Origin of the sequence: Brevundimonas sp., assembly GCF_031412435.1 — a bacterium.
Classification (GTDB): Bacteria; Pseudomonadota; Alphaproteobacteria; order Caulobacterales; family Caulobacteraceae; genus Brevundimonas.
Map to the genome: position 1 here is coordinate 1 of NZ_JANODA010000085.1, position 46,668 is coordinate 46,668.

General features: G+C 67.5%; 44 protein-coding genes, 1 tRNA gene and 1 pseudogene. 22 read left to right on the plus strand and 24 right to left on the minus strand.

The window, feature by feature from the left end; all coding sequences use genetic code 11:
- Positions 1-121 precede the first annotated feature (121 nt).
- Together RMO01_RS16755 and RMO01_RS16760 are read right to left on the minus strand one after the other, a co-directional pair.
- Entirely contained in the window at positions 122-325 is a 204-nt protein-coding gene (locus tag RMO01_RS16755; RefSeq protein WP_309630205.1) for a DUF2892 domain-containing protein, read from the minus strand.
- Positions 322-1,635: an FAD/NAD(P)-binding oxidoreductase gene (locus RMO01_RS16760; protein WP_309630206.1), complete on the minus strand. Its 1,314-nt coding sequence runs from the start codon at positions 1,633-1,635 to the stop codon at positions 322-324. The genes RMO01_RS16755 and RMO01_RS16760 overlap by 4 nt, the downstream gene beginning before the upstream one ends.
- Positions 1,636-1,806: 171 nt before the next feature.
- Between RMO01_RS16760 and RMO01_RS16765 the strand changes: the two genes are divergently transcribed.
- Genes RMO01_RS16765 through RMO01_RS16775 form a run of 3 tightly spaced genes read left to right on the plus strand, consistent with a single transcriptional unit; the run spans position 1,807 to position 6,400 of the window.
- Positions 1,807-2,841, plus strand: a complete 1,035-nt coding sequence (locus tag RMO01_RS16765) for an efflux RND transporter periplasmic adaptor subunit (protein WP_309630207.1) — start codon at positions 1,807-1,809, stop codon at positions 2,839-2,841.
- Complete coding sequence (locus RMO01_RS16770; protein ID WP_309630208.1) at positions 2,838-6,068, plus strand: efflux RND transporter permease subunit; 3,231 nt, start codon at positions 2,838-2,840, stop codon at positions 6,066-6,068. Before RMO01_RS16765 ends, RMO01_RS16770 begins: the two co-directional genes overlap by 4 nt.
- A complete protein-coding gene (locus RMO01_RS16775; protein ID WP_309630209.1) occupies positions 6,065-6,400 on the plus strand; it encodes a metalloregulator ArsR/SmtB family transcription factor in 336 nt (111 codons plus the stop codon). The genes RMO01_RS16770 and RMO01_RS16775 overlap by 4 nt, the downstream gene beginning before the upstream one ends.
- Positions 6,401-6,812: 412 nt before the next feature.
- On the opposite strand, the gene RMO01_RS16780 is transcribed toward RMO01_RS16775, so the two are convergent.
- Genes RMO01_RS16780 through RMO01_RS16805 form a run of 6 tightly spaced genes read right to left on the minus strand, consistent with a single transcriptional unit; the run spans position 6,813 to position 14,282 of the window.
- Complete coding sequence (locus RMO01_RS16780; RefSeq protein WP_309630210.1) at positions 6,813-7,163, minus strand: DUF3147 family protein; 351 nt, start codon at positions 7,161-7,163, stop codon at positions 6,813-6,815.
- Complete coding sequence (locus RMO01_RS16785) at positions 7,164-7,787, minus strand: transmembrane anchor protein (RefSeq protein ID WP_309630211.1); 624 nt, start codon at positions 7,785-7,787, stop codon at positions 7,164-7,166.
- Positions 7,788-7,802: 15 nt separating this feature from the next.
- A complete protein-coding gene (locus RMO01_RS16790; protein WP_309630212.1) occupies positions 7,803-8,531 on the minus strand; it encodes a HupE/UreJ family protein in 729 nt (242 codons plus the stop codon).
- On the minus strand, positions 8,528-11,704 hold the full coding sequence (locus RMO01_RS16795; RefSeq protein ID WP_309630213.1) for a CusA/CzcA family heavy metal efflux RND transporter: 3,177 nt from the start codon (positions 11,702-11,704) through the stop codon (positions 8,528-8,530). The genes RMO01_RS16790 and RMO01_RS16795 overlap by 4 nt, the downstream gene beginning before the upstream one ends.
- A 14-nt stretch (positions 11,705-11,718) precedes the next feature.
- Complete coding sequence (locus tag RMO01_RS16800) at positions 11,719-12,972, minus strand: HlyD family efflux transporter periplasmic adaptor subunit (protein WP_309630214.1); 1,254 nt, start codon at positions 12,970-12,972, stop codon at positions 11,719-11,721.
- The gene (locus tag RMO01_RS16805) at positions 12,969-14,282 is read right to left on the minus strand and encodes a TolC family protein (protein WP_309630215.1); all 1,314 of its coding nucleotides are present in this window, start codon (positions 14,280-14,282) and stop codon (positions 12,969-12,971) included. The genes RMO01_RS16800 and RMO01_RS16805 overlap by 4 nt, the downstream gene beginning before the upstream one ends.
- A gap of 598 nt (positions 14,283-14,880) precedes the next feature.
- On the opposite strand from RMO01_RS16805, the gene RMO01_RS16810 reads away from it, so the two are divergent.
- From RMO01_RS16810 to copD, 3 genes are all read left to right on the plus strand, one after another.
- The gene (locus tag RMO01_RS16810) at positions 14,881-15,048 is read left to right on the plus strand and encodes a hypothetical protein (RefSeq protein ID WP_309630216.1); all 168 of its coding nucleotides are present in this window, start codon (positions 14,881-14,883) and stop codon (positions 15,046-15,048) included.
- A 354-nt stretch (positions 15,049-15,402) separates the two neighbouring features.
- Positions 15,403-15,759 carry a copper homeostasis periplasmic binding protein CopC gene (gene copC / locus RMO01_RS16815; protein WP_309630217.1) on the plus strand — a complete coding sequence of 119 codons (357 nt, stop codon included), beginning with the start codon at positions 15,403-15,405 and terminating at the stop codon, positions 15,757-15,759.
- Between the two features lies 1 nt (position 15,760).
- Positions 15,761-16,669, plus strand: coding sequence for a copper homeostasis membrane protein CopD (gene copD / locus RMO01_RS16820; RefSeq protein WP_309630218.1), 909 nt, complete (start codon positions 15,761-15,763; stop codon positions 16,667-16,669).
- Between the two features lie 3 nt (positions 16,670-16,672).
- On the opposite strand, the gene RMO01_RS16825 is transcribed toward copD, so the two are convergent.
- Entirely contained in the window at positions 16,673-17,152 is a 480-nt protein-coding gene (locus RMO01_RS16825) for a nuclear transport factor 2 family protein (protein ID WP_309630219.1), read from the minus strand.
- Positions 17,153-17,272: 120 nt separating this feature from the next.
- Between RMO01_RS16825 and RMO01_RS16830 the strand changes: the two genes are divergently transcribed.
- The 7 genes from RMO01_RS16830 to RMO01_RS16860 all read left to right on the plus strand — a co-directional run bounded on the left by RMO01_RS16830 (position 17,273) and on the right by RMO01_RS16860 (position 22,397).
- Positions 17,273-17,557: a hypothetical protein gene (locus RMO01_RS16830; protein ID WP_309630220.1), complete on the plus strand. Its 285-nt coding sequence runs from the start codon at positions 17,273-17,275 to the stop codon at positions 17,555-17,557.
- Positions 17,554-17,991, plus strand: coding sequence for a periplasmic heavy metal sensor (locus tag RMO01_RS16835; protein ID WP_309630221.1), 438 nt, complete (start codon positions 17,554-17,556; stop codon positions 17,989-17,991). The genes RMO01_RS16830 and RMO01_RS16835 overlap by 4 nt, the downstream gene beginning before the upstream one ends.
- Positions 17,992-17,998: 7 nt before the next feature.
- Positions 17,999-18,556 carry an RNA polymerase sigma factor gene (locus RMO01_RS16840; protein ID WP_309630222.1) on the plus strand — a complete coding sequence of 186 codons (558 nt, stop codon included), beginning with the start codon at positions 17,999-18,001 and terminating at the stop codon, positions 18,554-18,556.
- 79 nt (positions 18,557-18,635) lie between these two features.
- Positions 18,636-20,426, plus strand: a complete 1,791-nt coding sequence (locus tag RMO01_RS16845) for a copper resistance system multicopper oxidase (RefSeq protein WP_309630223.1) — start codon at positions 18,636-18,638, stop codon at positions 20,424-20,426.
- Positions 20,423-21,499, plus strand: a complete 1,077-nt coding sequence (locus RMO01_RS16850) for a copper resistance protein B (protein WP_309630224.1) — start codon at positions 20,423-20,425, stop codon at positions 21,497-21,499. The genes RMO01_RS16845 and RMO01_RS16850 overlap by 4 nt, the downstream gene beginning before the upstream one ends.
- Before the next feature lie 11 nt (positions 21,500-21,510).
- Complete coding sequence (locus tag RMO01_RS16855; protein WP_309630225.1) at positions 21,511-21,936, plus strand: copper resistance protein CopC; 426 nt, start codon at positions 21,511-21,513, stop codon at positions 21,934-21,936.
- Positions 21,937-22,028: 92 nt separating this feature from the next.
- Positions 22,029-22,397: a DUF411 domain-containing protein gene (locus tag RMO01_RS16860; protein ID WP_309630226.1), complete on the plus strand. Its 369-nt coding sequence runs from the start codon at positions 22,029-22,031 to the stop codon at positions 22,395-22,397.
- Positions 22,398-22,399: 2 nt separating this feature from the next.
- Here the strand turns inward: RMO01_RS16860 and RMO01_RS16865 are convergent, their stop codons facing one another.
- Positions 22,400-22,813 carry a MerR family transcriptional regulator gene (locus RMO01_RS16865; RefSeq protein WP_309630227.1) on the minus strand — a complete coding sequence of 138 codons (414 nt, stop codon included), beginning with the start codon at positions 22,811-22,813 and terminating at the stop codon, positions 22,400-22,402.
- A gap of 69 nt (positions 22,814-22,882) precedes the next feature.
- Between RMO01_RS16865 and RMO01_RS16870 the strand changes: the two genes are divergently transcribed.
- A complete protein-coding gene (locus RMO01_RS16870; RefSeq protein WP_309630228.1) occupies positions 22,883-23,647 on the plus strand; it encodes a glutaredoxin in 765 nt (254 codons plus the stop codon).
- Positions 23,648-23,948: 301 nt separating this feature from the next.
- On the opposite strand, the gene RMO01_RS16875 is transcribed toward RMO01_RS16870, so the two are convergent.
- From RMO01_RS16875 to cpdR, 5 genes are all read right to left on the minus strand, one after another.
- Positions 23,949-25,415 (minus strand): mannitol dehydrogenase family protein, encoded by a 1,467-nt coding sequence (locus RMO01_RS16875; protein WP_309630229.1) that lies wholly within the window; start codon positions 25,413-25,415, stop codon positions 23,949-23,951.
- Positions 25,412-26,827: a glucuronate isomerase gene (gene uxaC, locus RMO01_RS16880; RefSeq protein WP_309630230.1), complete on the minus strand. Its 1,416-nt coding sequence runs from the start codon at positions 26,825-26,827 to the stop codon at positions 25,412-25,414. The genes RMO01_RS16875 and uxaC overlap by 4 nt, the downstream gene beginning before the upstream one ends.
- An 82-nt stretch (positions 26,828-26,909) precedes the next feature.
- Entirely contained in the window at positions 26,910-27,713 is an 804-nt protein-coding gene (locus RMO01_RS16885; RefSeq protein ID WP_309630231.1) for a tryptophan 2,3-dioxygenase, read from the minus strand.
- A gap of 160 nt (positions 27,714-27,873) precedes the next feature.
- A tRNA-Val gene (locus tag RMO01_RS16890) sits at positions 27,874-27,948 on the minus strand.
- A 169-nt stretch (positions 27,949-28,117) separates the two neighbouring features.
- The gene (gene cpdR / locus RMO01_RS16895; RefSeq protein WP_271084958.1) at positions 28,118-28,477 is read right to left on the minus strand and encodes a cell cycle two-component system response regulator CpdR; all 360 of its coding nucleotides are present in this window, start codon (positions 28,475-28,477) and stop codon (positions 28,118-28,120) included.
- Between the two features lie 255 nt (positions 28,478-28,732).
- Between cpdR and RMO01_RS16900 the strand changes: the two genes are divergently transcribed.
- Entirely contained in the window at positions 28,733-29,521 is a 789-nt protein-coding gene (locus RMO01_RS16900) for an N-formylglutamate amidohydrolase (RefSeq protein ID WP_309630232.1), read from the plus strand.
- Positions 29,522-29,782: 261 nt separating this feature from the next.
- On the opposite strand, the gene RMO01_RS16905 is transcribed toward RMO01_RS16900, so the two are convergent.
- Positions 29,783-30,484, minus strand: coding sequence for a DUF599 family protein (locus RMO01_RS16905; protein ID WP_309630233.1), 702 nt, complete (start codon positions 30,482-30,484; stop codon positions 29,783-29,785).
- Positions 30,485-30,599: 115 nt separating this feature from the next.
- On the opposite strand from RMO01_RS16905, the gene ppa reads away from it, so the two are divergent.
- Positions 30,600-31,166, plus strand: a complete 567-nt coding sequence (gene ppa / locus RMO01_RS16910; RefSeq protein ID WP_309630234.1) for an inorganic diphosphatase — start codon at positions 30,600-30,602, stop codon at positions 31,164-31,166.
- 266 nt (positions 31,167-31,432) lie between these two features.
- On the plus strand, positions 31,433-32,434 hold the full coding sequence (locus RMO01_RS16915) for an LLM class flavin-dependent oxidoreductase (protein ID WP_309630235.1): 1,002 nt from the start codon (positions 31,433-31,435) through the stop codon (positions 32,432-32,434).
- Here RMO01_RS16915 and RMO01_RS16920 read toward each other — a convergent pair whose 3' ends face one another.
- The 5 genes from RMO01_RS16920 to RMO01_RS16940 form a co-directional block, all read right to left on the minus strand.
- Entirely contained in the window at positions 32,435-33,142 is a 708-nt protein-coding gene (locus RMO01_RS16920; protein ID WP_309630236.1) for a hypothetical protein, read from the minus strand.
- A 5-nt stretch (positions 33,143-33,147) separates the two neighbouring features.
- Positions 33,148-34,296, minus strand: a complete 1,149-nt coding sequence (locus tag RMO01_RS16925; protein WP_309630237.1) for a polysaccharide biosynthesis/export family protein — start codon at positions 34,294-34,296, stop codon at positions 33,148-33,150.
- A 90-nt stretch (positions 34,297-34,386) separates the two neighbouring features.
- Positions 34,387-35,640 carry a glycosyltransferase family 1 protein gene (locus tag RMO01_RS16930; RefSeq protein ID WP_309630238.1) on the minus strand — a complete coding sequence of 418 codons (1,254 nt, stop codon included), beginning with the start codon at positions 35,638-35,640 and terminating at the stop codon, positions 34,387-34,389.
- The gene (locus RMO01_RS16935) at positions 35,637-37,061 is read right to left on the minus strand and encodes a glycosyltransferase family 1 protein (protein ID WP_309630239.1); all 1,425 of its coding nucleotides are present in this window, start codon (positions 37,059-37,061) and stop codon (positions 35,637-35,639) included. Before RMO01_RS16935 ends, RMO01_RS16930 begins: the two co-directional genes overlap by 4 nt.
- 103 nt (positions 37,062-37,164) lie before the next feature.
- Positions 37,165-38,160, minus strand: a complete 996-nt coding sequence (locus RMO01_RS16940; RefSeq protein WP_309630240.1) for a KpsF/GutQ family sugar-phosphate isomerase — start codon at positions 38,158-38,160, stop codon at positions 37,165-37,167.
- A 244-nt stretch (positions 38,161-38,404) separates the two neighbouring features.
- Between RMO01_RS16940 and otsB the strand changes: the two genes are divergently transcribed.
- From otsB to RMO01_RS16955, 3 genes are all read left to right on the plus strand, one after another.
- A complete protein-coding gene (gene otsB, locus RMO01_RS16945; RefSeq protein ID WP_309630241.1) occupies positions 38,405-39,157 on the plus strand; it encodes a trehalose-phosphatase in 753 nt (250 codons plus the stop codon).
- Positions 39,154-40,956: a glycoside hydrolase family 15 protein gene (locus RMO01_RS16950; RefSeq protein WP_309630242.1), complete on the plus strand. Its 1,803-nt coding sequence runs from the start codon at positions 39,154-39,156 to the stop codon at positions 40,954-40,956. The genes otsB and RMO01_RS16950 overlap by 4 nt, the downstream gene beginning before the upstream one ends.
- Positions 40,957-41,049: 93 nt before the next feature.
- Positions 41,050-42,477 (plus strand): trehalose-6-phosphate synthase, encoded by a 1,428-nt coding sequence (locus tag RMO01_RS16955; protein ID WP_309630243.1) that lies wholly within the window; start codon positions 41,050-41,052, stop codon positions 42,475-42,477.
- A 6-nt stretch (positions 42,478-42,483) separates the two neighbouring features.
- Here RMO01_RS16955 and RMO01_RS16960 read toward each other — a convergent pair whose 3' ends face one another.
- The gene (locus RMO01_RS16960) at positions 42,484-43,095 is read right to left on the minus strand and encodes a glutathione S-transferase family protein (protein ID WP_309630244.1); all 612 of its coding nucleotides are present in this window, start codon (positions 43,093-43,095) and stop codon (positions 42,484-42,486) included.
- Positions 43,096-43,246: 151 nt separating this feature from the next.
- On the opposite strand from RMO01_RS16960, the gene RMO01_RS16965 reads away from it, so the two are divergent.
- On the plus strand, positions 43,247-43,948 hold the full coding sequence (locus RMO01_RS16965) for a YafY family protein (RefSeq protein ID WP_309630247.1): 702 nt from the start codon (positions 43,247-43,249) through the stop codon (positions 43,946-43,948).
- A gap of 110 nt (positions 43,949-44,058) precedes the next feature.
- On the opposite strand, the gene RMO01_RS16970 is transcribed toward RMO01_RS16965, so the two are convergent.
- Both RMO01_RS16970 and RMO01_RS16975 read right to left on the minus strand, forming a co-directional pair.
- Entirely contained in the window at positions 44,059-45,261 is a 1,203-nt protein-coding gene (locus tag RMO01_RS16970) for an acetyl-CoA C-acyltransferase (RefSeq protein ID WP_309630245.1), read from the minus strand.
- 118 nt (positions 45,262-45,379) lie between these two features.
- Positions 45,380-46,285, minus strand: coding sequence for an SDR family NAD(P)-dependent oxidoreductase (locus RMO01_RS16975; protein WP_309630246.1), 906 nt, complete (start codon positions 46,283-46,285; stop codon positions 45,380-45,382).
- 196 nt (positions 46,286-46,481) lie between these two features.
- Between RMO01_RS16975 and RMO01_RS16980 the strand changes: the two are divergent.
- Positions 46,482-46,668, plus strand: a pseudogene (locus tag RMO01_RS16980) (cell envelope biogenesis protein OmpA); the annotation flags it as partial.

Here is a 46,668-nt window from a genome sequence, read left to right on the forward strand (position 1 = left end):
TCGTTCCGGGCGCGCCATTCTTTGCCGGGGTCCAACCAGTTGTGACGTCCGACAGCGGCACTGCTGCCGACTTCGACTGATTTGATCGTCGACCCCGGCCCGCAGCCGCACGGTGACCGTTCTATCGAAACGCTCTCCCGGGCCGCATGCCCAGCCGCCCGAATAGCTTTGCAGCCGGGCAGAAGCGGGTGATCGACGCCTGTAGAAGGTTCAGGCCGACGAACACGGTCAGCCACATCCATGCCGGGTGAACCCAATGGGTCAGGGCGACGCTGACCAGCACCATCAGGCCGGCGAACATCATGACGGCGCGATCGAGGCTCATGCCTTCGGCTCCTGTGCGGGGGTGGATTGGGTCGTGCGGCGCAGCTTGTGGGCGCCGATCAGGTCGAGAGCCAGCTTCTCGTAGAGCGGCTCGGCCTGACCCCTGCGAACCTTGTGCAGGAAGTAGCCCTCGAAGGCGACCTTGGCGGCGTGCACCCAGCGGCCGCTGGCCGACCAGTTGATGTTGCGCGGCGGGATCTGCGGCTGGGCCATGAAGGCCACCCCGCCGTCGCCGAAATCGGCCAGGCAGATGGCGTTCCAGCTGGCCTCGTTCGTCGGCGCCTCGCCGTCGAGGATCTGCTTCAGATTGGCCGCGATGGCTGTGACCATGCTCTCGATCATGAAGCCGGTCTTGGGCACGCCCACCGGCACCGGCGTCGGTCCGGTCGGCGGGATGGCGATACAGACGCCGAGCGCGAAGATGTCCGGCCAGGTTGGATTGCGCTGGTGTTTGTCGACCAGGATGAAGCCGCGCGGATTGGTCAGCCCCTCGACCCCGCGCACCGCCTCGACCCCGCGGAAGGCGGGCAGCATCATGGAATAGGCGAAGGGCAGGTCGTGACTGGCCTTGACGGCGCCGTCCTCGGCGATCTCCTCGACGTGCATGAGGCCGGCCTCGACGCCCTTCACCCTGGCATTGGTGACCCATTTGATGTGCCGCTGGCGCATCTCGCTTTCCAGCAACCCCTTGGTGTCGCCGACCCCGTCGAGGCCGAGGTGGCCGATGTAGGGTTCCGAGGTGACGAAGGTCATCGGCACCTTGTCGCGCACCTTGCGGCGGCGCAACTCGGTGTCGAGGATCATGGCGAATTCATAGGCCGGGCCGAAGCACGAGGCGCCCTGCACGGCGCCGACCACGATCGGGCCCGGGTTTTCGACAAAGCGGTCGAAGGCCACGGCGGCCTCGACCGCGTGATCGACATGACAGATCGACACCGTATGGCCGTCTGGGCCGAGGCCCGGGATCTCGTCGAAAGCAAGATCAGGCCCGGTGGCGATCACCAGATAGTCGTAGTAAAGCGCGCGACCGTCGGCGAGATCGATGCCCTTCTCGGCGGGGCGGACGCCCGTCGCGGCGACGTTGATGAACTCCACGCCCTTGCGTTTCATCACCTCCGGCAGGCTGACTTCGATGGCTTCGCGCTTGCGCCAGTTCACCGCCACCCAGGGGTTCGACGGGGTGAAATGGAAGATGTCGCCCTTCGACACCATGACGATCCGCGCGCGGTCGCCCAGGACGTGGCGCAGTTCATAGGCGGCGATGGCGCCGCCGAGGCCTGCGCCCATGACAACGATGGCGGGCCGATCCATGTGCGGTCTCCTTCCCGGGACGGTTCATTGACGCCCGATCCTGCGCCGGCCCGACCCGCCCTGCCTTGATCCGTATCAAGGCTCACGACCGGCGGCTGGAGGACAGTGCTCAGGCTTGCAATCATATTAGCTACATATAATATTAGAGCAAGCTTACATAAGGACGGCCAGATGAAAACGCCCACGGCCCTGTTCCCCGCCCTCGCCGCAGCCGCCCTTCTGGCCGGCGCCCTGTCGGCCTGCGGCGGAGAGCCTCAGATTGCGGCGACCGCGCCGGTGCGCGGCGAACGCCTGACCGTGACCGAAGCCCCGATCGACGCGGTCAAGCCGGCCTCGGCCGTGGTCGCTTCGCGCGATCTCGGCGAGGCGCGGGCCCGTATCCCGGGCACGCTCACCCAGCTGAACGTGCGCGAGGGCGACACGGTGCGTCAGGGTCAGATCATCGGTGTGGTCGTCGACAACCGGGTCGGCCTCGAGACAGCGGCCTACGGCGCCCAGGTCGCGGCCGCCGAGGCCGAGGCCGGGCGCGCCCGGGCCGATCTGTCGCGGATCCAGACCCTGTTCGATCACGGCATCTATGCCCAGGCCCGGCTCGATCAGGCCTTCGCCGCCTCCCGGGCCGCCGACGCCCAGGTGCGTGCGGCGCGCGCTGTGCGCTCGGCCAGCGCCGAGACCGGAACCCAGGGCCGAATCCTCGCCCCGACCTCCGGGCGGGTGCTCGCCGCTGACGTGCCCGCAGGTTCGGTGGTCAGCGCCGGCCAGTCGGTCGCCACCATCACCGCAGGCCCGCTGGTCCTGCGGCTGGAATTGCCCGAGGCCCAGGGCCGCAACCTGCGGGTCGGGCAAGGCGTCGTCGTTTCGTCCGAGGACCTGCCCGGCGTCAGCGCCGGGACCATCGCCCAGGTCTATCCGGCTGCGACCGGCGGCCAGATCACCGCCGATATCTCGGTCGCCGGCCTGAACAGCGACCGCGTCGGGCAGCGGGTCACCGTCCTGGTTCCGGTCGGTCAGCGCCGCGCGCTGGTCATTCCCCGCCGCGCCGTCGCCACCCGCTACGGCATCGACTTCGTCCGCACCATCGACCGCGCCGGCCGCGTCAGCGAGGCGCCGGTCCAGCTGGGCGGCCCCGTCAACGGCGACCGGGTCGAGGTGCTGTCGGGTCTCGCCGCAGGCAATGTGGTCCTGGCCCTGGAGACGGCCCGATGAACCTGGGCCTGTCCGGACGGCTGACGAAGGCCACGCTCAATTCGCCGCTGACCCCCCTGATGCTGCTGGCGGCGATCGCCGTCGGCCTGATGGCCGTGCTGTCGATCCCCCGCGAGGAGGAGCCGCAGATCAGCGTGCCCATGGTCGACATCATGGTTTCGGCCCCGGGACTGAGCGCCTCCGACGCGACGGAACTGGCGGCCAAGCCGCTGGAAGCCATCGTCCGCAGCATTGACGGCGTCGAACACGTCTACACCCAGGTGCAGGACGACCAGGTCATGGTCACCGCCCGCTTCCTCGTCGGCTCCGATCCCGACGACGCGGCGGTTCGCGTGCATGAGAAGGTGCGCGCCAACTATGGCTCCATTCCCGTCGGGGTGTCCGAGCCGCAGATCGTTACCCGCGGTATCAACGATGTGCCGGCCGTGGTCCTGACCCTGACGCCGCGCGCCGACGCCGCCGCACGCTGGAGCGACCAGGCCCTGTACGACGTCGCCGCCCGCCTGCGCACCGAAATCGGCAAGGTCGAGGACGTCGGCCTGACCTTCATCGTCGGCGGACGACCGTCCGAGATCCGGGTCGAGCCCGATCCCGCCCGCATGGCCGCGCGCGGCGTGGCCCTGTCTTCGGTGCTGGAGACTGTCGCCCAGGCCAATCGCAGCTTCCCCGCAGGCGCCTTCCGCGACCAGGGCCAGGCCGTGTCGCTGCGCTCGGGCGAGCGGCTGGCCACGCCTGATGACGCCTCCCTGCTGACCGTCAGCTCCATGGCCGGCGAGCCCGTCTATCTGCGCGACGTGGCGACCGTCGTTCAGGCCCCGCGCGAGGATCAGGCCCGCGCGGCCCACTACGCCCGGAGCGGCGACGGCTGGAGCCGCACGCCCGCCGTCAGCCTGGCCGTGGCAAAGCGTCAGGGCGCCAACGCCGTGGTGGTCTCCCATGGTGTCATGCAGCGGGTCGAGGCGCTGAAAGGCACGCTGATCCCCGACGGCCTCGAGGTCGTGGTCACCCGCGACTACGGCGAGACCGCCAACGAGAAGGCCAACGAGTTGCTCATGCACCTCGGCCTCGCGACCATCTCCATCGTCATCCTGATTGGCTTCGCCATCGGCTGGCGCGAGGCGGGCGTGACGGCGGTGGTGATCCCAACGACCATCCTGCTGACCCTCTTCGCCTCCAACCTGATGGGCTACACCATCAACCGCGTCAGCCTGTTCGCCCTGATTTTCTCGATCGGCATCCTCGTCGACGACGCTATCGTGATGATCGAGAACATCGCCCGGCACTGGGCCATGAACGACGGCCGCAGCCGCGCCCAGGCCACCGTCGAGGCCGTGGCCGAGGTCGGCAATCCGACCGTGGTCGCAACCCTGACGGTGGTCGCCGCCCTCCTGCCCATGCTGTTCGTCTCTGGCCTGATGGGCCCCTATATGGCGCCGATCCCGGTCAACGCCTCGGCGGCCATGGTCTTCTCCTTCTTCGTCGCCGTGGTCATCGCGCCGTGGCTGATGATCCGCTTTGCCCGCAAGACCCTGTCCGGCGGCCATGGCCACGATCAGGACGGCGGCATGCTGGGCCGCCTCTACCGCAAGGTCGCAACGCCGGTGATCCGTTCGCGCCGCAGCGCCTGGACCTTCCTGATCGTTGTCGGCCTCGCAACCCTGCTGGCCATGTCGATGTTCGGCTTCCGCGCGGTGCCGGTGAAGCTCCTGCCGTTCGACAACAAGTCCGAGCTGCAGATCGTGCTCGACATGCCCGAAGGGACCAGCCTCGAGACCACGGAACGCACCCTCGCCGGGGCCGCGGCCGTGGCCGGGAGCCTGCCCGAGGTCGAGTCGCTGGAGAGCTACGCCGGGACCGCCGCGCCGTTCAATTTCAACGGCCTGGTGCGCCACTATTTCCTGCGCGCCGGCGCCGAACAGGGCGATCTGGCCGTCATGTTGGCCCCCAAGGGCGAGCGCAGCCGCAGCAGCCACGCCATCGCCCTCGACCTTCGGCGGCGTCTGGCCGACCTGCCGCTGCCGGCCGGCTCGTCGCTCAAGGTGGTCGAGGCCCCGCCGGGGCCGCCCGTGCTGGCGACCCTGCTGGCCGAGGTCTACGGCCCCGATCCCGCGACGCGCCGCGCCGTGGCCGCCGAGCTGGAGACCCTGTTCCGCGCCGAGCCCTCGGTGGTCGACGTCGACAACAGCTACGGCGCCCGCCGCCCGGTCCTGCGCCTGATCCCCGACCGCGAGAAGATCGAGCGCTTCGGTCTGTCCGAGCGCGAGGTCCACGACTCCATCGCCGCCGTCATGGGCGGCCAGATCCTTGGTTACGCCGCGCGCGACGACGAGCGGACCCCGGTGGAGATCGCCGTGCGCCTGCCCCAGTCGGCCCGGACCTGGAACGAACAGATGGCCGTCATGCCGGTGGCCGTGACCATAATCGACGGCGGCCGGCGGCTGGTCGAACTGGGCGAGGTGGTCGAGGCGCGTCACGAGCTGGCCAGCTGGCCCGTCTACCGCCGCGACGGCCGCGCCGCCGAGATGGTCACCGCCGAACTGGCGGGCCAGTTCGAGGCCCCGATCTACGGCATCCTCGCCATAGACGCGGCCATCGAGGCGCACGACTGGAAGGGGCTGCCGCGCCCCCAGGTCCGGCTCAACGGCCAGCCTACGGACGAGACGGTTCCCACGGTGCTGTGGGATGGCGAATGGGAGATCACCTGGGTCACCTTCCGCGACATGGGCGCCGCGTTCGGCGTGGCCCTGCTGGGGATCTATGTTCTGGTCGTCGCCCAGTTCAAGGATTTCCGCATTCCGCTGGTGATCCTGACGCCCATCCCCCTGACCCTGATCGGCATCGTCATCGGCCACATGCTTTTCAGAGCGCCGTTCACCGCCACCTCGATGATCGGTTTCATCGCCCTGGCGGGGATCATCGTGCGAAACTCGATCCTGCTGGTCGACTTCATCCGCCATGCCCGAACGCCCGGACGCCCCCTGCGTGAGGTGCTGCTGGAGGCCGGGGCCATCCGCTTCAAGCCCATCCTGTTGACCGCGCTGGCGGCGATGATCGGGGCAGCGGTGATCCTGTTCGACCCGATCTTCCAGGGTCTGGCGATCTCCCTGTTGTTCGGCCTGATCTCCTCGACGATTCTGACGGTGCTGGTGATCCCTGCAATCTATATCGCGTTGAAGGACGACGGCCGACCCCTGGCCGCGCCCGGCCCCGCGGAAGAGACGCCATGAAAGACGCCTTGCCCATGCCGAACGCCGCCGCCCTTGCCAAGCTTGAGGCGAGTGCGGCTCCCGCAGCCCGGCTTTTGCAGCTGTTCGCCAACGAGCAGAGGCTGATGCTGATGTGCCGGCTCGGTGAAGGCGAGTGCGCGGTCGGCGATCTGGCCGGCTACGCGGGTCTGTCGCAGTCGGCCTGTTCGCAGCATCTCGCCCGCTTGCGCCAGGCCGGCGTCATTGCTCCGCGACGCGAGGCCCAGACCATCTACTACCACATCTCCGACCCAGGCGCCGCCCGCCTCATCGCCCTGCTCTGCGACATCTACCGCGACAAACCCGAAGGATAGACGACAGGAGCTATTTCCACGCCCGCACCATCGAGGACGACTTCGACGCCGTCGTCGAACGCACCCGCGCCGCCTTGCAGATCGGAATGTCGTGTTCCCGGCACCGCGCCGACGTCTTTTCCGGGCGCCGAGCAGAAATGGCACCAGGTCCTTTGGTGCGATCTGTAACCCCGAAGGTGGTTTTCAGGCGTTGGAACAGTGAAGATTTTCCGGCGGAGATAGTCTGGGGTTCTCTGGTCGCCTCGTCGCTGGATTCCTTGTCAGAACGACTGGAGGAGATATCCGGGAAGGGTCAGTTGCGCCGGTGTGGCCGGCTCGGTCGGGACAGGCCCCAGGGAATCGTTCGCTCGATGCGCCTTCTGCCGAACAGACGACAGGTCTGACCCCGGGTAGATGGTAGGGGGAGCGTCGATTACAGCCGCAGACCTAACCTCGGCCCGAGCCAGATCATCAGGCTGTAGAGGACGATCGTGAGCAGGCATCCGACGATCAGGGCGGCCCGGAAGTCGACGCCGGCTTTCAGCAGGACGGGGATGGCGAGGAACATCGGCAGGGAGGGCAAGACGAACCAGAAGGTCGCCATAGCATGGTCAGCCATGTTCGCGGGGTCCGGACGATCGCGCCACAGCCAGATCATGCCGAGCACCGAAATCAGTGGCAGAGACGCGATGAGCGCGCCAAATCCGGGATAGCGTCTGGACACGGTCGAGATGGCCGCGATGATCACGCCGGAGAGCGCGGCCTTGAGGATGAAGTAGAGCATCTAGACTACCCGCTTGACCTCTGAATATGCCCCCTCAGTGCGCAGGGTGATGGTCACCGGCTCGCCGGTGCGGTTGCGCCAGAACCAGCCGTGGCTGCCTGTGAATGCAGCGACGAGTTCGCCCTCGACCCGTTGCTCCGAGCCTTTGCCATAGCCGTGGTAGGGTGTGCCAGGTCGGTCGGCGTGGGTGTCGAAATTGACCGCACCGCCGCTGCTCGTCCAGGTGAAGTCGACGCGCGCGCCTTCCTCCATCACCAGCTTGATCTCGGCGCCCTGATCGGGAGCGAGGGTGATGACGGTTTCGTCCGTGCGTTGGCCGGACGGGGCAGCGGCCGTGTCGGCAGGGGTGACGTGGGCGGTCGTGGTGACGGCGGCCGGGGCGGACGCCGCCAAAGCGAGACCCGCTTCTTCCGCCTCGGCTTCGGCGGCCAGTTGCATCTTGATGCGCCCCATCTCGGTCAGACCGAGCAGGGATCCGATCCGGGTCGGATCGACGCCGTATTCGGCGGGCAGGACGACAGTGACGAGAAGAGCGGAGGCGACCACGACGGCGATGCCGGTCGATTTCAGCAGCATGCCCGTCGAGGGCAGTTCGAAGGCGTCGGGCTTGTTGGCGTTATACATGGGTCAAGTCTCCGGTCAGGCGACGAAGAAGCCGACGAGCTGATAGCCCGCCAGAATGAAGCCGAGGGTCATGACGACCACATTGGCGGTATAGGCGTGGCGCCAGAAGCCGGAGGTCTTCCTCCAGAAGCCCATGACAATCAGGATGGCGCCCAGGGCCAGAAGCTGGCCGATCTCGACCCCGACGTTGAACGCCAGCAGATTGCCGATCAGGCCGTCGGGCGACATGTTGAAGTCCTGAAGTTTGGTCGCCAGGCCGAAGCCGTGGAACAGGCCGAACACCAGGGTCGCGGCCTTGGTGTCGGGCTGGAAACCGAACCAGCGCTGCCAGGCCCCCATGTTGTCGAGCGCCTTGTAGACGACCGACAGGCCGATGATGGCATCCACCAGATAGCTGGAGACGCTGATGTCGGTCAGCACACCCAGCAGCAGGGTCGAGGAGTGGCCGATGGCGAACAGCGTCACATAGATGCTGATGTCCTTCATCCGGTAGACGAAGAAGATCACCCCCAGCAGGAACAACAGGTGGTCGTAGCCGGTGACCATGTGCTTGGCCCCCAGATACAGGAACGGCCAGAACAGGAAGCCCGAGGTCTCCTGAATGTAGCCCTTGTCGCCGTCGGCGACGCCGTGGGCGAAGGCGGCTGTCAGCAGGCCGTTGAGGAACAGAATCAGCAGCCCGAGCACGAGGACGCCGGCGGGCGTCCTCAGCCAGGCAGCCCATCGATGGGTCGTGGCGGTCATGCCTTGCTCCGGTTGAAGGGAAGACGGTTGATCCAGGCGGGCCGCGCGCCGGCAGGGCTTGGCGGACGGCCATGGACCAGGCTGTACAGGGCGGGGAGCACGAGCAGGGTCAGGATGGTCGAGGAGAGGATCCCCCCGATCACGACCGTGGCCAGCGGGCGCTGGACCTCGGCGCCCGCCCCGACGTTCAGCGCCATGGGCACGAAGCCCAGGCTGGCGACCAGGGCGGTCATCAACACCGGCCGCAGACGTGTCAGGGCGCCCTCGCGGATCGCTTCGCCGAGCGGCCTGCCCTCGGCGATGAGGGTGCGGATGAAGCTGACCATGACGACGCCGTTCAGCACGGCGACGCCGGACAGGGCGATGAAGCCGACCGCCGCCGAGATCGACAGGGGCAGGTCCCGCATGGCCAGGGCCGCCACGCCCCCGGTCAACGCCAGGGGCACGCCGGAGAAGACGATGGCCGAGTCCTTCACTGACCGGAACAGGGCGAACAGCAGGCCGAAGATGAGCAGCAGCACCACTGGCACCACCAACTGGAGGCGCCTTGCCGCCGAGATCAGTTGATCGAAGGTGCCGCCGTAGCTGATCCAGTAGCCCACCGGGACCTCGACCTCGGCTCCGACCTTCTCCTGCACCTCGGCAATGAATGAGCCGAGGTCCCGACCCCGCACATTGGCGGTGACCACCACGCGACGCTTGCCGTCCTCCCGGCTGATCTGGTTCGGTCCCGTCTCCACGGCGATGGTGGCGATCTCATCGAGCGGCACGAAGGCGGTTCCGCCAGAGCCAGGCACCGGGATGCGCAGACGGCCGATGGTCTCGGTATCCTGCCGCAGGGTCTCGGGCAGGCGGACCACGACGTCGAAGCGTCGGTCACCCTCGAACACCTGGCCGGCGACCACGCCCCCGATCGAAGCCGACACCACCTGCTGGACGTCGTCCATGCTGATGCCCAGTCGCGACAGGGCGGCGCGGTCGGGTCTGATCTGGAGCACCGGCAGGCCGGTCACCTGTTCGACCGAGATGTCCTCGGCTCCCTCGACGCCGCTGATGACGCTTTCGACGGCGTTGCCGACTTCGAGCAACTCGTCGAGGTCGTCGCCGAACACCTTGATCGCCACGTCTGCCCGGACGCCGGACAGCAGTTCATTGAACCGCATCTGGATCGGCTGGGTGAACTCGTAATTGTTGCCTGGTATCTCGGCGACGGCCGCCTGCATTTCCGCCAGCAGTTCGTCCCGGGGCTTGCGCGGGTTCGGCCAGTCCTTGCGGTCCTTCAGCATGATGAAGGTGTCGGCGACCGAGGGCGGCATCGGATCGGTGGCGATCTCCGCCGTCCCGATCTTGGCCACCACCCGCTCCACCTCCGGGAACTGCGCGATGCGCCGCTCCAGGGCGGTCTGCATCTGCACGGCCTGGCTCAGGGAGGTGCCGGGAATGCGCAGGGCGTGCAGGGCGATGTCGCCCTCGTCGAGGTTCGGAATGAACTCCGACCCCATCCGGCTGGCCCCCAGGGCGGCGATCGCGACCAGGGCGACCGCGACCGCGACGAAAGCCACGCGCAGGCGCAGGGCCATCTCCAGCGCCGGTTGATAGAAGCGCCGCGCTCCGCGCATGACGAAGCTGTCCTTTTCCTCGACCTTGCCGGTGACGAACATGGCCACGGCGGCCGGCACGAAGACCAGCGACAGGACCAGGGCGCAGGTGAGGGCAATGACGACCGTGATCGCCATCGGGTGGAACATCTTCCCCTCGACCCCGGTCAGGGCGAAGATCGGCACATAGACCAGGGTGATGATCAGCACCCCGAACAGGGACGGCCGGATCACCTCGCTGGAAGCCGAGGCGGCCAGGGCGAAACGTTCGCTACGGGTCAGAAGCCGACCCTGCTGATGCTGCGCCTCGCCGAAGCGACGCAGACAGTTCTCGACGATGATGACGGCGCCATCGACGATCAGCCCGAAGTCGAGCGCCCCGAGGCTCATCAGATTGCCTGACACACCGGTCCGCACCATGCCGGTGATGGTCATCAGCATGGTGATGGGGATGACCGCCGCCGTGATCAGGGCGGCGCGAATGTTCCCAAGCAGGAGGAACAGCACCACGATGACCAGAAGCGCGCCTTCCAGCAGGTTCTTCTCGACAGTGTGGATCGCCCGATCGACCAGATCGGTTCGGTCATAGACCGGCACGGCCCGGACTCCTGCGGGCAGCGCCCCGGCTGCTTCGTCGAGCCGGGCGGCGACCGCCCGGGCGACGGTGCGGCTGTTCTCCCCGACCAGCATGAACACGGTGCCGAGCACGACCTCGCGGCCGTCTTCGGTGGCGGCGCCCGTGCGCAGTTCCTCGCCCATGACCAGATCGGCCACGTCGGCCACCCGGACGGGCACGCCGTTGCGGTTGGAGACGGTGATCGCCCCGAGGTCTTCAAGGCCTTCCGCCTGGCCCGGGACGCGCACCAGATACTGCTCGCCGTAGCGTTCGACATAGCCGGCCCCAACGTTGGCGTTGTTCCGGTTCAGGGCCTCCACGACCTCGGCCATGGTGACGCCGTAGGCGACCAGACGGTCGGGCCAGGGGGTGACGTGATACTGCCTCTCGAACCCGCCGATGGTGTTGACGTCGGTGACGCCCGGCGTGTTGCGCAGTTGCGGACGGATGACCCAGTCCTGGAGCGTGCGCAGGTCTTCGGGTGTGTACAGTTCGCCGTCGGGCCGGCGTGCGGCAGGCTCGGCCTCGATCGTATACATGAAGATTTCGCCGAGCCCGGTGGTGATGGGCCCGAGCTCGGGCGTCAGGCCCTCAGGCAACTGCCCCCTCGCGGCCTGAAGCCGCTCGTTGACCAGCTGGCGCGCGAAATAGATGTCTGTGCCGTCCTCGAAGACGACCGTCACCTGGCTCAGTCCGTAGCGCGAGACCGAGCGGGTGTATTGCAGCCCCGGCACGCCCGCGATCGCGGTTTCGACCGGGAAGGTGATCCGCTGTTCCGACTCCAGCGGCGAGAAGCCGGGAGCCTCGGTGTTGATCTGCACCTGGACGTTGGTGATGTCGGGCGTAGCGTCGATGGGCAGGCGCTGGAAACTCCAGACGCCGACCGCGCAGGCCAGGACCACGAGCGCCATGACGACCCAGCGAAAGCGGATCGACAGCGCGATGATGCGTTCGAGCATATTGATCAGCGCCCCTAGTGGTCATGGCTCGCGCCGGACTTCTCGACGTCCGCGCGGATCAGGAAGGCGCCGTCCACCACATATTCGACGCCGGGTTCGATGCCGCTGAGGACCTCGGTCCACTCGGGCGTGCGACGGCCCAGTTCGAGCATCCGCACCTCATAGGTCGTGCCGAAGCGGGCATAGACCACGGTGAAATCGCGGAACGGCTGGAGCGCCCGGGTGCGCACAGCGAGCGGCGCCGGAGTCGACCCCACCTGCACCTCCCCCGACACGCCGAGACCGGGTCTCCAGATGCCGCCCTGATAGGGCAGGTCGACGTGAGCGATCAGAACCTGACTGGTCAGATCGGCCGAGGGCAGCACCGCCTCGATCCGGCCGTTGAAGGTGTAGTCGCCCGCCAGGCTCTTCACGACCACCGGCTGGCCCGCGCGCACCCGCTCGGCGTCGCGCGGATAGAGCAGGAACTCGGCGTGAAGCCGGGTGGGATCGCCGATCATCAGCATCGGCTCGCCGCCGCCGGTGATCGAACCGACGTTGACGTTCTTGGCCACGATCATGCCGGAGATCGGCGCGGTGATCGCATAGGTCTGGAGGCTCTCGCTGGACTCCACACGGGCGATGACCTGCCCGCGAGAGACCCGGGTTCCGAGGGCGACGTTCAGGGCCATCACCCGACCCGGATAGCGGGCGTGGACCTCGGCCTGGCCCTCCGGCGTGATCTCGACCCGGCCGGTCAAGGCCAGGCTCTCGCCCAGAGTTGCGGGTCCGACCCGTTCGACTGTGACGCCGCCGGCCCGGGCGGCATCGGCGGCGATGGTCGTGCGACCTTCATAGGACGCATAGGCCCAGCGGTGCTGCTTGCCGGCATGGGTGGCGGTCACCGTCACGTCGAATGAGTGCGGCTCGGACACCACCCCGGGGCCGGTGAGGTAGTCGTTCTCGGGCGTGAAGGTGAAGCGGTCGGTCTTCGGTCCGGTTCTGCCCAGGGCGATGGTCGCCTGCACCTGCCGCGGATCGACCGGCTTGTCCTTGAGATAGGGATAGAGGCGGAACAGCGGTTCCGGCCCCTCCTCGTAGATCGTGACCTCCAGCGCGAAGTCGCCGTCGCGCAGCATCCGCCCGCGATGGGGACCGCGCTCATAGCCGCCGGCGGCGACTTCGCCCTCGGCCTTTTCGGCCGCGCCTTGTCCGCAGGCCGACACGCCGACCGCGAGCGCCACTAGCGAGGCGGCGATGATGCGCCGCGATGGGGTGTGACGGATCATGAGCGGGTCTCCAGGCCGAGCAGGTCGGCATGCGCGCCGGTCAGCCGGTCAAGGCGGGCGCGATCGATGTGAAACTGTTTGAGCACGCCGACGCGGCGGGCCCTTGTGGCGAGCAGCGCGCTTTGTGCAGCGATGACGTCGTTGTAGGTGAAGCCCCCCCGCGCGAAGCCTTCGCGCACGAGCACAACGGCGCGATCGGCCTGGGGCAGCGTCTCGGCGGCGATACGTCGGGCTTCCAGCGCCCGCGAAGCGAGGAGAACCTGGAGGCGGGCGATCTCCCGCTCGCGTTCCTGCCGGAGCGCCGCCATGTCGGCTTCGGCCGCGACGCCCTCAAACCTCGCGCGGTCGATGGCGGCTTCATTCCGGTCGTAGCGGCCGAGCGGGATAGACCCGCCGACGACGAGGCCGAGGTCCTGCCCGTCCCAGAAGTGGCGGACGCCGACGCTGACGGTGGCGTCGGGCGTGGCCCGCGCCTGTTCGACGCTGACCCTCGCCCGGGCGACATCGCGCTGCGCGGCCAGAACCGCGAGGTCGATCTCGGCAGCGGCCCCGGCGATTTCCCGCGCGGCGCTGGTATCCTCGAAGTCGGCCGGGTCGAGTGTGAAATCCGACGCCCCTATCCAGAACCGCCCCAGCGTGGCGCGGGCCAGACGGGCCTGGATCTCGGCCTGGTCGAAGTCGATCTGGGCCTGGGCCAATTCGGCTTCGGCGCGGGCGCCGGCGAACAGGGGGTCGCGCGCCATATCCACGCGACGCTGCACTTCGGTCTGGAAGCGTTCGGCCAGGGCGAGACGCTCGCCAGCGATCTCAAGATCGGCCTGGGCGCCCAGGGCCTCCGCCCAGGCGCGCTGCACCTGCTCAAGCCGGTCCAGTCGTCTGATCGCGGCTTCGGCCTGGACCAGAGCGGCTTCGCCCCGAGCCAAAGCGACACGGGCTGGGCGATCGCCGCCCCGTTCGAACCGCTGCTCGTAGGACAGGGTCGTCTCGGTGCGATCAATGATGTTGCCGCCGCCCAGCGTGGGCAGGTTCTCCACCATCACACCCAGCGTCGGATTAGGCCGGACATCGGCCTGGCGCACGGCGGCGTCACCGGCGCGCACACGCGCCTCCACGCCCGGACGTCCGGGGTCCACCTCGGCGGCGCGAGCCAGCGCCCGTTCGAGGGACAGGGCGGGGGCATTGGCGGCTGGGCCAGTCGGCTCCTGCGCCACGGCGGCGTTGGACGGCCAGGCCGCCAGTGAGAGCGCCACGGCCGAAACGGCCGCCAGACGCGCCCACGATCCGGCAGAGCCGGCAGTCGGGGTCTTCAAGGGTATCTCCGGAAAACGGGTTGCGCGCAGCCGAAAGGCCGCGCCGGTTCAGACGACCGTGCGCATCCGTTTGGGAGGGTGTTCCGGCCCGTCGCCGGTATGGCTCGGCAAGGCCGGATCTGGCGCCGGCCGCCGAAGGGCAGACGCAGCTGACGACGCGTCCGTCAGACTCCGACCGGACGCTGGCATGGCAGCCTGAACGTCGGCGACGCCGTGATGGTGATGGCCGACCGGCATTGGCCCGTCACCGTCCCGATCCGGGTCGGTATCCGGAACCTCGTCCGGAGCCATATGGACGTGAGCCGCACGGTGATCGTGATCTGACTCGACCAAGGCGACAGCGGGCCAGTCGGCCGCATGGGCAAGGTCGTGCTGGGACTGCGACACGCCGTGCAGGTTCATGGCCGCCAGGAGGGCGACGCCCAGACCAATGCAGAGGTGGCGAAGGACGTGAGTCAAATATCCGGGCTCCGAAGACCCGTTTAGCCACCAACCGGACTTGAGGCAATCAGCGTGGGGTGGCTCGGCATGGGCTGCCCTCTCCCGTGCGTTGGGCCCAGAATCGGGTAGCGGATCGTCCATCTCTGTGGGCCTGACGATGCTTCCGTTCACCCGTGACGGGTTTTTCGAAGTCTTCGCCGCATACAATGCGATGAACTGGCCCGCCGCGATTCTGGCCGAACTGCTGCGCTTCGGCGTTACCCCGTGTCCGCCCTCGCCGCGCTTGCCACTGTCCGGGCTGATGGGCAGGGGGCGCCCGCATTGACGCGATGACGTCCAGAAGGGGTCCTTTCGCGCCCTGTTCCAGCGCGGCCACCGTAAGCAACTGAAAATAAATGATACTTGTCCGGGCTGCCAATCTGAAGGTCGGACGTTCGTTCCGGCCGCGCCATTCCACTATGGAATCCTGATGGACACGAAGCCTGCAGAGCGGGCCTCGCGTTTGCCCGAAGCTGTAACAGTCACGGTGCATCTATCTCTTCCCTCTGATTTGTCGTGACTTTTCCGCGTGCTGCACTCTGAGGTTCGTTTCGTCGTCGTGTTGAGCGATGCCTGCTCATCCATCAGGCGAGGGATCGAGCGCGATCCGACGTAGAACCGGGTGTCTCCGGAGGTTCTCATGGTTCGTATTCATTCGGTCGTCGCTGCCACTGCGGCGATCATGCTCATCTCCTCGCCTGTGCTGGCCCATGCCCGACTGGTGTCCGCCACGCCCGGCAACGGCGCCACCGTCACCGCCCCCCGGACGATCAGCCTGACCTTCAGCGAGCGGTTCGCCGCGCCTTTTTCGACCGTTGAGGTCGAGGACAGTCGGGGCCGTGCTGTCAGCCTTGGCAAAGCAGTGTCAGAGGACGGCAAGACACTGGGCGGGTCCTTCGCCGCGCCGCTGACGACCGGTGTCTACCGGGTGGCCTGGGCGATCGCGGCGGCAGACGGCCATCGAATGACCGGGACCTTCAGCTTCACCGTCCGCTGAGGTGCCGATCGATCTGACCGTCGTCGGTCTGCGCTGGCTTCAGTTCGTTTCGGCCGTCGTGGCCCTCGGACTGCCGCTGTTCCAGGCTTTCGGCTTGAGCGAACCCGGTCCGCAATACCCCGGACGCGCCCCCGTCATCGCTGGCCTCGCTCTCGCGGTCACGGCCGTGGGCGGTCTTTTGGCCCAGACGGCGATGATGGCGGGAGGCTGGGCCGCGGTGCTGGACCCGGCAGCCCTCGGCTATGTCGTCCAGTCCACGGGCCTGGGCATCGCGCATGTGGTGCGGGCGGGACTGGCTATGCTGGGGGTCGCCGCCCTGTTCTTCGCGTGGCGCCGCAAGTCGGGAGGGATTGTCGCGATCCTCGCCTTTGCGGGGGCTGTCGCCAGTTTCGCCTGGAGTGGGCATGGCGCCGCCAGCGAGGGGGCGATCGGCCTGTGGCATCTTGCGGCCGACATAGCCCATGCGCTCGCCGCCTGCGTCTGGCTGGGCGCTCTGGCGGGCTTTTGCCTGCAGTTGTTCCGGCCAGCGACACAAGCGGCCGACCTGGCGGTGCGGTCCCTGGCGAGGTTCGCCTCCATCGGGACGGTCGCGGTCGCGGTCCTTGTCATTACCGGCCTGATCAATGCCGCCTTCCTGATCGGTGCGGAGGGCCTTGGCCATGTGCCAGGCTCGACCTGGGGGCTCCTTCTGATCGCAAAGCTGGCTCTGTTCGCCGTGATGTTCGCTCTGGCGGCGCACAACCGCCTCACCTTGACGCCCGCGCTGTCGCACGCCGTCGAGGCCCGGGCCGACACGGCCAATGTGGTGCGGCGATTGCGGACCAGCATCGGTCTGGAGATGCTGGCGGGGCTGGCCCTGCTCGGTTTGGTCGCGGCGATGGGCGTGCAGATGCCGCCGGCCTCAATGTAAGGCTCAGGCCGGCGCGCGCGACGACCAGTGGATATGGCGGATGCGCCAGCCGTCTGTTTGGCGGTGCAGGATCATGGTCTCGGCGGTCCGGCGATCGACGGCCCGCCCGTTGAACGTGCCGCTGGTGCGGCTCTCGGTCAGAACCCAGGCGACGTCGCCCTCGGCCCAGGCCACGCGGCGGGTGACCTCGGCCTCGGTCGAGGCGGCGTAGGTCATGTCGGCGGGCAGGTGATGACCCGCGTATTCCTCACGCGACCGCTCTGCGCCACCTTCTTCCAGCACCACGACGTCCTCGGTAAGCAGCGCGAGGACCGCCTCCCCGTCGCCCGCGCCAAGGGCGGCATGAAATGCGTCCACGACCGCGGTCGCCGGGGCTGCCGCCGTATCGGCGACCTGCGCAGACACTGAGGTGCTGACCGGCTCATCGGCCATCGCGGCGGGCGCCGGGACGGCGAGAACAGCGGCGAGGATCAGGCGCTTCATCGTTGGCTCCTTGAAAATGTGGATCAGGACTATGCTCCGTTTACGATGGCCGACCACCCCCCTCGCGAGGGAGTGGTCGGACCAGTGCGTAGAGGGACGAGACCCATGGAGACGATCGGCATGACAGACCTGGAGACCCTGATCGCGCAAACCCCGCCTTCCACAGTTGGGTCTCTGGAGGGTCTGGAAGGTTTGGAGGATGGCGTCTGGGATCGGGTCGCGTTGAAGCAGGCGCGGGCACGCGAACGGACGCTGCGGGTCGCGGCCCTGTGCGTCGCGGCGTGCATCGGCGGAGTCGCCGGCGGAGTATCCGCCCCGGCGGTTGACCCGGGTCGGAGCGAGCTGACGGTGTTCAGCACCCGGATGGCGGCGAAGCCTCTGGATACGCGGAGCGTCCTCGGATGAGCGGCCTGAAGTCCACTCTTGTCACCGCTGTCCTTGCAGCCGTCGTCGGTGCGACCGCCGCCTGGGGCGCTATGACCTGGTCGACACGGCAGGATCAGCCTGCTGACCTGCACCATATCGTTCACGAGCGGCTGGACCTGACCCCGGATCAGGACCGCCGGCTGGACCAGATCGAGGCCGCCTTCGCGTCGCGACGCGGGCCGCTGGAAGCCGAAGTGCGCGCCGCGAACCAGGAACTGTCCGCCGCGATCGCCCAGAGCCGGGGCGACACCCCCGAGGTGCAGGCGGCCGTCGAGCATTTCCACGGCGCCATGGGCGAGCTCCAGATGGCGACGATCCGTCATGTGTTCGAGATGCGCGCCGTGCTGACGCCCGAACAGGCGGAAGAATTCGATCGCGCCGTGGTCGAGACCTTGCGCGCCGACGCTGACTGAAGCCGGCGTGGGGGGCGGCGACACTGACGAAGTTCAGGCGGCTCTGGGAGACCGGGCCGCCTTCTCGCGCCTGATGACGGCGACAAAAGGCGACCTGCACCGTTTCGTCACCCGCTATGTCGGTGATCCGGACGAGGCGCTGGATCTAGCCCAGGAGACCTACGCGGCCGCCTGGCTGTCGATCCGGAGATACGATCCCGACCGACCGTTCGGCGCCTGGCTGCGAACCATCGCCCTGAACAAATGCCGGGACTGGAGCCGCCGTCGCCGCGTGCGTCGGCTTGTCCGGGGCGTCATGGGCCTGGACGCGCGAGAGGCTATGGCGGTCGGTGACCCGTCGCCCGGGGCCGAAGACCGGGTGGATGATCGGCAGCGAGTGGAGCGCCTGAACCGCGCTCTGCGTGAACTTCCTGACGGTCAGCGCGCGCCGCTGCTTCTCGCGGTTCTGGAAAGCCGATCCCATGCCGAAGTCGGCCAGATACTCGGGCTGTCGTCCAAGGCGGTCGAGCTGCGGATCGCCCGCGCCCGCAAGGCCTTGCTCGATCGACTCGGTACGTCCGACTGAGCGCCTGCGACCAGCCGTCGCGAGGGGCCCGCGCGGTTCTGGCGTAAGGCCAGTCAGACATATGGGCCAAGACTGACGCATGAGAGTGATCCAGACAGACCGCCGCGCCCTGCTGCGCGGCTTTGCGGGCGGCACGGGGCTGCTCGCCGCCCAGGGGCTTCTGCCCGCCTGGGCCCAGAGCGGGTCAGCGGGGCTGCGCGCTGACTTGCCCACTCTGGAGGGCCCGAACGTTCGGCTCAGCGTCGGCCATTCGCCGTTCACGGTCGGTGGTCGGACGGGGCACGCCATCACGGTCAACGGCACCCTGCCGGCCCCGCTGATCCGCCTGCGTGAAGGTCAGACAGCGCGGCTGTCAGTCACGAACACCCTGGATGAGGACACCTCGATCCACTGGCATGGCGTGCTGCTGCCCTTCCACATGGACGGCGTGCCGGGCGTCAGCTTTTCGGGCATCCGTCCTGGCGAGACGTTCGACTACGAGTTCCCCGTCATCCAGTCGGGCACCTTCTGGTACCACAGCCACTCCAACCTGCAGGAGGCGATGGGCCACTATGGGCCGCTGATCATCGACCCGGCGGGGGTCGATCCGGTCGCCTATGACCGCGAGCACGTGATCGTGCTGTCGGACTGGAGTTTCCTGCATCCCCACGAAATCCTCGATCGGCTGAAGAAGAGCCCCGGCTATTTCAACCAGTCGCGCACAACCCTGTCCGGTCTGATCTCTGGCGACGACGGGATGTCGCTGGCTGACCGCCGGATGTGGGGCCAGATGCGGATGGACCCGCGCGACATCGCCGACGTCAACGGGACGACCTACACCTATCTGGTCAACGGCCACGGCCCGGCCGAGAACTGGACCGGCCTGTTCCGCCCCGGCGAGAGGGTGCGTCTGAGGATCATCAACGCCTCGGCCATGTCGATCTTCAACGTGCGTATCCCGGGCCTGGCCATGTCGGTGGTCAATGTCGACGGCGAGAACGTGCGTCCGGTCGAGACCGACGAGTTCCAGATTTCGGTCGCCGAGACCTATGATGTCGTCGTCCGCCCCATGGACGATCGTGCCTACACTCTGGTCGCCGAGTCGGTGGACCGGTCCGGCATGGCGCGTGCGACGCTGGCGCCTCGGCTTGGGATGACAGCCGAAGTCCCGCCGCTGCGCGAGGTGCCGACACTGACCATGCGCGACATGGGCATGGGCGGCATGGCGGGCATGGACCACTCCGCCATGGGTCACGGTGCTATGGATCAGTCGGCAACGGGACATGCTGAGCCGGCGGCGACGCAGATGGATCACGGGGGCATGGATCACGACATGCGCAACCCGGACAATGCCCCCGCCGGCATGGCGGTCGGGGTCGGGGTGGACATGATCTCCTCCGACCCGGCCAATCGCCTGGGCGAACGGCCTATGGGGCTGGAGGACGTACCGCACCGGGTGCTGGTCTATACGGACCTTGTTTCGCTGGCTCCCAACAAGGACCAGAGGCCGCCCTCGCGGGCGCTGGAAATCCACCTGACCGGCAACATGGAACGGTTCATGTGGGGCTTCGATGGAAGGAAGTTCTCCGAGATCGTCGAGCCGATCCGCGTCGAGCGCGACGAGCGAGTGCGCGTGACCCTGGTCAACGACACCATGATGGCCCACCCCATTCACCTGCACGGCCACTTCTTCGAACTGGTGACGGGCGGTCCGGCCGGGCATCAGCCGCTGAAGCACACGGTCAATGTCGCGCCGGGCTCGAAGGTGACCTTCGACCTCACGGCCGACGCGCCGGGCGACTGGGCCTTCCACTGTCACATGCTGATGCACATGCACGCGGGCATGTTCAATGTCGTCACTGTCCGACCGCTGGACGGAGCGGCAGCATGATCCGGCTTCTGACGGCGCTCGCTCCCTTGTTGCTGGCCGCCGGCGCCGCGACCGCCCAGGATCACAGCCAGCATGCGGCGCCCGCCCGGCCTCCGGTTCAGGCCCCGGTGGCCGACCCGCACGCGGGACACGTCATGCCTACGCCGACACAGACGCCGGACCCGCACGCCGGGCATGACATCGGCGCGCCGTCGCTGGCGTCTGACCCTCACGCCGGTCATGCCATGCCTGCCCAGGCCGACCCCCATGCCGGACACGACATGGGCGGCCATGCCACCGGAAGCCCGCCGGACGTCCCGACCAGCGCGGATGACGAAGGCCGCCCGCGCCAGCCGCCCCTGCCGCTCGCCGCCCTGTCGGGCCCGGCCCATGCCGCCGACGCGATCTGGGGGGCGGATCGGATGACCGGCGCGCGTAGCTTGCTGAGACGCGAGAACGGCGACGTGCGGGCCACCGCTGTCATCGTCGACCGACTGGAGGTCGGCTTCGACGACGGCGAGGAGGGCTGGACCTGGGACGTCGCGGGCTGGACCGGCGGCGACATCAACCGCTTCTGGTGGAAGTCCGAGGGCGAAGGGGACTTCGACGGGGAGGCCGAGGGCGAGGTTCAGGCGCTCTATAGCCGGGCCATTTCGCCATTCTGGGATATGCAGGCGGGCGTGCGCCAGGATTTCCGCGAGGACGGCGAGGACCCGACCCATCTGGTGCTCGGGCTTCAGGGCCTGGCCCCCTACTGGTGGGAGGTCGACGCCGCAGCCTTCCTGTCGACCGACGGCGATCTGACGGCGCGGGTCGAGGCCGAATACGACCAGCGCATCACCCAGCGCCTGATCCTCCAACCGCGCGTCGAGGTCGAGGCTTCGGCTGCCGACATCCCCGAACTGGGGCTGGGTTCGGGCCTGACCCACTTCGAGGCCGGTCTGCGCCTGCGCTATGAAATCGCCAAGGAGTTCGCGCCGTATGTGGGCGTGGAGTGGAGCCGCGAACTCGGCGACACCGCCGATTTCACGCGTGCGGCGGGCGGCGAGCCCCAACACACCCGTTTCGTCATCGGCCTCAGGGCCTGGTTCTAGAAGAGTTGTCCATGCGCAAGATCATCCCCGCCGTCGCCATGACCCTGGCCCTGGTGGTCCCAACGCTGGCCCAGGCCGCAGCGGCCTGCTGTTGCTGTTCTGACAAGGGCCAGGATGCGCACGCCGGTCATAGCCAAGCTGCGCCTGGCCACCATGCTGCGCACGACCTTGTCACCAGCCCGGCGGATGGCGCGATGACCAACGGATCGCCCGACTGGTTCACCGCGAGCTTCCCGCACGCCATGACGCTCAAGTCCGTCACCGTGACCGCCAACGGTCAGGCGGCGGTGAACGTCCCCGTCGCCGCCGCCGCTGCCACGACCCGGGTGTCGGCCGATCTGCCGACCCTGGCCCCCGGCAACTACGTCCTGGGCTGGACCGCGGAGGGTGCCGACGGACACCAGATGACGGGCGACGTCCGCTTCATGGTCCACTGATGCGCCGGATCGTACTCCAGCCCAGCCGTCGCCTGATTATCGGCGGCGCGTTGTCCCTGGCGGCGCCTTCCGCGCTCGCCCAGGAGCGGCGGATGACCGCTTACAAAACTCCGTGGTGTGGATGCTGCAACGGCTGGGTGACCCACATGCGCGGCGCGGGCTGGACCGTAGAGGTGGTCGAACGCGATGATCTCGCCCCCGTCCGGGCCCGTTATGGCGTGCCTGATCGCTATGCCGGCTGCCACACGGCCGTGGTGGGGGCCTATGCCGTCGAGGGTCATGTGCCGGCCGCCGATGTCGCCCGGCTGCTGCGTGAACGGCCCGATGCCGTGGCGCTCGCCGCACCCGGCATGCCCGCCGGCTCACCCGGCATGGAGGCCGCGGGTCGGGAACCCTACGTTACTCTGCTGATCGACCGCAGGGGACAGGCCAGAGTGTTCGGCCGCCATAACGGAGCCTGACCTCAGGCCGCTTCGCCCTGGAAGGCGGCGATGATCGGGCAGGGCCCGCTGTCCTTTGACGCGCAGGCGCTCGCCAGCCGCCTCAAGGCCGATCGCGCCTCTTCCAGATCGGCGATCGTTCGGTCCAGCGCGACCAGACGCTCGGCCGCCAGCACGCGGGCGCGCGCCCTGTCCTCGCCCGCGTCCAGCGACAGCAGTTCCCTGATCTGCTCCAGGGTGAACCCGGCTGTCTGGGCCGAGCGGATGAATTTCAGACGGCGCACGTCTTCGTCCCCATAGCGGCGGATGCCGGCGCCGATCCCGTCGCGCGACCATCGTTCTGGCGTCGGCATCAGGCCCCGTCGCTGATAGAAGCGGACCGTCTCCACCCCCACGCCGCCCTCGCGCGCCAGTCCCGCAATCGTCCTCACACCCATGCTTGACTCCGTATCATGATACGGAAACTAGGGTGCCGGCCTTGGATTGAGAAGATCAAGGAGGCCAACATGAGCAAGACCGCCATCATCCATCGCATGGTGATGCCCGACCACACCTGTCCCTGGGGGCTGAAGGCGCGCCACCTGCTGAAGAGCCGGGGCTACAAGGTTGAGGATCACTGGCTGACCACGCGAGAAGAGACGGACGCCTTCAAGGCCGAGCACGGCGTGAAGACCACGCCTCAGGTGTTCATTGACGGACAGCGCATCGGCGGTCACGACGACCTGCGTCGTTACCTCGGGCTGAAGGTTCGCGACCCCAAGGCGACGACCTACACGCCGGTGCTGGTCGTGTTTCTGACGACCGCCTTCATGGCCGCCATGCTGAGCCTGAGCGTCTTCGGCACGCCGCTCACCGTCCGCGCCGGCGAATGGTTCATCGCCCTTTCGATGATGGTGCTCGGGATGCTCAAGCTCCAGAACGTCGAGGGTTTCTCGTCGATGTTCCTGAACTACGATCTGCTGGCGAAGCGGTGGACGCCCTACGGCACGGTCTATCCCTTCGCCGAGTTCGGAGCGGGCGCTCTGATGGTCGCGGGAGTCCTGACCTGGCTGTCGGCGCCCGTCGCCCTGGTCATCGGCGCGATAGGCGCCGTCTCTGTGTTCAAGGCCGTCTATGTCGACAAGCGGGAACTGAAATGCGCCTGTGTCGGCGGCGACAGCAATGTGCCGCTCGGCTTCCTGTCCCTGACCGAGAACCTGATGATGATCGCCATGGCGGTCTGGATGCTGGCGATGCAGTTCGGAGGAAGTTTCGCAACCATGCCGATGTAAGCTGCGATTCAGTCAGCGGAGGACTGATCGAGAAGATCGTCTTTCAGGGACAGCCCAGGATCCACGCGAATCCCATCTCGGTGCACATGAGTCGCCCCCGGGCGAAATTTCCCGAGCACCGGAGTCCTGTGTTCATCGAGAACGACAAGGCTGAGGGCTACGCCCTGTTCTGGAACCGGTCGTGCTCGGCGGACCGTCTTCCCGAGCCAGGCATCTTCCTGTCGCCCTGGAAGCCCACGACTGAAGCCCAGAGAGTTCCGGGCTCGCCGCTGCTTTCCGTCATGAACGGCAGTCCCGGCCGTCAGGCCTGCGGGCCGAGCCACGCCTCGACGCCCTGGATCGCGATGCCGTTCAGATGGCGGGTCACGGTCCCGGTGAACCGCTCGTCGCCCGCGAGGCGGGGGGAGACGATGCCGCTCAGGCTGCAGACGGCGCGGACGCGATCAGTCGCGGTCACGGCCTCGGCGAGGGCTGCGGCCAGGGGCGCGGCCATCGGGTCGTCGACGGTGAAGCGTTCGCCGGTTTCGGTGACGCCGTCCTGCCAGCCGATCCATCCGGCGACGCCGAGCGCCAGGGCGTCGATGGACTGATCCGCGTCGAGGCGGGCGGCGATGGTGGCCAGCAGTCGCTGGGGCAGTTTCTGGGAGCCGTCCATGGCGATCTGGCGCGTGCGGTGCTGTAGTGCCGGATTGCTGAACCGGGCCATCAGATCGCGGCGATACGCGGGGATGTCGAGACCGGGCGGCGGGTTCAGTGTGGTTTCCGCCTCGTTCCACAGCCGTTCGACGAAGGCCCTGAACGCCGGGATGGCGACGACCTCATGAACGAAGGCGTGGCCGGCGAGGCCGCCCAGATAGGCGATGGAGGAATGGGCTCCGTTCAACAGGCGCAGCTTGGCGTCCTCCCACGGGGCGACCTCGGGGGTCAGCTGGACGCCGAGGGCGGCGAAGTCCGGGCGGGCCCCGACGAAATGATCCTCGATGACCCATTGGGTGAAGGGTTCGGTCTTGACCATCCCCTCGTCGCGGGCGCCGACCCGGGCGGCTTGCGCGTCGATGTCGTCGGGCGTCGTCGCCGGGACGATGCGGTCGACCATGGTCTGGGGAAAGGCGCCCTCGGCTCCGATCCAGGCCGCGAGCGTCGGGTCATGGGCTTCGGCCATCGCAAGGACGGCGGCGCGCACGCGTGCGCCGTTGTGTGGGAGGTTGTCGCAGGAGACGACGGTAAAGGGCGGCAAACTCCGGCGGCGCCGTTCGGCGAGGGCGGCGACGAGGAAGCCGGGGGCGGTGCGGGGCGTCGACAGATCCGCGAGGTCAGCGGCGACGTCGGGGTCGCCGGTCAGGAGGCCGCCTGATGCCGGGTCGAGGCGGTAGCCCTTCTCGGTCACGGTCAGGGTGACGAGCTGGACCTCGGGCGAGGCCATGGCCGCAACCACGGCGGCGGGGTCTTCGGGTGCGACGAGAACGCCCTGGACCGCGCCGATGATACGGGTGTGGTCGTCGACCCCGTCGCGCATGACGACGCTGTAGAGGCCGTCCTGGGGGTTCAGCTGATCCCGCACGCCGGGCGATCGCAGCGACACGCCCAGCACGCCCCAGCGCAGGTCGCCGGTGCGCAGGGCGTCGTCGAACACCAGCGCCTGGTGCGCCCGGTGAAAGGCGCCGATGCCGAGGTGGACGACGCCGGTCCTTACCGCCGCGCGGTCATAGCCGGGGCGTTCGACTTCGTCGGGTAGACCGGCGAGGGTGGCGTTCGAAAGGCGGCTCACAGCCTGTAGGCCGCCTTGACCAGGTCATAGGTCAGGGCGCGGGCCAGTTCGTGGGCCTCGTCCTCTTCCATACGGTGCTCGACGACCAGTTTGGCCAGCCAGCCGCAGTCCATGCGCCGCGCGACGTCGTGACGGGCCGGGATCGACAGGAAGGCGCGGGTGTCGTCGTTGAAACCGACGGTGTTGTAGAAGCCGGCCGTCTCCGTCGCCTGTTCGCGGAAGCGGCGCATGCCTTCCGGGCTGTCGTGGAACCACCAGGGCGGACCCAGTTTCAGCGCCGGATAGTGACCGGCCAGCGGAGCCAGTTCGCGGCTGTAGCTGGTCTCGTCGAGGGTGAAGAGGATGATGGTCAGGCCGGGCTCGGACCCGAACCGGTCCAGCAGGGGCTTGAGGTCGGCGACATAGTTGGTCCGGGTCGGGATGTCCGCGCCCTTGTCGCGACCGAACGTCCGGAAGACGACCTCGTTGTGGTTGCGGAAGCTGCCGGGGTGGATCTGCATGGTCAGGCCGTCGTCGAGGCTCATCCGCGCCATCTCGGTCAGCATCTGGCCCCGAAACAGTTCGGCCTCCCTGGCCGGGACGGGGCCGGTCGCGACGCGCTCGTAGAGAGCGGCGGCTTCGGCCGGGTCGAGGTTAGCGGTGAAGGCCGTGGGATGGCCGTGGTCGGTCGAGGTCGCGCCGTATGAGGCGAAGTAGGCGCGGCGCTTTCGGTGCGCGGCCAGATAGCCGTCCCAGGTCGAAACGTCCTCGCCTGTGATGGCCCCGAACTGAACGATGTTGTCGTGGAATCCCTCGAAGTCGGGGTCAAGCACGGGGTCCGGCCGATAGGCGGTGACCACCTTGCCCGACCAGCCCGAGGCTTTGATCGCGGCATGATGTTCGAGCGGATCGAGCGGGCTCTCGGTCGTGGCGATGACCTCGATATTGTAGCGCTCGAACAGGGCGCGGGGCTTGAAGGCGTCGGTCTTCAGGGCCGCGTCGATGATGTCGTAGTAGTGGTCGGCGGTCGCGGCGGTCAGGCGGACGTCGATGCCGAAGACTTCCGAATAGACCCAGTCGTGCCACATGCGCGACGGGGTGCCGCGGAACAGGTGATAACGCTCGGCGAACAGCCGCCAGATCTTGCGGGGATCGGTCTCGACCGGACCGCCGTCGGCGCGGGGGACGCCGAGATCTTCCATCGCCACGCCCTGGCTGAACAGCATGCGGAAGACATAGTGGTCGGGGGTGATCAGGAGCTCCGCCGGATTGGCCCAGTTCTGGTTCTGCGCGAACCAGGACGGATCGGTGTGACCGTGGGGGCTGACGATCGGAAGGTCCTTGATCCGGGCATAGAGCCGACGCGCGACCGCCCGGGTCTCGGGGTCCGCGGGGAAGAGGCGATCAGGGTGCAGGCGCAACGGATGTGTCATGCGAAACTCGCGGATCTGGTAACCGGTGTCAGAATGTGGACATAGCGGGCTGGCGTCATCGCCGTCCAGTTCTACCTCGGCATCACAGCTTCGTTCGAAGCGACCACAACTCGGGGAAGCAGCGACGCTCCAGCGTCGAGGACAGGTAGCCGACGCCGTCGGTGCCGCCGGTGCCGCGACGCCGGCCGATGATCCGCTCCACCGTCACCACATGCTTGTGCCGCCAGGTCAGCAGGGCGTCGTCGAGATCGACCAGTTTTTCCGCCAGTTGATAGAAGGCCCACCAGCGCTCGGTATCGCGATAGACCTCCAGCCAGGCGGCCTCGACGGCTTCGGACGGCTGGTAGGGCTGACTGACGTCACGGTTCAGAACCTCGGCCGGGACGGGCAGGCCGGCCTTCGCCATCTGGGCCAGGGCGTCGTCATAGAGGCTGGGGGCGGCCAGGGCTTCGGCCAGGGCGGCATGGGCTTCGGGCCGGTCCAGCTGGAAGGAAAGGAATTTCGCATCCTTCAGGCCCAGCATGGTCTCGAAGCGGCGGAACTGATCGCTCTGGAAGCCCGAGCTTGAGCCGAGCACGCCGCGGAAACGCAGGTAATCGGCCGGGGTCATGGTGGCCAGGATGTCCCAGCTCTGGGTCATCACGGCCTGGATGCGGCTGACCCGCGCCAGGCTCTTGTAGGCCGGGACCAGATCGCCCGCCCGCACCAGCGACTGGGCCAGGGCCACCTCGTGCAGGATCTGTTTGAGCCAAAGCTCCTTGGTCTGATGAATGACGACGAACAGCATCTCGTCGTGTTCGTCGCTGACGGGGCTCTGGGCGGCCAGCAGCCGGTCCAGATCCAGATAGCGGGCATAGGTCATGTCGGCGGCGGGCGTGTCGGTCATACCGCTGTATCGTCCGGTTCCCGACCGGTCTCAAGGTCAGTCGACGGGAACGGGGCGCGTGGCCCCGGCGACGGGTCAGGTCGAAGACGTGAGCCGAACCGGCGGTCAGGATCGAGCGGAAGCTTGCTTCAACGCTTCGAATGTCTTGGGAGAGAGAGAATGGTGGACGCGACAGGGATTGAACCTGTGACCCCCTCGATGTCAACGAGGTGCTCTCCCGCTGAGCTACGCATCCGCCAAGACGGTTCCGAACAGGTCCGGAACGGGAAGGACGGGTCTATAACCAGCCCGTGCGACGGCCGCAAGGGCGAAACGGGGGTGATATTGGGGCATGCCAAACGAATGTGGCGCTTGCGCTCAAGCAGCGAGCCGCCGCGCGGCGAGCGATAGCGCGCCTTAATGCCTCAAGCCGCCGCGCACATCTTTTCGACTTCGCTGACCAGGTCGCGCAGGTGGACCGGCTTGGACAGGACCTTGGCCTGGGGGCTGGCCTGGGCGGCGCTGAGAGCCACGGCGGCGAAGCCGGTGATGAACATGATGCGCAGCCCGGGCTGGCGGGCGGCGGCGACACGCGCCACCTCGATCCCGTCGGCGCCCGGCATGACGATGTCGGTCAGAAGCAGGTCGTAGGGGCCATGCTCGAGGGCGTCGATGGCGTCGTCGCCGTTCTCGCAGTCGATGACCTGATGTCCCGCCCGTTCGAGCGCGCGGGTCAGAAAGCCCCGCAGCGATGCGTCGTCTTCGGCCAGCAGAATGCGCGCCATGCTTAGTCGTCCCTCGTTCAGAGCCCGACGCTAGTCCGGTAACGGTAAACCGGCCATGAAATTCCCGTTTGGGGCTTGTTCGCCCGATCGACAGTTCCGTGGAAAACCTCGCGCATCGCGTGGAAAATCCGCGTCGCACTTTTCCGGATCAGGCCCTATGCGGAAACCATGACGCCGCCGTACGACGCCAGCACGCCTGCTTCCGCTCCCCCGACCGCTTTCGTCGTGACGCCGGCGAGGGGGGGGGCGGGCGCGATGGTGTTCGCCTCCCCGCATTCGGGCATGGCGCGGCCCGCTGACATGGGCGAGGCGGACGGGCTGAGCCTCTCGACCCTGCGCAGCGCCGAGGATGTCGGCGTCGATGGCCTGATCGCAGGCGGCCCGTCACGGGGCGTCCCGCTCATCGCCGGGCGCGTATCACGGGCCTATGTCGATCTGAACCGGTCGCCGGACGAACTCGATCCGGCGTTGGTTGAAGGCGGGATTGACGCTCAACCGACCGCCCGTGTCACGGCCGGATACGGGGTCATTCCCCGCAAGGCCGGGGACGGAACGGCCCTGTATGACCGGACCCTGACCCGCGCCGAGGCTCTGGGCCGGCTGGAGCATGTCCATGCGCCGTATCACGGGGCCCTCGGCGATCTGATGCGGGCCGCGCACGATCGCCACGGCATGGCCCTCCTGGTCGACTGGCATTCCATGCCGTCCCGGGCGGCGGCCGTCACCGGCCGGAACCGGAGGGGCCTGGATGTAGTGCTGGGGGACCGGCACGGATCCTCCTGTCGCGGGGCGACGATGCGGCGGATCCGCGCCGTGTTCGAGGCCGAGGGCTGGCGGGTCGGACTGAACGCGCCCTATGCAGGCGGGTATTCGACGGAGCGGTGGGGGCGGCCCGACGAAGGGTTCCAAGCGGTTCAGGTCGAGCTGAACCGGGCGCTCTATCTGGACGAGACGACGCTGGAGCCGTCCGCGGACTATGGGCGGTTCGCCAGGGCGCTGGATCGGGTCATTTCGGCGCTCGCCGCAGAGACCTGGTCGCGCTGACCGGCGTCGGGGGCGAAAAAAAGCCGCGCCCGAAGGCGCGGCATAAAAGTCTATAGGGAGGAAACGCCCAGGAAGGGCAAGACGCCCGGAGGCGTCGAAGATCAATCTAGGTTGCGGTGCACAACGCGTCAAGCGGGCTTTTATGATCAATGATCACGCCTTGTTACCGCCATCAGCAGCGGGCCTGCCGCGATGTAAGCGCTTTCAGGACACGTTTCGTGCGTGATCCGTCTCCGGATGATATATTGCAGTGCGAAAGAACTAGAGGCCCCGTTCGCGATTGACCTCCAGAAGGCGTCTGGCGGTCCGGATCGCCCGGGCGGCAGGCGAGCCCGACTGCCGCCAGACCAGCAGGGCGAAGGCCGAGATGACGCCGGCGCAGAGCCAGACCGGCCCAAACAGCCAGGCCGCAGCGGCCAATGCGAAATAGTAGCCGCGCACGCCCTGGCTGAAGGCGGCCAGCGCAGGGTTCAGGACCTGGGCCGTCGCCTCGCCGAACGCGACCTTGTCGGCCTCCGAATGCACTTCGGGAGCCGCGCCGATCAGGGCGAGGGCGTAGTTCATCTGGCGGATCGACCAGATGAAATCGAGAAGACCGCGCGCGAGGCACAGGAGGACCAGACCGAGCTTGGCCTCCAGCAGCGGCACGGGGACCTCCTCGGCCCCCACAGCCGAGAAACCCAGCAACGCCTGATCGCCCCCGAACAGGATGCCGCCGACGCCCGCGATCAACAGCAGGTTGGACGAGGCGAAGAAGGAGCCGGAGTTGATCGAATGTCCAAGCAACTGACTGTCCAGCAGCCGGATTTCCCGGTGAGTCATGGCTGTCATCCAGGCATAACGAACGGTCAGCATGTCGGTGTTGAGGGACCCGCTGCGGTGCGCCAGCAGCTTCAGAAGGGGGTCATATCCAAGCCAGCACAGGAAGAAGAGGGCCAGACCCAGCCAGTCGATCGTGGTCATTCCCGCCGGACTCCCTTGCCTGCCGTCATCGTGCGGCCCCGCCGCGCTTGCCGTTCGTCGCCGAGAGGCTTATCACGCCCGCCTCCCTTCGCAGACGCACAAAACCGAGCCCGCCATGAACATCGACGCCATTCCCGTCGGTCCGAACCCGCCCTGGGACCTGAACGTGATCATCGAGATCCCGCAAGGGGGATTGCCGGTCAAGTACGAGATGGACAAGGCGTCCGGCGCCCTGTTCGTCGACCGCTTCCTGCACACCGCCATGTACTACCCGGGAAACTACGGCTTCGTGCCGCACACCCTGGCGGACGACGGCGACCCCTGCGACGTGATCGTGTTGAACCCGACCCCGGTGGTTCCGGGCTGCGTCATCCGTTCGCGGCCGATCGGCGTCCTGATGATGGAAGACGAGGCCGGCGGCGACGACAAGATCCTGGCCGTGCCGGTCGACGCCCTTCACCCGTACTACACCGACATCGCCTCCTACCGGCAGCTGCCGACGATCATGGTCGAGCAGATCGAGCACTTCTTCACCCGCTACAAGGACCTGGAGAAGAACAAGTCGGTCCGCGTGAAGCGCTGGGGCGACGCCGGTGAAGCCGCCGAGCTGATCATCGAAGGCATGCGCGCCTACGAAGAAGCCGAGAAGGCCAAGGCTGGCAAGGCGGCCAACGCCGCCTGATCCGCTCCGCGGCGTCGACGATAAAATCTTGTTCGACGCCCGGATTCCCGCCGCGCCGGGCTTTGCGGGCCATTTTCGAGTTTGAGTGCGCCTTGGTCCGCGGCTGAGGTACAATCGCTTCCGCTGTTCGCGGAGGATGTGAACAGCGGCGACTTCGTCCGTTTCGTCCGGGTGTTTTTTGTCCGGACATCGGACGACGCCTTTCCCCGCCCGGTCGATGCGACGCTGCTGATTGCGGGGGCGCCCACCGTCCCCATATGGCGGGGATGGCAACACTCTCTGTTCTCGATCTCGCGCCGGTGCCCGAGGGCTCCGACGTCTCGCGCGCCCTGGCGAATACGATCGACCTGGCCCGGCATGCCGAACGGCTGGGCTACAACCGCTACTGGCTGGCCGAGCATCACAACATGGCCGGCATCGCCTCGGCCGCGACCGCGGTCGTGATCGGGGCCGTGGCGGGGGCGACGAAGACCATTCGGGTCGGCGCCGGCGGCGTGATGCTGCCCAACCACGCGCCGCTGGTGATCGCCGAGCAGTTCGGCACGCTGAACGCCCTCTATCCCGGCCGGATCGATCTGGGTCTCGGTCGCGCGCCGGGTTCTGATCAGGCCACGGCCCGGGCGCTGCGCCGGACGCTGCAGGGCGATGTCGACGCCTTCCCGCAGGACGTGATGGAACTGATGCACTGGTTCGAGCCGGCGGCTGAGGACCAGCGCATCCGCGCCAATCCGGGCGAGGGTCAGGACGTGCCGGTCTGGATTCTGGGCTCGTCGACCTACGGCGCCCGGCTGGCCGCGCACCTGGGCCTGCCCTACGCCTTCGCCAGTCATTTCGCGCCGGCGGAGATGATGTCGGCGATCCGCATCTATCGCGAGACCTTCCGGCCGTCGGCGCGGCTGGACAAGCCCTGGCTGATGCTGGGCTACAATGTCTTCGCGGCGGAGACGGACGAGGCCGCCCGGCTACTGTTCTCTTCGGTCCAGCAGGCCTTCGTAAATCTCAGAAGCGGCCGTCTCGGCAAGCTGCCGCCGCCGAAGGCCGGCTATGCGGAAAGCCTGGGAGAAGGCGAGCGCGCCATGATCGCCCAGGCCCTGTCCTGTTCAGCCGTGGGGTCGCCCGCCACCGTCCGGGCCGCGATCGACGCCTTCACGGCGGCGACGGGGGCGGACGAGTTGATGATCACAAGCCAGATCTGGGATCACGAAGCCCGGGTTCGCTCGCTGGAACTGCTGGCCGGGGCGATGGCGGACGGTCGGGCGGCAGCCTGATCAGTCGGTTTTCGGCTTGCGGGGCTTTCGCGGTTTGCGCGGAGCCTTGGCAGGCCTCGGCGCGGCGCCGAGATCCAGTTCCGGTTGCCGCTGAGACCTGGGCCGAGGGGGCGCCGCCGACGTGATCTCGGGCTCGATTTCCACCTCGGGCTCCGGCGCGGGTGCGGCCAGGGCGTCGGACGGGGTCGTCAGCTTCAGCCGCGCCTTCTCCTTCCACGCCATGGCGTCCTTGAGCGCGTGCCATTCGAAGCCGAGGCGGATCGCGGCCTGGATGTCCTCGCCGGGCTCACCCGGTTCACGCCCCGTCAGCCGGTTCTTCAGATGCCGACACTCGCCCAGGAGATTCGCCGACGCCCGCAGTTCGGCTGACGCCCCCGGAAAGCGGCCGATGTCCTCCAGGGTTGCGTAGCGCCAGCCGTCCTCCGGCGGCCGCTCCAGCACCAGCGCCCAGCGCAAGTCGGCGGGCAGTTCCTCGGCGAGCCAAATCCACTCGGAAGCGCCCGGCGCGCGTTGATAGTGGCCGGGTCGGGTGGGCAGGCCATGCGCCGCATAGACCTCCACGGCGCTGGCCTCGATTTCCGCGATGACGGGCAGTGTGGCGGGCGCCCGTTTGCCGGCCTTCTCCCAGACGTCGCCGGCCAGAATGAGCGCCGTCTTGCGGTTGCCCCGCCCGCGGTTACCCAGAAGCCACTCTCGCCAGGCGTGCACGGCGGCTAGTCGGTGCTCAGCGTGCTCGTCACGGACAGGTCGTAGACGACCCGGGTGAACTGCTGCACCAGGCCAAAGAATTTCCCGACCTCGGCGGACATCGCGCGTGGAGCATAGATGATATCCTCGGGCTGAACCTGGAAGGTGCTGGCCGTGAAGAAGCCGACGCCGTCCTCCAGGTTCAGGCGATAGACGACCGGCACCCCCTTGATCGTCGCCGGCTGGGTCACGCCCAGCGCCTGGGCGACCTCGGGCCGCTCGAAGCGGAAGACCAGGACCGAACGGGCGTTGGCCGCGGCGTCATTCAGACCGCCCGCCATGCTGAGAGCGCCGGCGAGAGTCAGTTCGCCCGCAGGCATGTCCTGACGGGTCACCGCGCCCAGGGCGCCGAAGGTCGAGAACCGGCGCGGCGTATAGACGAGATTGATCTGGTCGGCGCGCTGCAGGCGGATGTTTTCGGCGAACTCCGTCGTCACGGCGGTCAGCGGGGCGGAATAGGTCTCGCCGCCACGACGGATCTGGACCTCGATGTCCTGCACGGCGCGGTTCGCCCCGCCCGCGGCTGCGATCACATCCAGAAGGGTGTCGGCGTTGACCGACAAGGGGGCGCGACCGGGTTGCTTGACCTCGCCGAGGACGGTCACGGTGTTGGAGGCGTTTTCCGCCAGGGTGACGGAAACCTGAGGATTGCCGACGCGACCGACCAGGGCGCGCCGGATGGCGCCGCCGGCTTCGGTAGTCGTCAGGCCGGCGACGCGCACGGCTCCGGCGAAGGGCACGGCCACATTCCCCTGACGATCCACGATCACGGCTGGCAGGGTCTGGTTGCCCGAGCGGATACCGTCGGCGCCGCCGCCGCCGCCGAAGAGGGCCCCGCTGGGCTCGTAGATGGCGACCGACAACTGGTCGCCTTCGCCAATGACATCGACCGGGGCGGTGCTGGACGCGCTCGCGAGGGATCCCAGATATCGGCCGGGAACCGACTTGATCCGCTCGGCCGCCGCATAGTCCAGATCGATGATCACGTAGTCCGCCCCGTCGGCATCGGCTTCGGCGCCCCGCTCCACGGCGCGGCCCGACGGTCCGTCGCGCGGGAGGGTCGAGCAGCCGCCGAGGATGGCGACGATCAGAAGGGCGAGGATGGATCGCGTCATGGTGTCCGAACTCAGCAGTAGAGCGCCGTGATTACCGGCCTTTGACCTGGCGCGCCAGCGCAAGTCGTCGTCGTACAACGCGCCACGGCGTCAATCCGTCAAACCGACCCGACGCCCGACCTCGGAGAAATGGCGGTCCCATGTCGGGGGCGTGAACGAAGCAGCTTTCGGCGCGTGTCGTGTGGCCCTTTCTAGCGCGTCGAGCCAGCCGAGCCCGTCCAGCGGATCGATCAGCTGGGCTCCCGGAACGAGCTCCCGGTGCACGGGAATGTCGGATGCGATCAGGGGCACGCCGAGGGCGGAGGCCTCCACCGCCGGCAGGTCGAAGCCTTCGACCGACGACGGGGCGACCAGGGCGCGCGCGCTGGCCATCAGGGTCGCGAGGGCCGAGTCGGGCAGGTCGGCGGCCTGATGCACCAGGCCGCGCAGAGCGGGCGAACGCTCCAGATGATCGAGCACCGCCTCGTTCTCCCAGCCGTAGCGGCCGACCAGAACCAGCTGCGGCGCGCCATCGCCCATCCGCTCGTATAGCCGCCGCCAGATGGTCAGCAGGAAGGCCAGGTTCTTGCGCGCCTCGATGGTGCCGATGTGCACGAAATAGGGTCGAGGCGTCGCTGCAGTGAGGGGCGTCAGGAAGGTCGGCTCCAGCCCCAGATGGACAGCGTGAATCGGCGGCGGCGTTACGCCCTCGCGCGCGGCGAAGGCGGACAGTTCATCGGCCGTATAGCGGGAGTTGACCACGATCCGGGACGCGGTGTTCAGCGTGTTAAGCACCCGCTCGCGGTGCTTGTCCCGGTCGCCCGGCCGGCAGAACTCGGGATGGGTGATCGGGATCAGGTCGTGTAGAAAGACGACGCGCTCGATGCCCCGGTCGCGCAGTTCCGTCAGGATGCGGGCGTCGCCCAGCCCCGTGTGACCCACGTTGAAATACAGGGTGCTGTCGGGGAGGTTCTGGATCCACTGCGAGCGGAAGAACTGTTTCCAGACCCGCCGGCGACGTCCCGGCGTCCGGGCTGGATCAATCGGGGGCTTGCCGATAACGGACTCGGCAGACGTCTTATCGCTGCTGAGCGCGGTCATGAGCCGCATCTCGTCCTCGGTCAGGGACCGCTCAAAAAAGGCGCCGGTCCAGCGTGATCGCAGCTTCTTCACGCTTTCGCGGAACCAGGCCTCGTCGACGACGACCAGCTGATCGTTGCGACCCCGGACCGGTGTGACCTGGACGTCGGGCAGGGACAACAGCCATTCTGCGTAGGCCAGGCAGACGCGATCCACCCCGGTCGGCGCCGTCCGTTCGACCCGGCTCAGCAGCCGGCTGGCGTCGAAGAGAACCGATCGGGTCACGACAGGCCGAGGCGGCCATACATTTTGGACAGCCGACCCTGATAGGCCTCGACCGAGAACTTGGCGGCCTGGCTCAGACCCCGGCGCACGAGATCGTCCCGCAGCGCCTCGTCGGCGTCGAGCGCGCGAAGCCCCCGCGTCATGGCCTGGACATCGTAGGGGTCGACGCTGATCGCCGCATCCCCCGCGACTTCCGGCAAGGAGCCTCCTGTGGAAGTCAGGACGGCCGTGGACAGGGCCATCGATTCCAGCACCGGCAGGCCGAAGCCTTCGTACAAGGACGGGAACAGGGTCGCCTTGGCGCCCCGGATCAGGCTGAGCAGCAGCGAGAAGGGCATGAACTCATAGCGGCGGATGCGCTGGGCGCTGGGGCCGCCGTCCTTCATGACCTGGTTCAACAGGGCGGTCTCGCCCTCGTCCAGCCAGGCGCGACCGCCGACGATGACCAGGGGCGTTTCCAGGCCCGAGGCCAGATAGGCTTCTACGATCCGGCCCAGATTCTTCTTTGGTTCGATAGCGCCGAAATGGAGGAAATAATCCTTCCAGCCCAGGTTGAAGACGCCTTCCAGTTCGATCGTGACATCGGCCTCGGTGCGACTGGTCAGCGCTTCGGGCAGGTGAACCGCCTGATAGGTGTTGGTGACCCGGTCCTCGGAAACGCCGAGCATCCGGATGACGTCCTGACGCGTCGTTTCGGAAACGACGGCGATATGGTCCGCGCGCGCCGCGACCGACTTGCACAGCGCCATATAGGTCGCCTTGTCGTCCAGCGTCGTGTGCGGCAGGCGCAGCGGGATGAGGTCGTGGATGGTGTAGATGTTCGGCATGCCGCGTGCGTATGTCGGCAACGTCGCGGTCCAGTGCATGGCGTCGGGCCGTTTGATCGCGCTCGAGACGTCGAAGTCGACGGGCGTTTCCTTGCCGTAGGCGTTGAAGCAGCGGTTGGCGATATGGAACAGGTCCTGCCCCGCCCAGAAGCCCGTCGCCTCGGGACGTCCGCCGCCTCGCGAGGGCCAGACCACCTCGCCGCTGGGGGCGATCGGCCAGACGGTCTGACCGAACCGGCTGGTCAGGGTGCGCTTGAAACGTTCAAATTTCTTCAGCTTGGGGCCGGGGCGTTCGGCGTCGACCAGGGCCGCTTCGTTCACCACATTGTCCGAAGAGCGCTTCGCGCCGGGGCCGTACAGCACCTGCCCGTCCATTCCCAGCCGGGCGATGGTCGACAGCAGGTTGCGGCCGTAGGTGGCGATGCCCGATCCCTTGGCCAGGGCGATGTTGAACCCGTCAACACAGATCGTGGCGCGTGTCTTCGCGACCGTCGAGGCGACCGCCGCGCCGGCCGCCGCAGACGCATCGCCTACGAAAACGCTAGAAAGATCAGAGCGAAGGGACCGCTCCGCGACATCAGGCGACGTATCCAAATCCAGCCTTCGGCGTGGTTTTTCCGGACCGGCGGAAGCGTCGCGCGGCTGGCTTGCGGGGTAGACCCTTGCCCGGCAGGGGTCAACCGCAAGCGGAGCGCTGTCAGGAGACGTAACCCGCCTGCATCAGTTCAGCGAGGTGGACGATCGCGACAGGCCGGTCGTCAACGACCACGAACAGGTTCGTGATCTTGTTGGCCGTCAGCAGGTCGACGACATCGCTCATCCGCAGGTCGGGCGTGACGGTGATCGGCGATTTGCTCATGATGTCGGCAGCGGTGATACGGCTGATGTCCTGGGCAAAGGCGCGGCGGATGTCGCCGTCGGTGATCATCCCGGCGAGGGTTCCGTCATCGTCCAGCACGGCGACCGCGCCCTTGCGGCCCTCGGTTATGCGGGCGACCAGGTCCGCGAAGACCGCGTCCAGCGGCACGGTCGGCGGCGGTGCATGATTGTCGCCCATCCATTCGCGCACGCTCTGCAGGCTCATGCCCAGCGATCCGCCCGGGTGATGCATGCCGAAATCGGTGGCCGAGAAGCCGCGCCTGTCCATCAGCACCATGGCCAGGGCGTCGCCGAGCGCGAGGGTCATCAGGGTCGATGTGGTGGGCGCCAGGCCGTTGGCGCAGGCCTCGGCCACACTGGGCATGACCAGCGGAACCGCCGACATGCGGGCGAGGAACGAAGACCCGCGCTGTGTCATGCCGATCACGGGAATATCGTTGCGCTGGCAGAACAGCAGGGGATCGCGCAGTTCCCGGCTCTCGCCCGAGCTCGAGATGGCCAGCAGGGTGGTGTCGCCGCGCAGCATGCCCAGGTCGCCATGGCTCATCTCGGCGGGGTGGACGAAGAAGGCGTTGGTGCCGGTGGAGGCGAGGGTGGCGGCGATCTTGCCGCCGATGTGGCCCGACTTGCCCATGCCGGTGACGACCACATAGCCCGGACGCGACAGGATCACGTCGCAGGCGCGGGCGATACTGGAATCCACCGTCCGCTCCAGCGCCTGGAGCGCCTCGATGTTCAGCCGGATCACCTCCCGCGCGCGGTCCGTCATGGCGCTGACGGCTTCGGGCGGGGAGGAGGGGGCGTCGAGGGGCATGAGCCGTCTTTCTGATGCGGCGCCCTTCCTGGCGCTAGCGCACGGCGGGCGTCTGTCGTTGTCGAGGACCGGAATTGCCCCATCCGGCCGGGTTTCACAATGGACGGGCAAGTAAGGCCGCGCGGGGGCGACGGGCCATCGTAACGCAAGTTCAGACGGAAAACGGTCAACCTTTGCCGGAACGGCGCGTTGGAAGTGCGGGGCCGTCAATCTAGCTTGGATATTCATGCCGTCAGACACCGGAATGCTCGTTGAAACCTTGCCCGCGCCCCCGGTGGCGATGGAGCGTTCGCTGGCCCTGTTCCTGGACCTGGACGGGGTGCTGGCTCCGATGGCACCGACGCCGGACGCCGTCGTGGCCGATCCGAGGCGCACCGCGGTCCTGACCCGACTGGATCAGGCGCTGGACGGCCGTCTGGCGATCGTCAGCGGGCGGACCCTGGGTGAAATCGACCGGATCTCCGGTGGCGCCTCCGCTTCCGCCGCCGGCGTGCACGGGCTGGAACGGCGGCGGCGGGACGGCGCGGTGGATCGCCCTCCGGCCTCGACCGGCGTCGCACAGGCCCTGGCCGCCTTCCGGCGCTTCGCCGCGGACCGGCCGGGCGTGCTTGTCGAGGACAAGGGGATCTCGACGGGTCTCCACTATCGCCAGTCGCCCGCCAGCGCGGACGAAGCCCTGGTCCTGGCGCGCAAACTCGCCGAGACCACCGGCCTGACGCTCCAGCCCGGCCATATGGTGCTGGAACTCCGCACTCCCGGCGCCGACAAGGGTGGAGCGGTCACGGCGTTCATGGCCGAGCCGCCGTTCGCGGGCGGCGTGCCCGTCATGCTGGGCGACGACCTGACCGACGAGGCGGGCTTCCGCGCCGCCGAGGCTCTGGGCGGGTTCGGGGTTCTGGTTGGTCCGTACCGGGCGACCGCCGCGCGCTATGGCCTGCGCGACGTTGCGGCCGTGATGGACTGGCTTGAGGCTGTCGCAGAGGAGGCGGGACAATGAGCATGGCCTCGCCCCTGCGTCCTTCGCTGGATCTCGCTCCCATCGGAAACTGCGCCCTTTCGGCGCTGATCGATCGCAACGGCCGCTTCGTCTGGGCCTGCGCGCCGCGCGTGGACGGCGATCCGGTCTTTTCGGCCCTGATGAACGGCGAGGCCCCCGAGCACGGCTTCTGGGACATCGAGATGGACGGGCTGAAGCATGTCAGCCAAGCCTATATCGACAACACCCCGGTCCTGCGCACCGTCCTGACGGCGGAGGACGGCGCGGCGGTCGAGATCATCGACTTCGCCCCCCGTCATATGAAGCATTCGCGGACCTATCGGCCGCTGGCCTTCGCGCGGATCGTTCGGCCGCTGGACGGGGCGCCGCGCATCCGCGTCCGGCTGAGACCCTCTGCCGACTGGGGCGCGCGTCGGGCGGAGCTGACGAACGGCTCCAACCATATCCGCTACCTGTGCAGCGACGTCACCCTGCGACTCACGACCGACTGTCCGGTGTCCCACGTGCTGGAAGAGCGGGTGTTCCGGCTTGAACGGTCGCTGGCCTTCTTCCTCGGTCCTGACGAAGGCTACGACCAGGAGGTCGGGCCGGGCGTTTCGGCCACCCTGGATCGCACCGTCGCCTACTGGAAGGACTGGGTCCGCACCCTGTACATCCCGCTCGACTATCAGGAGGCGGTGATCCGGGCGGCGATCACGCTTAAGCTCTGCGCCTACGAGGAGACTGGCGCCATCGTCGCGGCCATGACGACCTCGGTGCCCGAGTTCCCGGAGAGCGGACGGAACTGGGACTATCGCTACTGCTGGATCCGTGACGCCTACTATACCGTCCGTGCACTGAACCGACTGGGCGCGGTCGACATGCTGGAGAACTACCTCGTCTATCTGAGGAACCTGGTGGATTCGTCCGCCGGCGGACACGTCCAGCCCGTCTATGGCGTGGGGCTGGAGGAAGACATCGACGAGCGGATCGTGACCTCGGTCGAGGGCTATCGCGGCATGAAGCCGGTCCGCGTCGGAAACCAGGCGCGCGAGCATCTCCAACACGACGTCTACGGACAGATCGTCCTGCCGCTGGTCCAGTCCTTCTACGACCAGCGCCTGCTCCGGCCTGGATCCATCGACGACTTCCATGCCCTGGAGAAGGTCGGCGAGCGAGCCTTCGCCATGCACGATCAGGTCGATGCGGGGCTGTGGGAGTTCCGGACGATCGCCAGGGTGCACACCTATTCCTCGGTCATGTGCTGGGCAGCCTGCGACCGATTGGGCAAGGCGGCGGACCACCTGGGCCTTGATCCTCAAGCCGTCGTGTGGCGCGAGCGGGCCCAGACGATCCGGGACCGGATCGAAGCCGAGACCTTCATCCCCGAAGAGGGCCGGTTTGGCGCCTCGTTCGGCGGGACGGAGCTGGATGCATCGCTGCTTCAACTCGTCGATCTCGGGTTCCTGGCCCCGGACGATCCGCGCCAGGTCGCCACGTTCAACGCCATCGAGCGCGACCTGAAAAAGGGGCCGTACCTCTTCCGTTATGTGATCCCGGACGACTTCGGCGAGCCGGAGACGGCGTTCAACTTCTGCACCTTCTGGTTCATTGAGGCCCTGCACCAGAACGGGCGGGACGAAGAAGCCCGTGAGATCTTCGAACAGATGCTGGCGCGACGAACACACGCGGGACTGCTCAGCGAGGATATCTCGCTCGGCGACAACGAACTCTGGGGCAACTATCCGCAGACCTATTCGCTGGTAGGCATCATCAACTGCGCCATCCTGCTCAGCCGTTCATGGACGGATGTTCGCTGAATCCGGTACGGATTTCAGGCGACAAGGCGTCAACCCGGCGGTGATCACAATGTTGCGTTGCAGCTAAACGCAAGCGTTGGCGTTTGAGGCGGCATGTCTCGTCTGATCGTTGTGTCCAACCGGGTCTCGGCGCCGACCGATCCGGCCGCCGGGTCCGCCGGCGGCCTCGCCATGGCTCTGTCCGCCGCCCTTCGAAAGTATGACGGCCTGTGGTTCGGCTGGTCGGGGGAAACCGTCGATCAGTTCACCGGCGACCTGAAGTACGAGGACCGCGCCGGCGTCACTGTGGCGCTCGTTGATCTGGAAGCCCAGGACGTCGAGGAATACTACAACGGCTACGCCAACAAGACCCTGTGGCCGCTGTTCCATCACCGGGTCGATCTGACTGCCTACGAGCGATCCTATGGCGAGGGATACGAGCGGGTGAACCGGCGGTTCGCCGAGGTGCTGGCTCCGCTGATCGAGCCCGACGACGTCATCTGGATCCACGACTACCATCTGATCCCGATGGCGCGAGACCTGCGGCGACTGGGCATCACGAACCGGATCGGCTTCTTCCTGCATACGCCCTGGCCCGCGAGGCAGCTGCTGGTGACCTTGCCGCATCACAGGCGGCTGGTGGAAAGCCTGTTCGCCTATGATCTGATCGGCTTCCAGACACAGGAATGGCTCGATCTGTTCCGCGACTATGTGATCTCCGAGGCGCGGGGCGAACTGTCCGGCTACGGAGGACTCGAGGCTTTCGGGCGTCGGGTCCAGATCGGCGTCTTCCCCATCGGCATCGACGTTCAGGGCTTTATCGATGCCCGGAACTCACGCGAAGGGACCCGCACCTATGACCGTATGGCCGCCTCGTCCGCCTTCCGTTCCATGATGGTCGGCGTGGACCGGCTCGACTACTCCAAGGGACTTGAGGAGCGGATGCTCGGCTACGAGCAGTTCCTGCAGGACAATCCCGACATGCGCGGCGACGTCTTCCTGGTGCAGGTGACGCCGATCAGTCGCGACGACGTCGACACCTATCAGGACATCCGGGCGCGACTCGACGCCCTCGCCGGGCGGATCAACGGCGAGTTCGCCGACATGGACTGGCAGCCGATCCGTTATCTGAACCGCTCCTATCGCCGCGATCAGCTGGCCGGCATCTATCGTGCGGCCAAGGTCTGTCTGGTGACGCCTCTGCGTGACGGCATGAACCTCGTCGCAAAAGAATATGTCGCCGCCCAGAACCCGGACGATCCCGGCGTACTCATCCTGTCCCGGTTCGCCGGGGCGGCGGAGCAGATGGGCGAGGCCCTGCTGGTCAATCCGTTCAGCCGCGAGGAGGTGGCCGACGCGATCAAGAAGGCCCTGACCATGCCGTTGGCGGAGCGGGTGCGGAAATGGAACTCCCTGATGCAGGTCGTGCGCGACACAGATGTCGGGATCTGGCGTGACAGTTTCGTCGGGGCCTTGAACGCGGTTGAGATCGTCGTCGATGGCGACGCACTGCTTCATCAGGGCCGCGCCGACGCCGCCTGATCGGCTTCAGGCCGCCGCGCTGCAAACTGCTCCGCCGTCCCTCGCCATCGCGCGTTGATACGCCGGCCGGGCCTGAATGCGGGCCAGATAGTCGTCGATCAGCGGGCTGTCCGGCAGATGCTCCCGGCCCCAACTCATCGATGCGCCGATCATGACGTCGGCTACGGTGAACCGGTCGCCCATCAGATACGGCCCGACCCACAGCGCTTCGAGAATCCGCGCCATGGCCGCTTCGTAGCGTTCCAGAGCGAAGGGATCGCGTTCGCTCGCGCCGGTGATCTTGCCCCACATGGCCGGCTCCATCTCTCCGGCCGCCCAGCAGATCCAGGTCAGCAAGGGTCCGCGATGGGGCGAATTCTGCGGGAAGCCCAGCCCGGCGTCCGGATGCAGGCCGGTCAGATAGAGGGCCACAGCCCCCGATTCCGTGATCAGGGAGCCGTCGTGGATCAGGGCTGGGACCTTGCCGTCCGGGTGCGGGTTCTTCGGGTCGGGCGCGCCGGAACCATCCATCATGCGGCGGATGTCGCAGTATTCGATCCGGCAGTCGGCCCCCAGTTCCTCGATCAGCCAGACCAGACGCGACGAACGCGATTGCGGGGCGTGAAACAGGGTCAGCATATCGGTCTCTCCCATCCGCCTCGGCGATCTGCCTTGGCCCTGAAAGATTGACTACCGCCACCCTGCTGCCAGCATGCTGTCAGCAGTCGTACGGTAGGGGACGCTCAAGCAGCGAGCGACCGCGTCGCGAGCGATAGCGACAAGGATGTCGATGAGACGCGCAGACCGGCTGTTCCAGATTGTCCAGTTGCTTCGACGCAGCGCCCGCCCGGTGACGGCGGAGTCCATCGCGGTGGAGCTGGAGACCTCGAAACGCAGCGTCTATCGCGACATCGCGGCCCTGATGGCCCAGCGCGTGCCGATCCGGGGCGAGGCGGGCATCGGCTATGTGCTGGACTCTGGCTTCGATATGCCGCCCCTGATGCTGACCTCTGACGAGGTCGAGGCGGCGGTGCTGGGCGCCCAGTGGGTGGCGGGCAGGGGAGATCCCGCGCTCGCCCGCGCCGCCCGGGACCTGATCGCCAAGATCGCCTCTACGGTGCCCGAACGGCTTCGACCGGTGGTGCTGGAGCCTGCCTTGGGCGCGCCCAAGAGCTGGAACGTCCTGCCCGAGAGAATCGACATGGCCGCCATGCGCGGGGCCATTCACGCCGCCCGGAAGGTCGCCCTTCACTACAGGGACGAGAAAGAGGTCGAGACCCGGCGTACGATCTGGCCGTTTCAGGTGGCCTATCGCGAGACCACCCGCATCGTCGTCGCCTGGTGTGAGACTCGCGACGACTTCCGCATGTTCCGAACCGATCGGGTGCTGGTCGCCCAGGTTCTGGACGACCGCTATCCGGCGCGACCCGCCGCCCTGCGTGCAAAATGGCGCGCTTACCTGCGGGACCAGTATGGCGTCGAGGACCACTGAGCCCCGACGCCACCGAAGCCTGGCTTGGTGAATTTCAAACAGACCCGCAGCGCAGCCCGAAACGCTCGCGTTTCGAGCCACTCTAGATGTGGCGCGGCTCTCGGGCGTTCTCAGTAGATTTCGAACAGCCCGGCCGCGCCCTGGCCCCCTCCGATGCACATGGTCACGACGCCGTATTTGGCTCCGCGGCGCTTGCCCTCGATCAGGACGTGGCCGGTCATCCGGGCGCCTGACATGCCGTAGGGGTGGCCGATCGAGATGGCGCCGCCCGAGACGTTCAGCCGGTCCATCGGAATGCCGAGGGTGTCGGCGCAGTACAGAACCTGCACGGCGAAGGCCTCGTTCAGCTCCCAGATGCCGATGTCGTCCATGGTCAGGCCGTGGCGCTTGAGAAGTTTGGGCACGGCGTAGACCGGGCCGATGCCCATCTCGTCGGGCTCGCAGCCGGCCACGACCATGCCACGATAGGCGCCGAGCGGTTGCAGGCCATGACGGACCGCTTCACCGGCCTCCATGATCACCGAGGCGGATGCGCCGTCGGACAGCTGGGACGCGTTGCCGGCGGTGATGAACTCGCCCTGCTGGATCTCCTCGCCGCCGCCGAAGACCGGCTTCAGCGCCTTCAGGCCTTCCAGCGTCGTGTCGGCGCGGTTGCCCTCGTCCTTCGACAGCGTGATTTCCTTCGCGGAGGCTTGGCCCGTCGCCTTGTCGACGACTTGCATCGTCGTGGTCATCGGTACGATCTCGGCGTCGAAACGGCCGGCTTCCTGGGCGGCGGCGGTGCGCTGCTGGGATTGCAGGGCGTATTCGTCCTGGCGATCGCGGGAGATGCCATAACGGCGCGACACGACCTCGGCCGTCTCCAGCATCGACATGTAGATGTGGGGCGAGAGCTTCAGCAGCGCCTCGTCCTTCATCCGGTGCAGGTTCATCTGCTGGTTCTGGACCAGGGAGATGGATTCCAGACCGCCGCCGACGGCGACCTTCTGCTGGTCGAACACCACCTGTTTGGCGGCCGTGGCGATCCCCATCAGGCCCGAGGCGCACTGGCGGTCGATGGTCATGCCGGCCACGGTCGAAGGCAGGCCGGCGGCGAGGGCGATCTGGCGCGCGACGTTCTGGCTGGTCGATCCCTGTTGCAGGGCCGCGCCCATCACGACGTCCTCGACCTCGGCCGGGTCGATCCCGGCGCGGGCGACGGCGTGTTTTACCGCGTGGGCGCCGAGCGCCTGCGCCTGGGTGTCGTTGAAGGCGCCGCGATAGGCGCGCCCGATCGGGGTTCTGGCTGTCGAGACGATGACCGCTTCACGCATTGTTCTCTCCCTGGTGGTCGACTTTGGCGACCTTGGCGATTTTGTTGGCCGACTTGACCAGATTTCTGGTCGGTTTGACGATCCGTTTCTTGACCGGATTATTGACCGGTTTGGCGTGTCAGGAATGAGCCTTCTGGGCCTTGGACAGTTCGATCATGCCCTGGGCCGCGCCCATCTCCGGGACAATCTCGCCGGTACGGTCAGAGATGGCCTCGAACTGGGCCTCGACCTGTTCCGGGGCGTCGTCGCCGACGATCCGCACGCCCTGGGTCAGGGTGACATAGGCCCGCTCGAAGCCGCCGGCGCCGGCGCCGAGGATGCAGCGTGTCGGTGCGTCCTGGCTGACCAGATACAGAAGACCGGGGGACACCAGTTCCGGCCCCAGCGCCTCCAGTGGCAGGCGGCCGGCCAGATCCTCGGTCATCCGGGTGTGGGCCGTCGGGGCCAGGCAGTTGACCCGGATGTCGTTCTTGGCCCCCTCAATGGCCAAGGTCTGCATGAAACCGACGAGAGCCATCTTGGCCGCGCCGTAGTTGGCCTGGCCGAAGTTGCCGTACAGGCCAGACGACGAGGTGGTCATGACGATGCGGCCGTAGTTCCGATCGCGCATTCCGTCCCACACGGCCTTTGTGCAGTTCACGGCGCCCATGACGTGCACGTCCATGACGAAGCGGAAATCGTCGATCTCCATCTTGGCGAACGACTTGTCCCGCAGCACGCCCGCGTTGTTCACCAGAATGTCGACCGAGCCCCAGCGCGCCGCGGCTTCGGCCACCATCGCCTCCACGGCCTCGTAGTCGGTCACCGACGCGCCGTTAGCCATGGCCTCGCCGCCCGCCGCCTCGATCTCGGCTACAACGGCCTGGGCCGGGCTGGCGGAGGATCCGACGCCGTCGCGCGCCACGCCCAGATCGTTGACCACCACCCTGGCGCCTCGCGCCGCCAGTGCCAAGGCGTGCTCTCGCCCGAGGCCTCCGCCCGCCCCCGTCACGATCGCCACCTTGCCGTCGAATCGCATCGCCATGACTGGCCTCCCTTATCGTTGTTCACCCTGTTATCAGGATGGCGCCGCTCGCCAAGGGGGGGATATGTGTTGAAACGGCGCCACAGTCGCCGTATTGCGAACCGAAATAAGGAACTCCGGGCCAACTCTGCCGTTCGGCCCGGTGAGTGTCACGTGTAAGCGTGGCCTTTAGGCATTCAACGATATGAGGACTGACATGAAGCTGAAACTTCTCGCCAGCGTCGCAGCCGCGGGGCTTTTTGCCGCTGGTGCTGCTTCGGCTGAGCCGGACGGCTGGTACGGCGCGATCGACGCCGGTTACCACAAGATCGACGACATCAACCTGGAAGCGTCCGGCAACGGCGTGAACTGGCGCGCTGAAATGAACGACGGCTGGGCCGCGT

What these genes read in the sequence shown, in the direction of transcription:
- RMO01_RS16850 (WP_309630224.1), top strand. Translation starts at nt 20,423, where the DNA reads ATGATCCGGCTTCTGACGGCGCTCGCTCCCTTGTTGCTGGCCGCCGGC.
- RMO01_RS16760 (WP_309630206.1), bottom strand. Translation starts at nt 1,635, where the DNA reads ATGGATCGGCCCGCCATCGTTGTCATGGGCGCAGGCCTCGGCGGCGCC.
- RMO01_RS16905 (WP_309630233.1), bottom strand. Translation starts at nt 30,484, where the DNA reads ATGACCACGATCGACTGGCTGGGTCTGGCCCTCTTCTTCCTGTGCTGG.
- RMO01_RS16775 (WP_309630209.1), top strand. Translation starts at nt 6,065, where the DNA reads ATGAAAGACGCCTTGCCCATGCCGAACGCCGCCGCCCTTGCCAAGCTT.
- RMO01_RS16790 (WP_309630212.1), bottom strand. Translation starts at nt 8,531, where the DNA reads ATGACCGCCACGACCCATCGATGGGCTGCCTGGCTGAGGACGCCCGCC.
- RMO01_RS16950 (WP_309630242.1), top strand. Translation starts at nt 39,154, where the DNA reads ATGAGCATGGCCTCGCCCCTGCGTCCTTCGCTGGATCTCGCTCCCATC.
- ppa (WP_309630234.1), top strand. Translation starts at nt 30,600, where the DNA reads ATGAACATCGACGCCATTCCCGTCGGTCCGAACCCGCCCTGGGACCTG.
- uxaC (WP_309630230.1), bottom strand. Translation starts at nt 26,827, where the DNA reads ATGACACATCCGTTGCGCCTGCACCCTGATCGCCTCTTCCCCGCGGAC.
- RMO01_RS16955 (WP_309630243.1), top strand. Translation starts at nt 41,050, where the DNA reads ATGTCTCGTCTGATCGTTGTGTCCAACCGGGTCTCGGCGCCGACCGAT.
- RMO01_RS16845 (WP_309630223.1), top strand. Translation starts at nt 18,636, where the DNA reads ATGAGAGTGATCCAGACAGACCGCCGCGCCCTGCTGCGCGGCTTTGCG.
- copC (WP_309630217.1), top strand. Translation starts at nt 15,403, where the DNA reads ATGGTTCGTATTCATTCGGTCGTCGCTGCCACTGCGGCGATCATGCTC.
- RMO01_RS16825 (WP_309630219.1), bottom strand. Translation starts at nt 17,152, where the DNA reads ATGAAGCGCCTGATCCTCGCCGCTGTTCTCGCCGTCCCGGCGCCCGCC.
- RMO01_RS16965 (WP_309630247.1), top strand. Translation starts at nt 43,247, where the DNA reads ATGAGACGCGCAGACCGGCTGTTCCAGATTGTCCAGTTGCTTCGACGC.
- RMO01_RS16870 (WP_309630228.1), top strand. Translation starts at nt 22,883, where the DNA reads ATGAGCAAGACCGCCATCATCCATCGCATGGTGATGCCCGACCACACC.
- RMO01_RS16755 (WP_309630205.1), bottom strand. Translation starts at nt 325, where the DNA reads ATGAGCCTCGATCGCGCCGTCATGATGTTCGCCGGCCTGATGGTGCTG.
- RMO01_RS16795 (WP_309630213.1), bottom strand. Translation starts at nt 11,704, where the DNA reads ATGCTCGAACGCATCATCGCGCTGTCGATCCGCTTTCGCTGGGTCGTC.
- RMO01_RS16865 (WP_309630227.1), bottom strand. Translation starts at nt 22,813, where the DNA reads ATGGGTGTGAGGACGATTGCGGGACTGGCGCGCGAGGGCGGCGTGGGG.
- RMO01_RS16855 (WP_309630225.1), top strand. Translation starts at nt 21,511, where the DNA reads ATGCGCAAGATCATCCCCGCCGTCGCCATGACCCTGGCCCTGGTGGTC.
- RMO01_RS16835 (WP_309630221.1), top strand. Translation starts at nt 17,554, where the DNA reads ATGAGCGGCCTGAAGTCCACTCTTGTCACCGCTGTCCTTGCAGCCGTC.
- RMO01_RS16975 (WP_309630246.1), bottom strand. Translation starts at nt 46,285, where the DNA reads ATGGCGATGCGATTCGACGGCAAGGTGGCGATCGTGACGGGGGCGGGC.
- RMO01_RS16800 (WP_309630214.1), bottom strand. Translation starts at nt 12,972, where the DNA reads ATGATCCGTCACACCCCATCGCGGCGCATCATCGCCGCCTCGCTAGTG.
- RMO01_RS16900 (WP_309630232.1), top strand. Translation starts at nt 28,733, where the DNA reads ATGGTGTTCGCCTCCCCGCATTCGGGCATGGCGCGGCCCGCTGACATG.
- cpdR (WP_271084958.1), bottom strand. Translation starts at nt 28,477, where the DNA reads ATGGCGCGCATTCTGCTGGCCGAAGACGACGCATCGCTGCGGGGCTTT.
- RMO01_RS16780 (WP_309630210.1), bottom strand. Translation starts at nt 7,163, where the DNA reads ATGCTCTACTTCATCCTCAAGGCCGCGCTCTCCGGCGTGATCATCGCG.
- RMO01_RS16915 (WP_309630235.1), top strand. Translation starts at nt 31,433, where the DNA reads ATGGCAACACTCTCTGTTCTCGATCTCGCGCCGGTGCCCGAGGGCTCC.
- RMO01_RS16960 (WP_309630244.1), bottom strand. Translation starts at nt 43,095, where the DNA reads ATGCTGACCCTGTTTCACGCCCCGCAATCGCGTTCGTCGCGTCTGGTC.
- RMO01_RS16830 (WP_309630220.1), top strand. Translation starts at nt 17,273, where the DNA reads ATGACAGACCTGGAGACCCTGATCGCGCAAACCCCGCCTTCCACAGTT.
- RMO01_RS16765 (WP_309630207.1), top strand. Translation starts at nt 1,807, where the DNA reads ATGAAAACGCCCACGGCCCTGTTCCCCGCCCTCGCCGCAGCCGCCCTT.
- RMO01_RS16860 (WP_309630226.1), top strand. Translation starts at nt 22,029, where the DNA reads ATGACCGCTTACAAAACTCCGTGGTGTGGATGCTGCAACGGCTGGGTG.
- RMO01_RS16770 (WP_309630208.1), top strand. Translation starts at nt 2,838, where the DNA reads ATGAACCTGGGCCTGTCCGGACGGCTGACGAAGGCCACGCTCAATTCG.
- RMO01_RS16810 (WP_309630216.1), top strand. Translation starts at nt 14,881, where the DNA reads ATGCTTCCGTTCACCCGTGACGGGTTTTTCGAAGTCTTCGCCGCATAC.
- RMO01_RS16785 (WP_309630211.1), bottom strand. Translation starts at nt 7,787, where the DNA reads ATGTATAACGCCAACAAGCCCGACGCCTTCGAACTGCCCTCGACGGGC.
- RMO01_RS16970 (WP_309630245.1), bottom strand. Translation starts at nt 45,261, where the DNA reads ATGCGTGAAGCGGTCATCGTCTCGACAGCCAGAACCCCGATCGGGCGC.
- RMO01_RS16885 (WP_309630231.1), bottom strand. Translation starts at nt 27,713, where the DNA reads ATGACCGACACGCCCGCCGCCGACATGACCTATGCCCGCTATCTGGAT.
- RMO01_RS16940 (WP_309630240.1), bottom strand. Translation starts at nt 38,160, where the DNA reads ATGCCCCTCGACGCCCCCTCCTCCCCGCCCGAAGCCGTCAGCGCCATG.
- otsB (WP_309630241.1), top strand. Translation starts at nt 38,405, where the DNA reads ATGCTCGTTGAAACCTTGCCCGCGCCCCCGGTGGCGATGGAGCGTTCG.
- RMO01_RS16925 (WP_309630237.1), bottom strand. Translation starts at nt 34,296, where the DNA reads ATGACGCGATCCATCCTCGCCCTTCTGATCGTCGCCATCCTCGGCGGC.